This is a genomic window from Massilia sp. LMS1-1-1.1, assembly GCF_040815535.1.
In the GTDB taxonomy this organism is placed as follows: domain Bacteria; phylum Pseudomonadota; class Gammaproteobacteria; order Burkholderiales; family Burkholderiaceae_D; genus Janthinobacterium; species Janthinobacterium aestuarii.
This window is the reverse complement of record NZ_JBFPNG010000001.1, coordinates 963,696-1,019,968: the sequence shown is the minus strand read 5'-3', so window position 1 is coordinate 1,019,968 and position 56,273 is coordinate 963,696. Positions and strand designations below refer to the sequence as shown.

Sequence of the window (56,273 nt, the reverse complement as noted above, 5' to 3'; positions counted from 1 at the left end):
CTCCCATCCCCGCCCGCATGACGTTCTGCCGGCGTTGGCTTGTTGCCACGTTGCCGAAAATAGTTGATTGAATTGCCCATATGCGGCGATGCCGCTGCGGGCCGATGGTAACATCGGCTTGAATCCCCTGTAGCAGAAGAAAGCAAGCATGAAACAAGCAAGCATGGCACGGCTGCTGGCAGCGGCGCTGCTGATGCCGGCGCTGGCCGCCGCGGCCGGCCTGCGCATCGTCGGCGAGCATTTGCCGCCATCGAGCATGATGGAAGGCAATGTCGTCGTGGGGCGTGAAACGCTCAAGGTGCGCGACATCATGGCGCGCGCCGGTATCGCCTACAGCATCGAATTGCTGCCGTGGAAGCGCGCGTATGCGCAGGCGCTGCGCGAAGCCGACACCTGCATCTTTTCCACCAGCCGCACGCAGGAACGCGAAGCGCAATTTCGCTGGATCGGCCCCCTCAACGAAGCGGAATGGATACTGTATGGCCTGGCCGAGCGGCACCTCACCTTGCGCACGCTGGCCGATGCGCGCGGCCTGGTGATCGGCACGGTGCTTGGCGACGCGCGCGACGATTACCTGCGCCAGCGCGGCATGAACGTGGCGCCCGTGACGCAGGAGTGGCTCAATCCGCAAAAGCTGCTGCTGGGGCGTATCGACCTGTGGGCCGTCGGCATGGCGGTGGGCAGCAAGCCTTTCGTCGGCAAGGAGTGGGAGGGCAAGGTGGTGCCGCTGCTGACCTTCAACCGCGTGCAAACTTACCTCGCCTGCAACAAGCAATTGCCCGAGGCGCAGGTGGCGGCCATGCAGCGCGCAGCGGCCGCCATGCGCCGCGACGGTAGCATGGCGCGCGAGCAGCTGCGCTGATTCAGCTCTCCAGCCATTGGCGCACGCAGTTGCGTCCTTCGCGCTTGGCCTGGTACAGCGCCTGATCCGCATGGCTGTAGGCCGTCTCGAACGGCGTGCCGGCACGGTTCCAGCTCAGGCCCACGCTGACGGTGATGGCGCGCGTGATGGGCGCCGCATGGCGCTGGCGGCCGACCGTCTCGCAGATGCGCTGCGCCACTTGCGCCGCGTCGTCGCGCGAAGAGGTGGGCCAGACGACGGAAAACTCTTCTCCGCCGACCCGGCCGATGGCCGTTTCCTGTCCCAATAGCCCCTTCAGGCAGTCGACCACGGCCTGGATCACGCCGTCGCCGGCCGGGTGGCCGAAGTCGTCGTTGACCTGCTTGAATAAATCGATATCGAGCACGATCAGCGCCATGTCGCCTTGCGCCAGGCAGCGCGACGCGTGGTCGATCACGGCGCCGCGGTTCAGGGCGCCCGTCAGCGGGTCGTGCGTGGCGCGGTATTCGAGCTGGCCGGCCAGGGTCTGCAATTGGCGGTTCAGCAGATGCATGTCGCGCTCGGCGCGGTCGCTGCGGCCGATCAGGCGCCGCGTCTCGCGCATCAGCCGCTCGTAGTGGATGATCAGTTCACCGAGCACGCGCCGCTGTTCCGCGCCCGAGGCATTGGCGTCGGCGTGCATGCGGCGCGCGGCAGCCAGCGCCGCCGCTTCCACGGTGAACAGGTCGGGCTCCAGGCCGGACTCGGAGAGGGCGGCGCGCATGTCCTAGCTGCCCTGCACGGGATGGTCGTGGAAGTCCAGCGCTGTGAAGTCCTGCTGCAGCTCCTCGCCGAATTCCAGGATAGTGTCGTCGTCCTCGTCGTGGTACCAGTTCAGGCGTACCTGGTTGCCATCGACGGCCGCCTGGTTCAGGGTGTCGAACAGGGTAAACAGCATCTTCGTGCTCGAGCTGTTGAAGTAGGCCAGCGAGACGTTGACGGTGATGGCTGCTTCGCGGCAGCCTTCCAGATAGGCGCGCACGGCGGCGATCAGCGGGCCATAGAAGGCGGCCGCGTTTTCCGGATACGACTCGCCCTTGATCGACAGGGTGTGCTGCTCGAAACGGAAGTCGATTTCGGGCGAACTCGGGGTCGCGGCGATGAACAGTGGTGACGGTAATTGCATATGCTTTCCTGAGTCGGCTCTTTCAAATGATGGCTTTGATGCAGAAGATGGTGTGGCCCGGCTCCTGGGGATCCTGGACGAATTCGAATTCCAGCGGCTCGCTGGCGTCGCGCGCCATGGTGAGAAACCCCAGGCCCGCGCCCTTGCTGTCGGCCGGCGCTTCCTCGCGCAGGGCCTTCTTGTAGGCGAGGCGGATTTCTTCCATCGTCATCGTGTGCAGCGGCTCCAGGCGGGCGCGGATCTGCGCCACGTTGTCCGTCGAGACGGGGTTGGCGCACAGCAGAAAAAAGCTGTCGCCGCGCGTGCCGATGCAAAACGAGCCGCGCCGCATCTGCTGGTCCAGCTGCGCATCGGGGGTCAGGCTGTCGGCGGAATAGTGCATGATGTTTTGCGACATCTCGATGAACGAGGAAAAGATGCGTCGCCGCGTGGGTCCTGCCGCGCCGGCCGTGTCGAGGCGCGCCTTGATGGTTTCGGAAATGGCGTTCACCACGTGCTGCGAGAAATAGCCCACGTAAAAAAAGATGATGTTGCGCTTGCGGGCCACATCCCAAAACTCGTTGAATTCTTCGTACAGCACGTCCGTGCTCCTGGCTAGCCGGTGTCCCGGTTTCTTGTTGATAAGGTGGCGCGATGGCGCCAAAACTACAGGCGGAAACAGAAAAAAGTCAGGTCGTCGCGGCGCGGCTGCGCTCCCTGCCACGCGGCGCTATCCTGCAGCAGGGCCGCCGCCACGTCGCCGGCGGGAGCGTCGCGCTGCGCCAGCAGCTGCTCGCGCATGCGCCGCTTGCCGTAGGCGATGTCGCGCGCGCCGCCGATCTGGTCGAGCAAGCCGTCGGTGGTGAGGAACAGCAGGCTGCCGGCGGGTATGGCCAGCGTCTCGTTGTGCCAGCAGTAGCCGGCCGGCGTGTCGACATAGCCCACGCCCATGCGCGCGCCGTCGATGGCGCGCACGGCCTCTTCGCCGGGCGCCACCACGTGCAGCGCCAGTTTCGCCCCCGCGAAACGCAGGCTGGCGCTGGCCGTGTCGTAGCACAGGAAGGCGCAATCCATGCCGTCATTCGAGCCGGCGTGGTGGCCGGTGCTGGCGCCATCCTGGCCCAGCAAGGTCTTGATGGCGCGGCTGACGGCGCCGATCAGGGCGGCCGGGTCGTGCGGTCCCAGTTCGCGCAGGGCCTGGCTCAGGGCCGACGAGGCGATCAGGGTCATGAAGGCGCCCGGCACGCCGTGGCCCGTGCAGTCGGCGATGGCGGCGAACCAGCCGCCCGCATGGCGTTCAAAAAAATAGAAATCGCCGCCGACGACGTCGCGCGGCTGCCATTCCAGGTGCGCGTCGGGCAGGGTGGCGCGCAGTTCTGCATCGGAGGTGCGCAGCAGGGCGCGCTGGATCACGCTGGCGTAATCGATGCTGTGCATGATCTGCCGGTTCTTTTCCGCCTGCATGGTGGCGACCACGTTCATCAGCTGCAAGCCGAAGCCCACGCCGGCCAGCGCGCCATCCTCGGTGATGATGAAGCCGTCGGCCAGCGCCTTCTCGCCCGCTTCCACGGCGCGGAAGGTGAGGTCTTCGATGCTCATGGCGCCGTCGACGATCAGCGGTTCCTTGTCCATGAAGGCGATGCAGCTCTTCTTGCCGTACACCTCGTGATAGAAGGGCTTGGACATTTGCGACATGAAGATGTTACGGCTGATCAAGCCGATGGGTTTGTGCTGTTCCGTGACGGGCAGGCTCATCATGTCGCGCCGTTCCGTGAACAGTTCCAGCACGGCGAAATTGCTGGCGTCGGCCTGCACGGATTCCGTGGCGATGCACAGGTCGGACGCCACGGACGTGCGATAACGGGGAAGATGCAATCGAGAAGCGTTGAACTCCACAGCGGCTACCTTTAGATGACGGTCGGACCCTTGTTGTCGCGAGAGCAAGGCGACTGACAAACAGGCAATATCATCATGGTAGCCTTTGAATATGACGGCTTGATTACCAGCTTGTCAAAACCGTATGCAAGATGGCAGCATGGCAAGCAACCTACAGGCGCCGGGCCAGCGCCTGCGCCTGTTCCAGCCAGCGCGCGCGCTGCGGCTCTGTGGCGTTCAAAATGGGACCGAAGCTGGCCACCTTGACGGGCTTGATGCCGCAAAATTCCAGCGTCGTCTTGCGCAGCTGGTGGATGCCGGGCATGCGGTAGACCCAGCGGAAATACCAGGGCGGCGTGTCCATCGTCACCAGCAGCTGGGCCGTGCGGCCCAACAGCAGCTGCGCCGGGAATGCCTTGCCCGGGCGATACTTGAAGGCGTAGCCGGGCAGGAAGACGCGGTCGACAAAACCCTTCAGCAGGGCCGGCGCGCCGCCCCACCAGATCGGGTAGGCGAACACCAGGTGTTCGGCCCAGCTGATGGCTTCCTGGGCCGCCAGCAAGTCCGCTTCCAGCGGCTGTACCTGGCGGTAGCCTTCGTGCAGGATGGGATCGAAGTCGAGCTGGCCCAGGCGCAGCTCGCGCACGGTGTGGCCTTCGCTGCGGGCCGTGGCGGCGTAGGCATCGGCCAAGGCGGCGCAAAAGCTGTCGCTGGACGGGTGGCCGAGGAGTATCAAAATGCGCTTGGGTGTCGTCTTGGTCATGATGCACGCTGTCCGTTAAAGAAGAGCTTGCATGCTAAAGCCTGCCCCTAGTGGCAGAGTCAAGCGGCCTCTTGCAGACGCTGGCGCGCCAGGCAGTCGCCGATCTCCGTGTCGATGTCGGCCAATTGCGCGTCGAGCTGGCGCAGGCGGGCGATATCCTGCTGCACCTGCGCGCGCTTGGCGGCGATGTGCTGCGACAGGGCGGCCCAGTCGGTATCGTCGCCGGCCAGGACGGGCAGCAGTTCGGCCAGGCGGAAGCCCAGGACCTGCGCCTGGCGTATCAGCTTGACCTGCGCCAGGTCTTGCTGCGTGTAGACGCGATATGCACCCGAGCGGCGCACGTCCCCCAGCAAGCCCAGCGCTTCATAGTGACGCAAGGCCTTGGGCGAGGTGCCCGCCAGGCGGGCGATTTCTCCGATGTACATGCTTGTCCTTTATCGAGCGGCGACGTACGCAGTGTAGCGCAGCTGGCTTGCCAGACGCTACCTTGCGCGCTGCATCAGGAGGGCTTGCGCGGCGGGACTTTCTTCGCCGTGCACTCGGCGCAGGTGCCGTACAGCGACAGCGCGTGCTCGTGCAACACGAAGCCCCGCTCGGCGGCGATTTCGTTCTGGCGCAGTTCGATGCCTTCATCGACGAATTCATCGACCTTGCCGCAACCCGTGCAGACCAGGTGGTCGTGGTGCTGGCCTTCGTTCAGTTCGAAGACGGCGTGGCCCGATTCGAAGTGGCGGCGAAACAGAATGCCCGCTTCGGCAAACTGCATCAGCACGCGGTAGATGGTGGCCAGGCCCACGTCGATCTTTTCGGCCAGCAAGAGTTTGTAGACATCGTCCGCACTCAGGTGCTTGATCGTGCCTTCTTGAAACAGCTGCAGAATCCGCAAGCGGGGGATGGTCACTTTCAAGCCCGATTCACGCAGTTCCCTCAATATATCCATGTCTCCCATTCCTTTTGTAATCGCCTAGCGAGGTCATTCATTATATCGCAAATGATAATCATTACTATTCTCATTTGTATCGTGCGAACTGGAAATATTATGCTGGCTAGCTGACCTGCCAACCAGTGACATCGGCGCAAGTAGTGATTGCGTGGCGGGCAACATATGCCGGCATTGCGCGCCGACATGGAGGCCATGCAAGCGCTCACGCTGCATTGCCGCATTTTCTTGACCTGGGCAAAGGAAAAAATGCCTCTAGTGATGCCATCTAGCACTATTTGATGTGGATCAAAGTTTTTGTTGCACTGCACTCTTAGACTTCGCAGCGTTACTTAACGACAAAAAGAGGGAACTAGAATGAAAAAGTCCGCAACTGCAGCAGCAATCGTCCTGGCCGCCATCGGCGCATTCGCCGGCAACGCAATGGCACAGGAAAGCCCATGGCTGGTCCGTGCGCGCGCCGTGCACCTCGATCCGGCCAACAAATCCACGCCGGTCTTTGGCACTGGTGCATCGGACACGATCCATGTCAGCAGCAAGACGATTCCCGAAATTGATATTTCGTATTTCTTCACCCCGAATATCGCTGCCGAGCTGATCCTGACCTACCCGCAAAAGCATGACGTCACCTTGTCCGGCACGAAGATCGGTACCTTCAAGCATTTGCCGCCGACCCTGTCGCTGCAATACCACTTCATGCCTGAAAAACAGTTCAGCCCTTACGTGGGTGCCGGCATCAACTACACGAATATCTCGGACGTGAAATTGCTGAACGGCGCCGGCCGTCTGGAACATGACAGCTGGGGCTACTCGCTGCAAGCCGGTGTCGACTACAAGCTGGACAAAAACTGGTCCCTGAACTTCGACATCAAGAAAGTGCAGATCCGCAGCGACGTAATGGCCGGTGGCGCCAAGATCAGCGAAGTCAAGGTTGATCCTGTCCTGATCGGTGTCGGCGTCGGCTACCGTTTCTAAGCATTGACCGGCTGCGCCCACGCGGCGTGGACAATAAAAAAACGGCCAGGTGCGAACCTGGCCGTTTTTTTGCGTGCAGTGCTTTGCCTTATTTTTTCAGCGTCTTTTCCAGCGCCAGCTGGTAGTCCGTCTTTTCGTAGCCGGCCAAATACTTGTTCGTCGCGTCGAGGAAGGCGCGCGAGCGGTAGGCCGCTTCCAGGTCCTTGACCCATGGCTTGGCCTTGTCGGCCGTGCGGATGGCCACCAGGTTGATGTAGCTGTCCGAGATCTTTTCCACGGCGAGGGCCGACGTCAGCTTCATGCCGGCGGCCAGGGCGAAGTTGCCGTTGACGAAAGCGTAGTCGGCGTCCGCCAGCGAGCGTGGCAGCTGCGCCGCTTCCAGCGGCACCAGTTTCAGCTTCTTCGGGTTCTCCAGCACGTCGCGCTCTGAAGCGCGCAACGGGTCGACGTTCGGTTTCAGTTTGATCCAGCCCATCTTGGCCAGCATGACCAGCGCGCGCGCCTGGTTGGTCGGGTCGTTCGGCATGGTGATGGTGGCGCCGTTTTTGACTTCCGCCAGGGACTTTTGCTTGCCGCCGTACAGGCCGATCGGCATGGTCGGCACGGTGATCAAGGGGCTCAATGGCAGCTTGTTATCGGTGGCAAACTTGGTCAGATACACGATGTGCTGGAACACGTTGGCGTCCAGCGAACCTTCGGCCAGCGCGTAGTTCGGCTGCACGTAGTCGTTGAATTCCACGATCTTGACCTTGTAGCCCTGTTTTTCCAGGATAGGCTTGATGCCCAGTTTCAGCTGGTCCGAATACGGGCCGGAACTGGTGCCGATGACGAGTTCTTTCGGGTCCTTGGCGTGGGCGGCGGTGGCGAAGGCCAGGCTGGTGGCGGCGACGAGCAGGGTGCGGCGAATATGGTTCATGCTTTTCCTTGTACTGAAATACTGAAATGAATTAACGTTTGTCGAGGCGCTTGGCGATGCGCGTGCCGGCGAACTGGATGGTTTGCACCAGCACGATCAGGATGGCCACGGTGGCGACCATGATGTCCGTCTCGAAGCGGTAGTAGCCGTAGCGGATGGCCAGGTCGCCGATGCCGCCGCCTCCCACCACGCCGGCCACGGCCGAATATGACAGGAAGCTGATCGACAGCACGGTCAGCGCCAGCACGAGGCCGGAGCGCGCTTCCACCAGCAGCACGCGGAAGATGATCTGCATTTCCGACGCGCCCATGGCGTGCGCCGCCTCGATCACGCCGCGCGGCACTTCGCGCAGGTTCTGTTCCACCAGGCGCGCCAGGTAGGGAATGGCGGCGAACGACAGCGGCACGGCAGCTGCCAGCGGGCCGATCGACGTGCCCGCGATGATGCGCGTAAACGGCGTCAGGGCGACGAGCAGGATGATGAACGGGAAGCTGCGCACGGTGTTCACCAGCCAGCCGAGGATCATCGACAGCGGACGGTTTTCCAGCGACTGGCCTTCCGACACGAGGAACAGCAAGATGCCCAGCGGGCCGCCGACCAGGATGGCGGCCGTGAGACCGATGCCCAGCATGGTCATGGTCTGGCCCAGCGCCACCCAGATTTCCGGCAGCAGGTTGATGACGTTATTGATCGATTCTTCAAACATGTGTTGCATCCTTCCATGCGGTGGCTTCAAACGCCTCGGTGCCGTAATAAGCGAGCTCGCGTCCCAGCGCCGTCTTGCGCGGGGTGGCCGTGTCGCTCAGATCGAATTGTTCGGCGATGGCGCCTTTTTCCACGACGGCGACGCGGTTGCAGATGGCGCCCAGCACCGACAGCTCATGGCTGACGATGACGATGGTCACGCCCAGGCGCGCATTGATGTCGCGCAGGGTATCGAGCAGGGCGCGCGTCGTTTCCGCGTCCAGCGCGGACGTCGGCTCGTCGCACAGCAGCACGTCGGGATGGCTGGCCAGGGCGCGGGCAATCGCCACGCGCTGCTTCTGCCCGCCGGACAATTGCGCCGGATAGCTGTGCAGCTTGTCGGACAGGCCGACGAGCGCCAGGCATTCCTCGACTCTGGCGGCGATCTGCTCGCCCTTGGTCGTGCCATGGATTTTCAGGGGGAAGGCGACGTTGTCGAACACGCTGGCGTTTTGCAGCAGATTGAATTGCTGGAAAATCATGCCGATATTCTGGCGCGCGTCGCGCAATTCGCTCTTGCCCAGGCGTGTCAGTTCGCGCCCGGCCACGGTAATGGTGCCGCTGTCAGGACGCTCGAGCAGATTAATCAGGCGCAGCAGGGTCGATTTGCCGGCGCCGCTCTTGCCGATCAGGCCGAAAATATCACCGGGATAGACTTCCAGCGTGACCGATTTGACCGCGTGGAATTGTTCGCCTTTGGGCAGCGCGAAGGTCTTGTTCGCGCCATCGATGCGAATCACCGGCGTACGGTGTGGTGTGGTCATGCAGTGTTTCCTTTTTTATTGGACCGTGACAGGCGCGCTTGCAGGGGCCAAATCGCCCAGCCTGTTACGTCGGTTGCGTAGTATACCTCCGATCGTGTTATTACTCCTACGACAGAATCTTGCTTTGAATATGCAAATAATGTCTATGTGCCTGTTTGCAAGTTAAAAAAGCGGGAAAGTAGCGTTCTTGCCGAATTTAATCACGTGGGCGGGCGCGAAGGGGCCGCATCTTGGTGAAAAGTTCGCCGCGCCCTGCGGACGTATCGCTGTGCTTTTATGTGCAGTTCGGCTCACTTGCCATTTTTTGGATGCGGGAAGGGCGGTTTACTGCCCGCCATTACCCTCTTCGCGGGCAGATTCTGCCCCGGTAGTGGCGGGGCCTTCCGGGCGCCGCAGCAGGTAGACGAGGACGGCGATTTCCATGGCGCCCACCAGTGCGATGACCCACCACGGCGGGTGGCCCAGGCACATGGCGACAAAGCCGATGGCCATGCCCAGGCAAGCCATGGTCTTGCCGCGCCGCGAAACGGCGCGGTGTTCGCGCCACTGGCGCAGCGGCGGACCGAAGCGGGGATGGTGCAGCAGCCAGTGCTCGAGGCGCGGCGAGGCGCGGCTGAAGCAGGCCAGGGCGAGGATCAGGAAAATCGTCGTCGGCATGACGGGCAGCATGGCGCCGATGATCCCCAGCAGCACCATCAGGGCCCCGGCTGCGGTCCAGGCCCAGCGGCGCAGGCGCACGCCGTGCGCTTCGCGCAGTGGCGGCTGGGCGTGCGGCTCCCGCATCAGGCGAGGGCGCCGGCGGTGAGGCCCTGGCTGCGGGGCGGGGAGGCGGTGGGATGGGCGTTCAAGATGCGCATATCGTGGCGGGTGTGGCGGGTGGCCGTCATGTTTTTTCTGTGCTGTGTTCTGCTCTATTATGGATGAATCAAGGCACCGCTGCATGCCCGCCCGGGCCGTGATGATAACCATTGCACAGAATAATAACAAGAATCATTCTCATTTGTTGTCTGGTCTGCGGACCGGATAACGCTGGATATTTTTGGCAATGCAGACAATAATCGGCAGCAGAAGGCGCTGTCATGGACATCATTGCCTTTATTATCGATTTTTTCGATGCTAACTAGGCATATTTTCCGTTTTACATCGATCTTCATGCCATGCATAATCTGTTGCAACTGAAGCCAGACAATCAGCCGCAGCGCTTCCCGCCTGCAGCTGCTTGCGGTTTTGACATCCTCCACTCCTATCAGGAATCCATTATGAAAAAACTGCTCGCTTTTATCGCCGCCGCCGGCTTCTCGCTGTCCGCTTTTGCCGCTCCAGAAGTCTATGTCATCGATGGCAGCCACACTTTCCCCCGTTTCGAGTACACCCACATGGGCTTCTCGACGCAGCAAAGCCGTTTCAATAACACCACCGGCAAGGTCACCTTGGACCGCGCCGCCAAGACGGGCGCCGTCGAAGTACTGATCGACACCAAGTCCGTCGACACGGGTTCGACCCTGTTCAACTCGCACATCCAGGGCGAAGACTTCCTCGACACGGCCAAGTATCCTGTCGCCACCTACAAGTCGACCAAGTTCAATTTCGACGGCGACAAGTTGGCCTCCGTTGAAGGCAACCTGACCCTGAAAGGCGTGACCAAGCCAGTGACCCTGACCGTCACCTCGTTCGCTTGCGCACCGCACCCGATGCTGAAAAAAGACGCTTGCGGCGCCAACGCCACGGCCAAGATCAAGCGCTCGGAATTCAACGCCGGCAAATATGCGCCTGCTGTCAGCGATGATGTGACGTTGACTTTCGCGATCGAAGCCATCAAACAGTAATCGTTGGCTGCATGACGTAAAAATGGCGGCGGACTTCGGTCCACCGCCATTTTTTATACCTATCCCCAAAGCGAGGGCTGGGGTCAGACCCGGCGGGTCTGACCCCGGATTTCACGACAAGTGATGCACCTCCTGCTGCCCATACACGGGCGTGTTCAACCCTTCCATGCGCGCCTTCAGCTGCAGCGACAGGTACTGGGAATAGTGGCGCGACTGGTGCAGGTTACCGCCGTGGAACCACAGCGCCTGCTGCTGCGTGGGTTTCCACATATTGCGCTGTTCGCCCTCCCACGGGCCAGGGTCCTTCGTCGTGGCGGAACCGAGGCCCCACACCTTGCCTACCTTGTTCGCCACCTCGGGCGAGATCAGGTCGGCCGCCCAGCCATTCATGGAACCGTAGCCGGTGGCGTACACCACCAGGTCGGCCGGCAGTTCCGTGCCGTCCGACAGCACGATGGAATGGGCTTTCAGTTCCTGCACGCCGACGCCGCTTTTCAGCTTGATCTTGCCCTCGGCGACCAGCTCCGAGGCGCCCACGTCGATGTAGTAGCCGGAGCCGCGGCGCAGGTATTTCATGAACAGGCCGGAGTCGTCGTCGCCAAAGTCCAGCATGAAGCCCCGTTCTTCCAGGCGCTGGTAAAAATCCGCATCGCGCTCGCGGATGGCCTTGAAGACGGGCTTCTGGAAGTCGGCCAATATCTTGTACGGAATCGAGGCGAACGTCAGGTCGGCCTTGGCCGTCGTCATGCCGGCCGCCAGCGCCCGTTCCGAATACAGGTCGCCCAAGGCCAGGTCCATCAGCGAATCGGACTTGACGATGTGCGTCGACGAGCGCTGCACCATGGTCACGTCCACGCCCGCTTCCCACAGGGCGGCGCAGATATCGTGCGCGGAATTGTTCGCGCCGATGACGACCACTTTCTTGCCCACATAGGCGTCCGGCCCCGGATGCTGCGACGAGTGCTGCTGCTCGCCCTGGAACACGTCCATGCCCTTGAACTTCGGCATGTTCGCCTTGCCCGACATGCCCGTGGCCAGCACCAGCTGCTTCGGTTTCAGGGTGACGGGCTGGCCATCGCGCAGCACCTGCACCGTCCATTCGCCCGTGGTCTCGTCGAAGCTGGCCGATTCGCATGATGTCGAACCCCAGTAATTGAGCTCCATCACCTTGGTGTACATCTCCAGCCAGTCGCCGACCTTGTCCTTCGGTGTGAAGACGGGCCAGTTGTCGGGAAACGGGATGTAGGGCATGTGGTCGTACCAGACGGGGTCGTGCAGGCACAGGGACTTGTAGCGCTTGCGCCAGCTGTCGCCTGGGCGCGCATTTTTCTCGATGATGATGGTGGGGACGTTCAGCTGGCGCAGCCGCGCACCGAGCGCGATGCCGCCCTGGCCGCCGCCGATGATGACGCAGTAGGGCTGGCGCGTATAGCCCAGTTCCTTTGCATCCTGCTCGCGGTTTTCCAGCCAGCTGCTGCGGTTGGTGCGCGCGCCGTGTTCGGCGCCCATGGGCCGCCGGCCGCCTTTGGCTTCTTCAAAACCCTTCAATTCGCTCATGGTGGTGAGCAGGGTCCAGATCTTGCCGTCGCGGATGCGGATGAAGCCCACGCCGCGCGCCGCGTTCGTTTCCACCGTGATCCAGCTTTGCAGCACGCCACCGGCTTCCACCGCATGTTCGCCGTCGGCGATGCGGATGGAGACTGGCTGGACGGCGCCCAGCTGGGCGGCCAGCATGGCGGTGATCTGTTCGCGGCCCTCCAGGGTTTTCAGGTTCCAGGTAAACAGCACCAGGTCGCGCCAGTAGCCATCCTGTTCGAACAGTTGCGCGGCGCCCGTGCTGTCGCTGGCGCGAAGACATCCTTCGAGCTGCTCCAGGATGCCGGCCACGGCCAGGTCGTGCGGGTTGTTATCGGTTTGCATCGTGTCTCCTCCAAGTCTGCTGACTTTATGATGGGATGCGGCTGTGTTGCCGCTGACGATGTTGTAACACTGGCGTTCTTGCGCCGCATTGCGCAGCGCAGCATGGCGGCGATTGAGACGGAAGTCTCAGCGCGTTTATCGTGTCATTGCCGGTGCGGCGCCACGATGTGCAGCTGCTTGAGGCGCCGGTACAGGGTGGCGCGCGAGATGCCCAGCATGGCGGCCGCCTGCAGCGGGCGCCATTTGGCGGCGTTCATGGCGTGGACGATGCGCGTGCGTTCGGCCAGTTCCGGCGCCGTGTAGGCCACCACGTCTTGCGCGACGGTGGCCTCGCGCATGGCGCGCGGACGCGCCTTGGCCTGGCGCAGCGGCGCGCGCACGCGGGCGTGCAGCCAGGTGCTGCCTCCGGCCAGGCGCAGGGACAGCAGACTGCGTCCCGCGCGCGCATCGAACAGCCTCTCGGCGCGTACTTCCAGCACCTCGGCGACGGGACGCGGCAGGCTGTCCAGGCCCGCGATGACGTCGCGCGCGCAGCGGTTGGCGGCGACGATGTCGCCATGTTCGTCGATGGCGAGCAGCATCTCCGGCTGCACTTCCACGAAGTGGCGGTTGCGGTGCGCCAGCAGGATGCAGCAATGGCTGTAGGACTTCAGAAAGAAGCCGTCTTCGATCAGGGTCGCGCCTTGCCGCACCAGCTGCTTGACGAGGCGCTGGCTGTCGCGCGCGTCGGGTGAACGCAGGGCAGACGCATCGAGCACGCCGATCAAGTCGCCGTGCGGCGAAAAAATCGGCGCCGCGCTGCAGGTCAGGCCCGTGAAGGCGGCGCGAAAGTGGTCGGTCTTGTGCACGGTGATGGCTTCGTGGTCGAGCAGCACGGAGGCGATGCCGCACGTGCCTTCCTCTTCTTCCGACCAGCACGAACCCGGATACAGGCCCGCCTTCTTGAAATCCTTGCGCTGGTCCGTGTCAACCACGTAATCGATCGTCACGCCGCGCGCATTGGCGAGGATGACGCAGTAGCCCGCCTCGCGCACCATGGCGTGCAGGCGGGGCAGGCACTGGCCCGTGGAGCGCAGAAAATCCTCCTCGGACTGCTGGATGGCGCGCAGTTCGGCGCCCGTCAGGATGCGCGGCCCCGTGGTGGAAGCGGGGTCGAGCCGGTAGTCGTCGAGCGAGCGCCGGTACGACGACGCCAGCCTGGCCGTATCGGCGCCTGGATTGACGATACGGCCGGCGATCAGGTCGCGCACGCGGTCGATATGGCTGGTCTGGCGGACGTAGGGCATGGCGCTCTCCAGTGTCTCGTGTCTGTTTTTTTATGGTGTTTTCGTTTTTAGCACGAAGCGCGGGGCCGCGCATCCTGCGCTGCAGCATGGCGTGCACGTGAGACGTTCGTCTCAGCGCGTGGCCCGCACAATAGGATGCCGCAGGACAAGATAAAAAGTTTCTCTGTTAGCATGCATCGCATGAAGCGAGCGCCGCCGCGGGCGCCAGCCATGAAAGGAGAAATGCATGACGACACTGCCACCAATCCGCCGCCTGGCTCTGGCCGCAGCCTGCCTGGCGCTGGCCGCCGGCGCCCATGCGGCAGAGACGACGGCGCCGCTGTCGGCCGCCGCCAGCGATCCGGCTGCATTGCAATGGATGGTGGGCGCGCCGCCGCCGGCCGATAAAATCATCCGCTTCGACGATGGCAGCTATTTCAATTTCCCGCAGCTGCGCTGGAGCGTATCGCACTTCCGCCAGCTGATGCCGACGGTGGCAGTGGCGCGCGGCTTGAAGGCGCCCGTGCCCTTGCCGCGCGCGCTGCGCAACGATATCGACAGCCTGCGCTTCACGCCCCTGGGCGCGAAGGACACGATGACGTGGGAGCAGTCGCTGGGCGCCAATTACACGGACGGCATCGTCGTGCTGCACCGGGGCCGCATCGTGTATGAGCGCTATTTCGGCGTATTGAAGGAGGGCGGCCAGCATGGCGCCATGTCGGTGACGAAGTCCGTGATGGGCACCATCGGCGCGGCCCTGGTGGCCGAAGGCAAGCTCGATCCGGCCAGGAAAGTGGCCGAGTACGTGCCGGAACTGGCCAAATCCGCTTTTGGCGACGCCACCGTGCGCCAGGTGCTCGACATGACCACGGGCCTGAAATTCAGCGAAGATTACGCCGACCCGAACGCGGAAGTGTGGCAGCACGCGGCGGCCGGCAACCCGCTGCCCAAGCCCAAGGATTACACGGGACCGCGCAGCTATTTCGAGTACCTGCAAACGGTGCGGCATGAGGGAAAACATGGCGAGGGCTTCGGCTACCGCACGGTCAACTCGGATGTGCTGGGATGGATCATCGCCAGGGTCACGGGGCAGAGCGTCAACGACTACCTGTCCGAGCATGTCTGGCAAAAGCTGGGTGCCGAGCAGGATGGCTACATGTCGGTCGATTCGACGGGCACGCCGTTTGCCGGCGGCGGCTTGAGCGCGGGCTTGCGCGACCTGGCCCGCTTTGGCGAGATGCTGCGCAACGATGGCCGCTACAACGGCCAGCAAATCATTCCGAAGGCGTCCGTCGACGATATCCGCCGTGGCGGCGACAAGCAGCTGTTCGCCAAGGGCGGCTACGATTTGCTCAAGGGCTGGAGCTACCGCGACATGTGGTGGGTCACGCATAACGACCATGGCGCTTACATGGCACGCGGCGTGTACGGCCAGCGCATCTACATCGATCCGAAGGCGGAAATGGTGATCGTGCGTTTCGCCTCCACGCCGACGGCGGCCAATGCGGCCAACGACCCGACCACCACGCCAGCCTTCGAAGCGCTGGGCAAGCTGCTGCTGGCCAGACCGAAGTAGGCTGCCAGGTTGGCCCGTGCCAGCCGTGCGGCGAAACGGGCACAACTGCAATACACTATCCTTTCGTCATCATTTATTGCTTGAATGATATTCAGGCATAGCACGCAAGGGAGCGCACCGTGGAAACCAGCCAGCCGGATCAACCGCGCCAGCCACTCTGGCGGCGCCTGCTGTGGCCGGCCGTCCAGCTGGGCTCCGCCTTCAAACTGACGGGCACGCATCTGCTGCACCACGTGATCGGCGCCAGCCTGATCGCCGCGCTGATGCTGGCGCTGGAAGGTTTTCACGTGCTCGAATGGCTTGATGCGGCCATGCTGCGCGCCAGCGCGGCGCAGGAGCAGTTGCTGGACCGTGGCAAGGACCCGGGCGGCGCCTACCGGCCCGGCATCATCGAAATCGACCAGCCCGCGTTCGAACAGGTCTTCGACGAACGCGAACCGCTGGAGCGCTCGCGCCTGGAGCAATTGATCGCCAGCGCCGCCGCGCGCGGCAGCAAGGTGCTGGCCATCGACCTGGACCTGGCGACGGCCGTGTACGAACAGCACAAGGCGGGCGAGCGGCCCCTGGACCGCCTGCTCGACCGGTTGGCCGCCGATGGCCGGCAGCTGGTGCTGATCCTGCCCGAACAATCGGACCGCAACGCGAACCTGCCGTGGATACGCGCGCGCTGCGCGGCAGGCATCCACTTTGCCAGCCCGCGCATCCGCGAACGCATGGGCGCCGTCACGCGCATCGAGCTGAAAAGCCCCGTACTGGCGGCCGTGGCTTTCGAGCTGGCGCATGGCGCCGACGAGCAGGAGCAGAAGCAGCCCATGCCGGCCGCCCTGTCCGAGCAAAAGGAAGTGCTGGCGCTGGCCGGCCGCGTGTGCCAGCTGGCGCGGCGCACGGACAGCGAAAAGACATTGGCGCGCCGGGCGTTCGAACCCGTCATCCGCGGCGACGCCAAGGCGGCGGCCGAACAGAACGCCGTCACCGCGCCGTTTCACCCGGCCGCCGTGGCGCCGCAATTCCTGAACCCCACGCGCACGCGCGTCAAACTGATCGATGGCCAGGCCGGTGTGGACGCCGGGGCGCCGCGCAAGGACGTCGTGTATATCGGCAGCACGTATGACGTGCGCGACCGCTATACGACGGCCGAAGGCGAGCAAGCCGGCCTGCACCTGCATGCGGCCGCCCACACGTCGCTGGGCATCGGTACGGCCGACGTCAATAAATATGCGGTGTTCGTGGCCGACATCGTCATCGGCGTGCTGCTGGGCTGCCTGTTCGGCGGCCTGTGGACCCTGTACGGCCGCGCCGAGCTGGCCATCGACCGGCGCATGGAAGACCACGATGTCAGCCGCCTGCACCGCGTGGGCACCCTGGCGGAATTCTATGGCATCCGTTTGATGCTGGCGCTCGTATGGGCCTCGCCGTTTGCCATCGGCGCGCTGGCCATCTATTTGTCGCGCGGCTTGCTCGAGCAGGGCTGGTGGGTCAATCCAGGCCCGCTAATCGCCGGCATGTTCCTGCACGCGATGTCGCTGCGCGACGAAGCCCACCATCCGCACGAGGAAGTGCCGGGCTTGTCCGTGTGGGCCCAGCTGCGCCGCACGCATCCGGGCATCGTGCTGGTGCAGGCGCCGCTGGCGGTGCTGCTGTTTATCGTCGCCGTGATCTAGCGCAAACCATGGCGCCGCAGCGGCGCTAAACTGGGCGCCTTTTTCATTTGCAGGAGGATGCCATGCTGAGCGGAGGATGTTTATGCGGCGACGTGCGCTACGAAGCGGGCACGGGCGCCTTCCATGAAACGGCCTGCCATTGTTCTATGTGCCGCCGCGCGTCGGGCGCGCCGTTTGTCGCCTGGTTCAGCGTGCCGAGGGCGAATTTTCGCTGGCTGCAGGGGCAGGCCACACCGTATGCGTCCAGCGAACACTGCACGCGCAGTTTTTGCCCCCGCTGCGGCACGCAGCTGACGTTCGAGGATGAACGCGACCCGGACGAGGTCGGCCTGACCACTGGCAGTCTCGATGAGCCAGGGCGCTTGCCGCCGCACAGCCATATCTATACGGACACGCAAGTGGAATGGGTAAAACTGGCAGATGGTTTACCACGGTATCGCGGGGCGCGTAACGAGTAGGTCGGATTAGCGGCGGCACGCCGCGTAATCCGACAGGTACTGCCGACGATGTTGTCGGATTACGCCCTTCGGGCTAATCCGACCTACGTGATCAATGATGTCAGCCTATCAGCTTCAACCCCGGCGGCAGTGCCTCGCCCAGCATGCGCTTGGTATTCGCTTCGTCGAGCTGCGTCACTTCGCTGACCATCGCCTGCCACAGCTGTGGGGCGCCCACGGCTTTCAGGCGCGCGAGGATGGTGGCGCGCAGCTCGTCGCCGATGTCGCGCGAGCGGTCGCCCGTCATGCGCGCCAGGTGGGTGGCGGCAAACGCCGCCGGTTCCGTCTTTTTCCAGTCCAGCGCCAGCAGCACGTGCAGCCAGTCGGCCACGGTGGCGCTGTCGACCACTTCGTGTGCGCTGCCGTGGAAGGGCTGGCGCGCGCCGACCCTGGCCAACGCCCACAGCGTGTTCGTGTCCGCCGCTTCGCGGCCGGCTTTCTCCAGCCGCTTGATCAGCCACGCGCCCACTTCGGCCTTGTAGGCACCGGGGATGCGCTCCAAGGAGGCGCCCAGGCGCAGCATGTCGTCGTCGCTGCCGTTGACGAGGGTGACGGGGCGGCTGCCGCGCTGGGCCGCGTCGGCTTGCAGGTTGAAGGCGAAGTCGTCGAGCAGGCGCAATTGCTGCTCCGTGCTCAAGCCGCCGGCCACCCGACGCCACAGGGTCCACCATTCGGCGCACACCTGGTTATCCTTGTGATGCTGGACGCCCGTGTCGAACAGGGCCCACAGCTGCTCGATGCGCCATGGATCGAGCGTATCGCCATAGCCGGGGCGCAAACAGTAGCCGGCCAGGTTCAGCCAGACCCGCTCATGCTCGGCGGAGCGGCGCCGGCCACGGGCGCGCAGCATCAGGGCATCGAACAGCTGGCGCAGCAGCGGCGTATCCCAGCTTTCGCGTCCGCCCAGTCCCCGTTCCAGGTGCTGGCGCAGCTGGCGCACTTCCTTGGTGTCGACCTTTTGCGCCTTGCCGCCGAAGATGCGCTCGATCTTCTCGACCGCTTCCTTGATGCGTGGCGAAACGGCTTGAGCCTCGCCATCGCCTTGCTCTTCCTTATCAACGCGCAGCTGGAATTCCAGCAGCCAGCGCTGGCCGGCGTCGGCTTCGGCCACGCAGTGCACTTCCAGTGTGCCCACTTCCGTCATGACGGTTGCCAGCTGCACGGTGATGTCGCGCTTGTCGCCGCTTTCCGCTTGCAGCACGCTGGCCAGCGGTGGCAGGCGCAAGTATTCCCCGGCGTCCAGATCGACGATCTCGCCCAGTTGCGGCGGCGTGCCCGCCTCAAAGAGGGATGTGGCCAGGTGGAAGCGCACGGGCCGGCCCAGGCGCAGCGCGAACAGGCGCTCCGTCAGGCGGATTTCTTCGCCGCTGGCGCTGCCACGGGGCAGGATGCACACGGCGCGGTGGTCCTTGCCCGCCTCGCCCAGCACGAGGAAATAGCTGCGCGGCGAGCCGCCGCCGATGCGCGGTGCCTGGCCGCGTCGCGCCAGCGCGTAGGCGACGGCACCACGGGCCACGGCCACGTCGGGATTATCGTTGTGCAGGATGGTCAGGGGCTGACCCCGCCAGTGCGCCAGGGTTTCTGCCAGGCGGCGCGCCAGCGCGTCGGCGCGGAACACGCCGCCGTTCAGCAGCAGGGTGTCGGGCAATGCCCCCTGATGCTGTTGCAGAAAGCTGGCCAAGTGGCGCGTGATGGCCGCGTCCTGCGCATACGGCAGGCCGAATTCGACGATGCCCGCGCGGCCTTTTTTTGCCGTCTCGGTGAATTCCACCTTCGGTAAGAAACCGTCGACCACCATGGCCGCCACTTCCTCGCGCGTGACGTCGGCGGAACGGCTGCCGCCGATCAAACGCGATCCCCCGCCCAGCAAAGTGACGGTGGCCTTGTTCGGCGCGTCCTGCGACAGCAGCAGTTCCTTGGCCGCGCGGCAGCGTTCCATCAGCTGCGACAAGCGCGCGGCAGACAGCTTCATGCCGCCTTCGCTGCCTGCCGCCATGCGCGTTTCCACCAGGTGGGCCAGCGCCAGGTCCATATTGTCGCCGCCCAGTATCAAATGGTTGCCCACGCTGCTGCGCGTGAGCTGCGGTTCGCCGTCGTCATCGAAGGCCACGTCGATCAGGCTGAAATCCGTGGTGCCGCCGCCCACGTCGCAGACTAAAATGCGGCGCGTGTCGGCCAGGTCGTCGCGCAGGGTGGCGCGCCGGCGGTGAAGGAAATCGTAGAAGGCTGCCTGCGGTTCTTCCACCAGCCGCAGGGTGGGCAAGCCCGCCATGCGGGCCGCTTCCAGGGTGAGTGCGCGCGCACCCTCGTCGAACGAGGCGGGGATGGTCAGTACCAGTTCCTGAGCTTCCAGCGGAGAATCCGGGAAGCGGTGATTCCACGTGGCGCTCACGTAGGCGAGGTAGCTGGCGCTGGCCGCCACGGGCGACACCTTGGCCACGTCGGCATCGGCGCCCCACGGCAGGATGGGGGCCTGGCGGTCCACATTTGCATGCGACAGCCAGCTCTTGGCGCTGGTGACCAGCCGGCCCGGCACCTGGGCGCCCAGCTGGCGCGCCAGGGCGCCCAGCACGGCGTGATCGACGTCTTGCTGTGGCCACGGCAGCTGCAAGTCGCCCGCCGCCAGTTCGCCGGCAGCGGGGTGGTAGCGCAAGGAGGGCAGCAGCGGGCGTGCGCCCACTTCGCCGGGAGCGACCAGCTGCTCGATGGCGAACAAGTTTATTTCTGCCTGCGCATCGTTGGCATCTGCATAGGCCACCACCGTGTTGGTGGTGCCCAGGTCGATGCCGACCAGGAAGGCCGGCTGCACCTTCGCGCTGCGCATGCTTATTGCTGCGGCGTGCCGCGCACGTCGAATTCCACTTTCCAGCGCTCGGCGCCGTCAGGGGACACAGCCAGCAGTTCCAGGGTGCCCGCTTCCGTCACGCGCGCGTGCAGTTTGACCTGCACCACGTCGCCGGCCGACCGGCCTTCGGCGGATAACGTCGCCTGGATTTCGCTCAGTTCCTGCAATTCATCGGGACCCCAGAAATCGAGCAAGTCGCCGATCTGGTCGTTGCGGCGCGTGGACGAGGCGAAGAAGCGGAAGTGCACGGGTTCACCCACGACCAGGCCGAATTGCTGGCCTGGCAGTTCCAGTTCGCTGCCTTCTTCCATGCCGAACGGCGCCACGCACAGGGCCTGGATCGGCGGTTCCATGCCGGGGATGGCCGGCATGGCCGATTCGATGGCGACATAGAAGGAACTGGCCGTGCCGCCGCGGATGCGCACGCCATGGCCGCGCCGCACGTAGCTGTAGTAGGCGGCGCCGCGCGCGACGGCTAGGTCCAGGTCGGCCCCGGCCAGCATGCGCGCCGGTTCCGCGCCTTCCATGTACAGCCAGTCGTTGACAGTGGCCATGATGCGCTGGACCAGCAAGTCGGACTTGAAGACGCCGCCGTTGAACAGCACGGCCGTCGGGTGCAAAAAGCTGGCTTCCGCCGACTGGCGGCCCGCAAAGCCTTCCAGTTCGCTGGTCGCCGCCACTTGCCGGCCCAGGAACGCGGCCAGGTGGCGCGTGATGGCAGCGTCCTGCGCATACGGCAAGCCCAGTTGCGTCAGGCCGGCGCGCGTGCGCACGGCCGGGCGGCTCGACGCTTCCACCTGCGGGAAGAAGCCGTCGAGGATGAAGGTGGACACTTCCGCGCGCGTCAGTTCCGTGCGGATGGAGCCGCCGATCAGTTTCGAGCCGCGGCTCGGCACGACGATCGGTGCCACATCGAGGCCGCTGTCGGCCAGCAGGCTTTCCTTGGCGCTGCGGCAGCCATACGTGAGTGCGCGCATTTGCCAGGCGTCGAGCTGGGTGCCGTTGGCGGCCAGCTTGCGGGCCACCAGGTGGGCCAGCGCCAGGTCCATATTGTCGCCACCGAGCAGGATGTGTTCACCGACCGCCACGCGATGCGGCTCCAGCACGCCGTCGCGCTCGAGCACGGCGATCAGCGAAAAGTCGCTGGTGCCGCCGCCCACGTCGACGACCAGGATGATGTCGCCCGGCTTGACTTCCTTGCGCCAGCGGCCTTCGCTGGTCTGGATCCAGCTGTACAGGGCCGCTTGCGGCTCTTCCAGCAAGGTCAATGAGGTGTAGCCGGCCGCCTGCGCGGCTTCCATCGTCAGCTCGCGCGCGGCCGGGTCGAACGAAGCGGGAATCGTGACCGTGATTTCCTGTTCGGCGAACGGCGCTTGCGGGTGGGCGTTGTCCCAGGCCTGGCGCAAGTGCGTCAGGTAGCGCGTGGCGGCCGTGATGGGCGAGATGCGCGCCACTTCCGCCGGCGCGTCGTTTGGCAGGATGGCCGCGCGGCGGTCCACGCCCGGGTGGCACAGCCAGCTTTTCGCGCTCGACACCAGACGGATCGGCGTGGTGGCGCCGCGGCTGCGGGCCATTTCGCCAACGACGAACGGCGCTTGCGCTTCCTCGGTGACCCAGGGCAGGGCCAGGTCGCCGGCAGCCACTTCATCAGCGTGCGGCAGGTAGACGAACGACGGCAGCAGCGACAGTTCTTCGACGGTGCCCGGCGCAGACAACTGCGGCACTTTCAGCACGCCGTGGCTCGATTGCTCGCCGTCGCTCTCGAGCAGGTTCACATACGACAGGGCGCTGTGGGTGGTGCCCAGGTCGATGCCGATGGCGTAGTGCGGGGTGTTCGGGGTGGCGTTCCTTGTGTCGCTCACAGTTCCACCTCGGCCGGTGCCAGGATGGCGGCGTCGTGCTGCGCGCTCAGTTTTGGCAGGCGCACGCTGGACGCACGCCAGCCGCGGTGGCTGAGGGTACCCGTAAATGGCGCCGAGCCGACGACGTTGCCCGTCAGGCGCACCTGGGCGCTGTCAAAACCTTCCTGCAGGACGATGCGGCTGCCCTCCGCTTCCTGGCGCACGGCGTCGATGGTGAAGTATTCGCGCATGACCTTGGCGCAGCCTTCATGCACGACGCGGGCGGCCGCGCCGATGTCGGCGTCGGCATGGCTGCCCAGGTTTTCCTGCGTAAAATCGATCAATCGCGCTTCGCGTTGCAGCAGGGCCAGCAACTGCAGGGCCGCATCTGGCGTGGTTTCTTTCAAGATGACGGGGGCGGCGGCCGGTGTCGGCACGGGAGCTGGCGCCGGGGCCACTGGCGCGACGGGAGCAGCCTCGGGCAGGGACAGCTTTTCCACGCGGGCCGCATAGGCTGCGTCCGACAGGGTGCTGAAGAAGGCGCCGAAAGCCAGCGGGACACGGCGCCAGAACGATGGGTGGGACGATGAAGTGCTCATAGGGAACTCGTTTCTCTGATCTGTAGGGTGGCGTCGGCGGCGCGCCCGGTGGCGGGGCCGCTTCGCAGGGTAGTGCCTGTGCCGGGCCTGTAGAGCCGGCTGCGTTTGCCCGCATGATACCAGCTACCGGGCCGCCGCCAAAGTCGCCGGCCCCCGCGCAGCTGGCCCGGCGCGTGGATTTTCTTTGTTCCTGCGCAAAGAAACGGTGAATGTTGCGCTGCTTCGACTAAAATCGCGCATTATCTTTTCGCATTGCCTTTATGCCATGTCTACCGACTTTTCCCCCGACTTTTCCATATATCTAGCCAGCAGCACCTACATCGACAGCGACCATCCGGCCGTGCGCGCCAAGGCGGCCGCACTGGCGGCAGGTGCCGTGGGCGACGCGGCCATCGCGGCCCGCTGCTTTGCCTTCGTGCGCGACGAGGTGGCCCACAGCTGGGATTACCAGCGCAATCCCGTCACCTGCCGCGCCTCCGACGTCTTGCAGCATGGCACCGGCTATTGCTATGCGAAGAGCCATCTGCTGGCCGCGCTGCTGCGCGCCAACGGCATTCCTGCCGGCCTGTGCTACCAGCGCCTGGCCGTCGGCGAAATGGGGCCGCCGTTTTGTCTGCATGGCTTGAATGCCGTGTATCTGCAGGATTTTGGCTGGTACCGCATCGATGCGCGCGGCAACAAGCCCGGCGTCGCGGCTGCCTTCACGCCGCCGCGCGAGCAGCTGGCCTTTCCCGTGCTGGCACCCGAGGAACGCGACTTGCCGGAAATCTGGGCGGAGCCGTTGCCGCAGGTGGTGGCGTCGCTGACCGGCCATGCGACCGTGCAGGACGTGGCGGCGCACTTGCCCGATATCGAATTGTTGCCGCTGCAAAAATAATCCACGAAAGAAATCATGAAAAAAGTGTATGTAGGTCTGATCGGCCTGATGTTGCTGGCCGGTTGCGGCGGCAAGGGAGAGAGCGGCGGGCAATCGAGCGCCGCGCGCCTCGAAGGCAAGGAAAAGGGCAGCGAGTTTCTTGCCTATGAACATAATGTCAGCGTCGATACGCACGAGGCGCAAGTGCGGCCCCTGTATGAAAAAGTGGTCGCCGCCTGCAAGGCCGATACGGAAAACGGCTGCTTGCTGCTCGATTCCAGCCTCGACAGCGGGCGCTACCTACACGCGCGCATCAGCATGCGCGCCAAGCCGGCCGGCATCAGGAAGCTCGTCGCGCTGGTCGCGGCTGAAGGCGACGTCACGAGCCAGGGCACCAAGGTGGAAGACCTGGGCCGTCCCGTGCTCGACAGCAAGAAACGCCTGGAGATGCTCAGGCAATACCAGGCGCAATTGCAAGACTTGGAAAAGCGCTCGGGCGCAAATGTCGACGCCCTGATCAAGGTGACCAAGGAACTGGCTACCGTGCAAGTGGAACTGGAGCAGGCGACGGCGGCAGACGCGCTGTTGATGCAGCGCATCGACACGGACTTGCTGAACGTGGCCATCAGCGCCGAAGGCAAGCAATCGTTCTGGACACCGGTCAAGCGCTCGCTGGGCAATTTCACGGACAACCTGTCGGAAGGCGTGGCCAACGCCATCACGGCCATGGCCTACATCCTGCCGTGGCTGATCGCCTTCGTGCTGCTGTTCCCGCTGGGACGCAAGGGCTGGCGCCGCCTGCGTGGCGTGCCGCGCAAGGATTGATGCCGGGATTGTTGCATCCGGCGCACCGTTTTACGGCAATTTAAAACCTGGCTGCACAGTCCTTGTGCAGCCAGGTTTTTTTTCGTGCGGCGGGAGCCGCGTGCACCATGGCGGACACCTGCTGGTGCTGGCATGCATTCTGCTTTAACAACATCGTATGCTCAGCTCGACCCCCACGAACCCATCACAGGAGTCCCCATGTCACGACGCATCATCCTGAAAGCGGCCGCCGCCGGCGCACTGGCCCTGGCCACGTCCACTTACATGCAGGCAGCCTTGGCCGCCGATACGATCAAGGTAGGCATTTTGCACTCGCTGTCGGGCACCATGGCCATTTCCGAAACGTCGCTGAAAGACGTGGCCTTGATGACGATCGCCGAGATCAATGCCAAGGGCGGCGTGCTGGGCAAGAAGCTGGAAGCCGTCGTCGTTGACCCGGCGTCGAACTGGCCCTTGTTCGCGGAAAAAGCGAGACAACTGGTGGCGCAGGACAAGGTTGCCGTTGTGTTCGGCTGCTGGACGTCCGTGTCGCGCAAGTCGGTTTTACCCGTGTTCAAGGAACTCAACAGCCTGCTGTTTTACCCGGTGCAATACGAGGGCGAGGAGCTGGAAAAGAATGTGTTTTACACGGGCGCCGCGCCGAACCAGCAGGCGATTCCCGCCGTCGAATACCTGATGAGCAAGGATGGTGGCGGCGCCAAGCGCTTCGTGCTGCTGGGTACGGATTACGTGTATCCGCGCACCACCAACAAGATCCTGCGCGCCTTCCTGAAAAGCAAGGGCGTCAAGGATAGCGATATCAGCGAGGTCTACACGCCGTTCGGCCACGCCGACTATCAAACCATCGTCGCCAACATCAAGAAGTTTTCCACGGGTGGCAAGACGGCCGTCATTTCCACCATCAATGGCGATTCGAACGTGCCGTTCTACAAGGAGCTGGGCAATGCAGGCTTGAAAGCCACGGACGTGCCCGTCGTCGCGTTTTCCGTCGGCGAGGAAGAGTTGCGCGGCATCGATACCAAGCCATTGCTCGGTCACCTGGCGGCGTGGAATTATTTCGAGTCCGTCAAGAATCCCGTGAATACGGCCTTCATCAAGCAGTGGAAAGCGTATGCCGTGGCGCAAAAACTGCCGAACGCGGGTTCCGTCGTGACGAACGACCCGATGGAAGCGACCTATGTCGGCATCCACATGTGGGCGCAAGCCGTGGAAAAAGCCAAGTCGACCGATACCGACAAGGTGATCGCTGCCATGGCCGGCCAGAGCGTCAAGGCGCCATCGGGCTTCACCCTGACCATGGACGCCACGAACCACCATCTGCAAAAGCCCGTGATGATCGGCGAGATCAAGGCCGATGGGCAATTCAATGTCGTGTGGAAAACCAAGGAACCAATCCGCGCGCAGCCGTGGAGCCCGTTTATCAAGGGGAATGAGGGCAAGCAGAAGTTATGAGTTAGCAGCAGAAAGGCCGGGGTCAGACCCGACGGGTCTGACCCCAGATTTCGCTTGGGCTGAAGTAACGATGAGAGGTCTTTCCGCATGCGTCTGCTACGTCGTATTTTGTTATTACTTTGCCTGTTGCCGCTGTCTGCGCAGGCCGCCATTTCCCCCAACCTGCTCAAACCGCTATCCGGCGACGACCCCGACGCCAGAGTCGCTGCCGTCGCCCAGATCGCCGCCCTGGCCACGCCCGAGGCTGCCAAGGTGCTGCAAGCCTTGCAGGACGACAGCCTGTATGCAGCGCCCGACGGCAAGGTCTACATCGTCGATGGCGAGCAGGCATATGACCCGGCGATCAGCAAGAGCGTGCCGCTGCCGGACGGCATCGATGGCGTGATGGTCAACAACCGCTTGCGCTCGGCCGTGGCGGGTGCTCTGTCGGGACTGAAACTGCTGGCGCCCGAGCGCTCCACACGGCTGGCCGCCGCGCAGGCGCTGCAGCAATCTGTCGATCCGGCGCAGCTGCCCCTGATCCGCAAGGCGCTGGCGCAAGAGAGCGATGCCGAGATCCAGCAGATATTGCAAGTGCTGATCGCCAGCGCCAATCTGCATGCCCCCGATGCGGCTACGCGCAAGCAGGCCGTGCAGGCGCTGGCCGGCAGCAGCGATGCGCGCTTGCTGCCCGTGCTGCAAGCGATGCTCGAGAAGGGCGGCGAGCCCGACGAGGCCGTGCAGCTGGCCGCCATCGAGACCATGCGCCAGATCAAGGGCAGGGTGGCGCGCATGGAATTCGCCGGCAATGTGTTCTACGGCATTTCGCTGGGCAGCGTGCTGCTGCTGGCTGCGCTGGGGCTGGCCATCACGTTCGGCTTGATGGGCATCATCAACATGGCGCATGGCGAATTGCTGATGATAGGCGCTTACACGACCTATTTATGCCAGCTGTTTTTCCGCACCTATCTGCCTGGCCTGCAGGATGCGTATCTGCTGGCCGCGCTGCCTGCCGCTTTTCTCGTCGCGGGACTGGTGGGCGTGGCGCTCGAGCGCACGGTCATCCGCTGGCTGTACGGGCGGCCGCTGGAAACCCTGCTGGCCACCTGGGGCATCAGCCTGATCCTCATGCAGACGGTGCGTACGATCTTCGGGGCGCAAAACGTGGAAGTGGCCAATCCCGCCTGGATGTCGGGCGGCGTGACGGTGCTGGGCGGCCTCGTGCTGCCGTACAACCGCCTGGCCATCATCGTCTTCGCCGTCCTTGTCGTGATGGCCGTGTGGCTGATCCTCAACAAGACACGGCTGGGCCTGTTCGTGCGGGCCGTCACGCAAAACCGCCGCATGGCCGATTGTGTGGGCGTGGCCACGGGCAAGGTCGACATGCTGACTTTCGGCCTCGGTTCCGGCATTGCCGGGCTTGGTGGCGTGGCCCTGTCGCAGCTGGGCAATGTGGGGCCGGACCTGGGCCAAAGCTACATCGTCGATTCCTTCATGGTGGTGGTGCTCGGCGGCGTGGGCCAACTGGCCGGCACCGTCATCGCCGCGCTGGGGCTGGGCGAAGTGAACAAATTCCTCGAACCGGTGGCGGGCGCCGTGCTGGCGAAGATCGCCATTCTCGTGTTCATCATCATTTTCATCCAGCGCCGGCCGCAGGGCCTGTTTGCCATGAAGGGACGCAGCGTCGAATGATTACCTCCTATCAATCCAAGCAGGGCCTGTTCACGCGGCCCGTCTGGCTGGCGATTGCCGCCTGCACGCTGCTGGCGGTGCTGTTGCCGATTTTTAATCTGGTGTTTGCCGAAGGCCATGCGCTGCACGTGTCCGCCTACACGGTGGCGCTGGTGGGCAAGTTCATGTGCTATGCGCTGGCCGCGCTGGCGCTGGACCTCGTCTGGGGCTACACGGGCATCTTGTCGCTGGGCCACGGCGTGTTTTTTGCCTTGGGCGCGTATGCGCACGGCATGTATCTGATGCGAGCCATCGGCGAGCAGGGCCAGTACCACAGCAGCTTGCCCGACTTCATGGTCTTTCTCGACTGGAAAACCTACCCGTGGTACTGGGCCTTCACGGAACATTTCTGGTACTGCATGGCCCTCGTCGTGCTGGTGCCGGGCGTGCTGGCGTTTGTCTTCGGTTACTTTGCCTTTCGCTCGCGCATCAAGGGCGTGTATTTTTCCATCATCACGCAGGCGATGACGTATGCCTTCATGCTCTTGTTCTTCCGCAATGACACCGGCTTTGGCGGCAACAACGGTTTCACGGATTTCAAGACCATCCTCGGGCATGACATCACGGCGCCCGCCACCCGGGCCGTGCTGTTCCTGCTGACCCTGGCCTTCCTGCTGGCGGCCTTGATCGGCGCGCGTGCCATCGTCCGCTCGAAACTGGGCAGGGTGCTGCAGGGCGTGCGCGACAGCGAGGCGCGCTTGATGTTCCTTGGCTACAACCCGCTGTGGTTCAAACTGTTCGTCTGGACCTTGTCGGCCGTGCTGTGCGGCATCGCCGGCGCCCTGTACGTGCCGCAGGTGGGCATCATCAACCCGTCCGAAATGTCGCCGGCGAACTCCATCGAGATGGTCGTGTGGGTGGCGGTAGGCGGACGCGGCACACTGATCGGCCCCATCCTGGGCGCCTTCACCGTCAACGGCTTGAAAAGCTGGTTCACGGCCGCCTTGCCGGAACTGTGGCTGTTCGCGCTGGGCTTGCTGTTCATCGTCGTCACCCTGTTCATGCAGCAAGGCATGCTCGGTGTGTTGAACAAGCTCAAACGCAAGAAAACGGCCGTCGTGGCAGAGGAGGCCGCATGAGCATCCGCATGTTGCCCGGCATGGCCAGCGCGGAAACGGGCGCCAGCTATTCGCGCGTGAAAGGCGAGGGCGTCGATACGACGCATGGTGCGATTTTGTACCTGGAAGAGATCAGCGTGTCATTCGACGGTTTCAAGGCCATCAACAAACTCAGTCTCGATATTTCTGTGGGCGAATTGCGCTGCATCATCGGCCCGAACGGCGCGGGCAAGACGACGATGATGGATGTGATCACGGGCAAGACCCGGCCTACGTCTGGCACGGCCTGGTTTGGCCAGACCATGAATCTGGCCACGATGACGGAAGCGCAGATTGCCCACGCGGGTATCGGCCGCAAGTTCCAGCGCCCCACCGTGTTCGAGCAGCACACGGTGTTCGACAACCTGGAACTGGCGATGAAGATGGACAAGCGCGTGGCGCCCACCCTGTTTGCGCGTTTAAGCTCGGAGCAGGCAGGCAAGATTGAAGCGATTTTGCGCCTGATCCGCCTCAACGGCCAGGAAGCGCGGCCGGCCGGCTTGCTGTCGCACGGGCAAAAGCAGTGGTTGGAAATCGGCATGCTGCTGATGCAGGAGCCGCAGCTGATTTTGCTCGACGAACCGGTGGCCGGCATGTCGGATGCGGAAACGGCGCGCACGGCGGAATTGCTCAATGAATTGCGCGGCAAGCATTCGATCATGGTGGTCGAGCACGACATGGGTTTTGTGACGGAAATTGCCCAGCAAGGCATCGTTACCGTGCTGCATGAGGGTGCCGTGCTGGCGCAGGGCCGCATGGACGAAGTGCAGGCCGACGAGCGCGTCATCGAAGTCTATCTGGGAAGGTGAACACATATGCTGGAAGTCGAGCAATTGAATCAATACTATGGCTCCTCGCACACCTTGCGCGGCATCAACCTGTCGGCACGCAAGGGCGAGTGCCTGGCCTTGCTTGGGCGTAATGGCGTGGGCAAGACGACCTTGCTCAAATGCCTGATGGGCGTGCTGCCCGTGGCGCAGGGCAAGGTGGCGTTCCAGGGACGCGACATCACGAAGCTGACGCCGCATGCGCGGGCCAAGCTGGGCATCGCTTACGTGCCGCAGGGGCGCGATATCTTTGCGCGCCTGACGGTCGAGGAAAACTTGCTGATGGGCATGGCGGTGAAGCGGGGCAAACAAGCGTCGCGCATCGATCCCCACGTGTATGAGCTGTTTCCGGTGCTCAAAGAGATGCTGCAGCGGCGCGGCGGAGATTTATCTGGCGGGCAACAGCAGCAGCTGGCCATCGCCCGTGCCCTGCTGGCCGAGCCGCAGCTGATCATCTTCGACGAGCCGACGGAAGGCATACAGCCCTCCGTCATCAAGGATATCGGCCGCGTGATCAGCCTGTTGAAACAGCGCGGCGACATGGCCATCGTGCTGTGCGAACAGTATTTCGATTTCGCCCGCGAGCTGGCCGATGAATTCATCGTCCTGTCGCGCGGCAGTGTCGTCGCCAGCGGCAAGGCGGAACAGATGGATGGCGAGGACGTGAAGCGGCACCTGGCCGTGTAAGGTCAGACGAGCTGGAACCAGCCCAGCACGGCACCGGCCGCCAGCAGCCACAGCAAATGGATTTTCGTGCGCCAGATGATGAGGCCGGTGACGATGGACAGGCTCCACAGGGGCCAGTCCGTGCGGATATCATGGTTGGCGCCGCCCAAAATCATGCCCGTGGAAATCAGCAGGGCGACGACGATGGGCGCCATGCCTTGCTTGAAGGCGCGCACGGGGCGCAGGTCGCGGTTGCGGTAGCCCCATTGGGCCGCCACGTAGGTGAGGGTGGTGCTGGGCAGCATGATGCCCACCATGGTGATGAACACGCCCAGGTAGGCGGCAGTGTAGCTGCCAGCGTTCATGCCCACGTTCCAGCCCATCAGGGCGACGAACAGCACGTTCGGGCCGGGCGCGGCCTGGGCGATGGCGATTGACTCGTTGAATTGCGCCTGGGTCAGCCAGCCGTGCTGCTCGACGAGGAAACGGTGCATTTCGGAGGTGGTGGAAATGGCGCCGCCGATCGACATCAGCGACAGCATCAGGTAGTGGCCGAACAGGTTCAGCCAGTCGCCCGTGCTCAACACCAGTTGCAAGGGCGGATTCATGGGGACAGCTTTCGATAGGTGAGCAGACAGCCGATGCCGCCCAGGCCCAGCAGGATGTACAGCAGGGGCCAGCGCAAGATCGCCACCATCAGCACACCGAGCACGGTGATGGACAAGGTCAGCCACAGGGGCAGCGGATGCTTGGTCAGCGCGGTCGCCAGTTTCACGCCTGTGGCGGCAATCATGCCGGCCGAGACGGCCGCCATGCCGCGCAGGGCGCCCGCCATTTGCGGGTTGTCGCCGAAGCGCGTGTACAGCACGCCCAGCACGAGCACGATGACAAGGGGCGCGGCCAGCATGCCGGCCAGCGCCGTCAGCGCACCCTTCAAGCCGAAATAGCGCCCGCCCACCATCAGTGACAGGTTGACGACATTCGGCCCGGGCATGATTTGCGCCACGGCCCAGTCTTCGAGGAATTCCTCCTGCGTCAGCCAGCGCTTGCGCTCGACCATTTCGCGCTGGATCACGGCCAGCACGCCGCCAAAGCCCTGCAGGGCCAGCCAGGTGAACGAGAAGAACAGGTCGGCAAGCGAAGCTGGTTGCGGACGGGGCAGGTCGGGCGGAAGCGTGGAAGGTGCGGGCATGGCTGATTATCGCCGTGCCTGCTTAGCCTTGTCCATGCTTATGTCCATACATAATTGCTGGCGTGGCTTATAACATCTAACAAAACCGTAGCGAGCGGAAGTAAGTTGCGGTTGAGAAGCGCAACTGTACGAAGGTACAGTGAGCATCGCAGACCGCAAATTACGACGCGCAGTAGGTTTTGATAGGTGTTCTCAGCCCCCGCCGATGCCGGCGATGACCACGCCCGTGCCGCCGCACATGGGGCAGGGCTGGCCATCTGCCCTGGCGCCCCGTCCCTGGCAATGCGTGCAAACGTTTTCACCGGTGCCGGGGGTGCCGGGAGGGGCGATGTCGCCGGGATTTTTGGCTGGATCGGGTGTTGTATTCATGTCGTGTCTCCTCATCCATGCAGTGTCAACGCCGCGTGATGGCAGCCAGTCCATACTAGGCCGGCGACAGGCGCTGCGTTTGATCTGCCTTAGGCGTGCGGCCTTGTGTATCAGAAAAAAACTGCATCGGAATAACTGCCTGGCATTGACATCGCGCGTTTTTCGGCAATACTTTCGCTGTCACTCTTCCTCGCTGCCATCCCGGCGCCGTTCTCCGCCGCCATGTCCCGCCATGTCTACCTTCCGCAGGAGTCATTCATCATGCTGAGTTCTCAAGAAACCTTGCACATGCCCGTCAAACCCGTGGCGCTGCATGCCCGCGTCGATCAGAAGATGTGCGATATCGTCAATCTGGGCATCGCCGTGCAGGCAGCCTTCAGCACCTTGTGCGCGCTGGAATACCTGAAGTCATACAATGTCTCCCCCGAGCTGATCGAGCGCGTGCTGCTGCATCCGGAGCAGCGCCGCCAGACTGTGCATTGAGTATCCGCATGGCAACTGTGTTGCCGGCAGCGTTAGCCCGGTGTTGTCGGATTGATCATTACGGCTCAGTTATGCACAAATGATGGGTTAACGAAATTGCTGAAATAATTTTCCCGTGATTATGTGTGAGTTTCCAAGTGCTTGATTTTAATGGATTTTATTTTTGCTGTTTGATTGAGCAGTTTATTGAAAGCCGCACGGGCTGTGGCTTTGAGGGCTGTCAATAGGCCCTTATCCACAAAGATATCCACAGTCCGTGTGGATATCTGAAAAAGCGCTTAACAATCCGCCACTTAGGAAATTGGGGCCGCCCGGCACATGCGATGGGCCGGCAAGATGGGCCAAAATGGGGCATGCCACAAGCCTGTATGCCTATCCAGTGCTCTTGTTTTATGACTGAAAGTAGCGGCCGTGTTCAGGGCGTGCCGCCGGCCGGCGCCGCTGGCGTGCTGCCGCACTGGGCCAGGGCTGCGGCCAGTTCGGCGACTTGCTGCTCCGCTTCGCGCAAGGTGGCGTAGGTGCGCAGCGAGGCGATCACGGTGGTAAACAACTTGCGCGTGGTCAGGTCGGTCTTGCACCAGAAATCGTTGATGTCGTAGTCGATGATGATGCGGTGCTCGAGCGCCTGGCCGGGCTGGCCCGTGCGCAGGATGATGCGTACGGCGCTGTTGTGCAGATCTTCGCGGATCTGGCGCGCCACTTGCAGCCCGGCATCCTGAGTTTCCATGATCACATCGAGCAGCACCACGGCGATATCGGATGTGCTGCGCAGCAAAGCCAGCGCCTCGGCGCCCGAATAGGCGTGCAAAAAGCTCAGCCTGCGTCCCTGGAAGCTGGCCTGGCTGAGGGCGAACTTGGTCACCACGTGCACGTCGACATCGTCATCGACGATCAGCACGCGCCATGGCGCCGCGGTGGCAGGCTCCGCCGCCGCGTTTGCCCGTTCCAGCGGTTCATCGACCAGCCAGTCCGGTTCGTCCGCCCCCTTGGCGGCACTATCGCTATCCATGTTCATGCGTTTATCCACCGTTGATCGTGCTTGCTACTCCACACTATGCCAGTCTACGGGGTTTGTCAAAACAATGCTGTTCAAGCAAGACGGCCTGGCGCCAGGATTGCTTATGCACAGCAAAATATATTTTCATGGCGGTGAAGTAACTTTGCTCCAGCGCAAATTCGTGATTGCAAGTCATTGATTTCATTGGGGTAAAAAATTGCCTGTGAAATCAGCAAATTGTTGAAACCCGCATCAATACTGGTGTTGCGGCTTGTCAAGAGGGGCTTATCAACAACTTTATCCACAGTTGCTGTGGATATCTAAAAAAGCCGTGCAAAAACCGGGGCTTAGCGCCCGTTCGTGAGGCAGGGCCGTAGCATTCATGCGGCAAGTCCAAGCCCGCCCAGCTGGGCAAAGGCATGCAGGAAGCGCTGCTTGGCTTCGGCCGGACCCATGGCTTCGATTATACCGGGCAAGGGGGCGATGCCGTCAAGGTAAGCCCAGCGTTCGGCCGAGTGCGGCATCAGGTCGCGCTTTTCCGTGGCCAACGCGATCAGGTCGGCACGCTTGATGGGCGCGTAATCGGAAAAATCCAGCCCATACGTGGCGGCGATGATGGCGCTGACCTTGTCTTCCAGCACGGCAAATTCCGGCAGCAACACTTTCAAGGGTTTCACCATGTCGCCCAGATAGGCTTCGGCCGCGTCGTGCAGCAGGGCGGACAGGCGCAAATGAGGCGGCACCAGTTCGGCGACGATCAGGCTGTGCTGGGCGACCGAGTAAAACACTTGCGTCTGTCCATTGAAGCGGCACTGGTAAGCGAGGCCGTGGGCGATGTCCTCGATGGCGACCTTGTCGATATGCGGGCGCAAGGGATAAAAACGGTTGCCGGAATAAGTAGAAACGTAATCGGTGGTAATCATTGCCATGGCATGGTGCTCGTAACGCTCAAGAGGCTTCATCGTACACCCGATGGCATGGGCTTGCCCCGGCTGCCGTGCGCAAGTCCAAGCTATGCATCTTGGCAAATCCTTTAATTTATTTCATATCATGCAATGCTCTTTCTGAAATACACTGTAGCAATCTTGTTTGTCTGAAACTTTAATTGGGGGCAGGGCAATGACGGCGCAACCTTTGGCAAGACCTTCGTATATCTATCAGGGCGGCTCGGTGATGATGCACTCGCCGCTGCAACTGAAACAGTCGGAAATGTACGGCTATTTCGTCAAGGGCGACCTGGCCAAACTGCAGGCCACGGTGAATACCACCTTGAACCAGGTGGCGGGCAGCAAGATGACCCTGAAAGCCCTGTCGCCGTATGTGATGCTGACTTTTACGCGCGTCAACCATGCGGACTCCGCCAACCCCGTCGACCAGGCCAAGGGCTGGATCACGGAAGTCGATATCGTCACCTGGATCATGGTCGGCCAGATGGATGAGCAGGGCAAGCTCGCGCATATCTATTGGTACCCATGCCATATTTTCGTCGATGACGCGATGGCCCTGATCAACGGGCGCGAGCTGTTCGGCTATCCGAAATATCTGTGCGAATACGAGATTCCCGCCGCCGGCAGCGAGCCGCTGCGCTGTTCCGTCGCCGCCAAGGGTTTCCAGCATTTTTCGCCAGAAACAAAACTGGCGCTGCACCCGTTGCTGGAAGTCAACGCCACCGTGCAGACGGGGCCGCACAAGCCCGTCAACAGTTTCCTGGAACTCATCGAGCAGGCATTCCAGATTTTCCTCTCCATTCCCGATTTCTTCGACATGGACCAGGCTGGCTGGGCCGATATTCTGTCCTTGCTGCGCAACCCGCGCATCGACCAGATTTTCCTCAAGCAATTCCCCGACAGCGCGGGCGTGAAAGCCGTGTACCAGGCACTCGTGGCCGCGCCGGCCGAGATCAACCGCCTGCACAGCGCGCGCCTGCTCGGTTATGAATACGAATGCACCCTGCATGCGTTTGACAGCTTCCCGCTGGACCAGACCCTGGGCTTGCAGCTGGGACCGCAAACGGCGATTTTACCGTTCAATGTGAACTTCGATTTCACGGCCATGCCGGGCGAGGAGCTGGTCGACAATTCCCGCATCGCGCCGGAAAAGATCGCCATCCTCGGCGGCGGCGTGGCGGCCATGACCACCGCGTATTACTTGACGAACCAGCCGGGCTGGCAGAACCAGCACACGATCACCGTCTACCAGCTGGGCTGGCGCCTGGGCGGCAAGGGCGCCAGCGGGCGCAATGCGCAAGCGGGCCAGCGCATCGAGGAACACGGCCTGCACATCTGGTTCGGCTTCTACGCGAACGCTTTCAAGATGATCAAGGAAGCGTATGCGAGCCTGGAGCGTCCGCCCGGCGCGCCGCTGGCCACCTGGCGCGACGCATTCAAACAGCACGATTACGTGGCCCTGTCGGAAGACGTCAAGGGGCAGTGGCGCAACTGGTCCATCGTCTTTCCCACCTTGCCGGGCGAGCCGGGCGAGGGCGGCGAAGACATCACCCTGTGGCAGATGGCCATCGCCATGGTGGGCTGGATCGAGCAGTGGATACGCCAGATCCGGCAAGTGGCGGACGCCGATGCGCGCATCGTGCGCGCCAGCGCATCGCAAGGCGAAGGCGTGTGGCCGGGCTGGCTGCGCCGCCTGGCCGATGAAGTGGTGGGGCAGGCCGATGAACTGGGACTCGACGTGGGCTTGTCCGTCGGCGCGCTGGTGGCGCTGGTGGCCGATCTGGCGCCCGATTCCACGCGCCACGACCAGGCCCGCCACCAGCTGCTGGCCAGCACCCTGAACGGCATCCGCGCGTGGCTGCGCCTGCGCTACCGGGCCCTGATCGATGGCGACGACGAATTGCGCCGCCTGTTCACCTGCCTGGACCTGGGCATCACGGTCATGAAAGGCATGTTCGAGGATGGCGTGTTCAAGAACGGTTTTGACGTCATCAACGACATCGATTTCCGCGCCTGGCTGCGCAAGCATGGCGGCGACGAGCAGTTCAGCATCAATTCGGCGCCCGTGCGCGGCTTTTACGACCTGGTGTTTGCCTACGAGGGCGGCGATTTTTCCAAGCCGAACATCGAGGCGGGGACGCTCTTGCGCTCGATGGCGCGCATCGGTCTGGCCTACAAGGGCGGCATCATGTTCAAGATGCAGGCCGGCATGGGCGACACCATCTTTACGCCGATGTACGAAGTGCTGAAGAAAAGGGGCGTGGAATTCAAATTCTTCCAGCGCGTGGAAGAACTGGTGCCGGGCGCGGGCGACATCGACAGCATCCGCATCACGCAGCAGGTGCAATTGAAGGACCCCGCCGCAGGCTACGCGCCGCTGGTGGACGTCAAAGGCCTCGCCTGCTGGCCCAGCGCGCCCGACTACACGCAGATCGAACCGGCCCAGGCGGCGTTGCTGCAGGCGCAGGAAGTCAACCTGGAATCGTACTGGAGCGCCTGGCCGCAGCAATACCAGCAAGCGTTCGGCCGCGCGCTGCCCGCCACAGTATTGAAGAAGGGCGTCGACTTCGACAAGGTGGTGTTCGGCATTTCCATCGGCTCGCTGCAAGCCCTGTGCCCGCAGCTGCTGGCGCAAAGCCCGGCCCTGCAACTGACGGCCGACAAGGTGAAAACCGTGGCCACGCAGGCTTACCAGGTGTGGCTCAACAAGAACCTGGCGCAGATGGGCTGGACCACGCAGCCGAAAGGCCAGCAGCCGGTGCTGTCGGCATTTACGGAGCCGTACGACACGTGGGCGCCGATGGACCAGCTCCTGGCGCACGAAGACTGGCCGGCGGGACTGGAGCCGAAAAACGTCTCGTACTTTTGCAGCGCCTTCCCCGTCGACAGCTACCCGCCCGTCACCGATACGGACTTTCCCGCCCGCTGCGCGGCCAAGGCGAAGCAGGGCGCCGTGCACCAGCTCGAGCGCGAGATCGGCGCGCTGTGGTCCGAGGCGGGCGCGCCGGGCGCGTTTCCGTGGCAATGGCTGGTCGACGCGAAGGAGAGCGCGGGACCGGCGCGCTTCGACAGCCAGTACTGGCGCGCCAACGTCGACCCGTCCGAGCGCTACGTGATGTCGGTGGTGGACAGCACGCAGTACCGGCTGGCCACCGACCAGTCGGGCTTCAGTAACCTGTTCCTCACGGGCGACTGGATCAGGACGGGCCTCAACGCGGGCTGCGTTGAGGCGGCCGTGATGGCGGGCATGCAAACGTCGCGTGCCATGACGGGCTATCCGGCCGTGATCCAGGGCGAGAAGGATTTCTAGGCATGCGGCGCCTGATGCTGCCGTGCCTGGTCCTGCTCCACCTGCACGCGGGCGCCGCGCCGTCCGGCGCGATTGTGCTGTGGCCGGGCGTGCCGCCCGGTGGCGCGGCACCCGGTCCGCAGCGCGACAGTGCCAAGGGCTCCATCACGCAGGTCGAGCAACCGTATCTGATCGCGCACCGCCCCGCGCAGCCGAACGGTATCGCCATTCTGCTGGTCAGCGGCGGCGGTTATGCGCATATCGAGGCGGGCAAGGAGAGCGGCCCCGCCGCCAGCTGGCTGCAAACGCAGGGTGTCACGGCGTTTGAACTCGTGTACCGCCTGCCGCAGGAAGGCGGCGGGGTGGCCGCGCCATTCCAGGATGGCCAGCGCGCCATGCGCGTGATCCGGGCGCGCGCGGCCGAGTGGGGCATCGACCCGGCGCGCATCGGCATGCTGGGGTTTTCCGCCGGCGCGCACTTGGCCGGCATGACGGCCGTGCAGCCCGATGCCGCCCGCTATGCGCCTGTCGATGCGATGGATGGCGTCTCCGCGCGGCCAGACTTTGCCGTGCTGCTGTACCCGGTGCTGACCATGCAGCGGCCCTTCGACACGACGCATGCGAAAAAAGAGCTGCTGGGCGCCCATCCCGCGCAGGCGGCGCGCGACGCGCTATCGGTGGAATTGCACGTCGATGCGCGCACGCCGCCCACCTTCATCGCGCAGGCGCTCGATGACCGCGTGTCGCCGCCCGAAAACAGTACATTGATGGCTGCCGCCCTACGCCGCGCGGGCGTGCCCGTCGAGCTGCACCAGTTCCAGAGCGGAGGACATGGCTGGGGCCTGGGCAAGCCGGGCAGCGAACCGGTCGCGTGGCCGCAGCTGTTGCTGGTGTGGTTGCAGTTGCGCGGCTGGATGCCTCAAGCGCCCGGCTGATTTTCCAGGTCCCGCCGCGCCACGTCCAGCGCCGTCCGCAGCTGCGGCAAAAACTGTTCCACGTTATCGAGCTGGCCGTTCGAGGCCAGGGTTTCCATCTGGTGGCACAGGCCGTGCAGAGTGGGGCGGCTCAGGTAGCCGGCACTGCCTTTCAGGGCGTGGAAGGCGGCAGCGGCCGCGCTGGCGTTGCCATCGCGCACGGCGTGGCAAGCCAGGTCCAGGCGCCGTGGCGCTTCCGTCAGGAACGCTTGCGCGATGCGCTGCAAGTGCTGCTGCGACAGGCCTGCCAGCGGCAGGATGTGCACGGGTGCCGTCATGGGATCGGCCGGCGCGGGCGGTTCGTCGGCGGCGTCGTCCAGGCCGAACTGGCGCGCCAGGGTATCGTCCTCGGTGGGTACGGCAGGCGGCAGCGCGTGGCCGCGCGCCAGCAGCAAGTCGATGATGGCGTCGATTTTCTCGAACAGCAGCGCTTCGTCGACGGGTTTGCTGAGGAAGTCGTCCATGCCGGACGCCAGGTAGCGCTGCCGGTCATGTTCGCTGGCGTTGGCCGTCAGCGCCAGGATGGGAATCTGCGCGTCGGCAATGGGGAATTGCGCGCTGCCGCCGTCGCGGATCAGGCGCGCGGCCTGTTCGCCATCCATCTCCGGCATGCGGCCATCCATCAGCACGCAATCGTAGGCGCCAGAACCCAGCGCGCGCAGCGCCTGCTCGCCGTTTTCCACGATGGTCACCTCATGCCCCATGCCTTCCAGCAGGGTGCCGATGATGATCTGGTTGGTGCGCACGTCTTCGGCGCACAGGATGCGCAAACGGCAGGCATGGCGCGCGTGACGTGTCGGCCGGCGCGCGTCGGCCGCCGGCGCGCTGCCGTCTTCCAGCGGCAAGGTGAAATGGAAGCGCGAGCCGATGCCGACACGGCTTTCCACGCCGATCGTGCCTTTCATCAGTTCGACCAGCTCCTTGCAGATGGCCAGGCCCAGGCCTGTGCCGCCGTAGCGGCGCGTGGTGGAATGGTCGGCCTGCTCGAATTTCTGGAACAGGCGCGGCAAGGTGTCCGCGTCGATGCCGGGACCCGTATCGCTGATGATGAATTCAATGGCGTTGCGGCCGTCCTGGCGCGGCGGCGTACGGGCGCGCCGCACTTCCAGCAGCACTTCGCCATTGGCCGTGAATTTCAGCGCGTTCCCCAGCAGGTTGATGAGGATTTGCCGCAGCCGCGTGGGGTCGGCGCGCACGTAGCGCGGCAGGTCCAGCGCCAGTTCGCGGCGCAGCAGCAGGCTCTTGGCATCGGCCTGGCCCTGCACGATGCCGGCCGCGTCGCCGATCAGCGCCAGCAGGTCGAAGTCCACGGTTTCCAGGGTCAGCTTGCCCGCGTCGATTTTCGAGAAATCGAGGATGTCGTTGAGGATGGTCAAGAGCGACACGCCGTTGTGCAGGCCGATGCGCAGGTATTCTTGCGTGCGCCCGCGCACGGACTGGTCGCGCAGCGCGAATTTCAGCATGCCGATCACGCCAGCCAGCGGCGTGCGGATGTCGTGGCTCATGGCCGACAGAAAATCGATGCGGTGGCGGCTGACCACTTCCGCGTGCTCCTTGGCCTTCAGCAGGGCGTCGTTGCTGAGGGTGAGCGCCAGGGTGCGTTCCTGCACGCGCTGTTCCAGGTTATTGCGCAGCAATCGGATCTGGTCGGCCAGGGCAAAGGCCAGCAGCAAGCCGTCGAGCGTGCCGCCGAGCAGGGTCACCAGCTGGGCGTTGGCCACCATGGCCGGCATCAGGCCCAGGTTGGCCGGCAGGATCAGAAAGCCGGGCAGCATCAGGGCGACGAAGGCCAGCACGAAGAAGCGCGCCGGCTGGTAGCCGCGGCGCCAGACGACGATGCCGCAGATGAGCGCCAGCAGCATCCAGATGCTGATGGCGATGGTGGCCAGGGTATGCGCATACGACAGGGCGAAGAAGCAGCTCGGCAGCAGCAGCAAGGGCAGCACCAGGTTGACCTTGCTGATGCTGTGCAGCCGGGGCGAGTAGTCGCGCAGGCGCAGGAAATGCATGTAGAACAGCGTGCTGAAGACGGGCAGCAGGAAAAACGGCACGTAATGGAGCTGCAGCTGGTGCCAGTCGAACAGGTCGGCAAAGACGTGGAAAGTCATGGCCCAGGCCAGGCCATAGGTCAGCACGTACAGCGTGTAATAGGCCGAGGCTTTTTCCAGGGTGATGGAAAAAATGAAAAAATTGAACAGTCCCAGCGCCAGCAGGGCGCCGATGGACGCCACCATCAGGAAGTTTTCCTTGCCCACCAGCTTGCGGTAATCGCGCTGCGTCTTCACGCCGAACATCGGCGCGCGCGCGTAATACGGGCTGGAAAAGCGGATCAGGATGTCATACGTGGCACCCGGCGCCAGCTGCACGTTCCCGCCGTAGTGCAACAAATACTCGTGCGGGCGCTGGTAGCCCGTCAGCAAGGTCTGCGGCGCCGTGTGCTGCCCGGGGCCATACACGTGCACGTCCACCAGGTCGATCAGGGTGTCGTTCGGGTCGATGACCCAGGCGGTTTCAGCGCTGTCGTTGCGCACCTGCGCATGCAGCCAGTAGGCGCCACCGAACAGGTCGACCTGGTCGGCCGGACGCTGGCGCGCCAGCCAGGCGGGCAGGGCGGCGGCATCGGCAGGTGCGGCTTCATTGTCGGCGAGAAATAGTTGACCACCTATGCCCAGGTGATGGATGCCTTGCTTGCCCAGGGGTAATGGATCTGCCTGCGCCGCGCCCGCCATGCCCAGCAGGCTGAACAGAAGCAGCCAGCCGCACAGCCAGGCGCTGACGCGGTAGCTGGAAGCGCGGTGGCAGGGAGGGAGCGGGTGGGCTGGCATCGATGGGCTTGGTGATGGTCGCGCGGAAATGGCGGCAACGCCGTTTGCTGTGGAGTGCCCATTTTAATCGACTCTCGGTGACACACGGGCAATTTCATGTCCTGCCCGCCTGGCGCCCGCTCCGGTATCATGGCGCCTTTGCCCGCGAGATATTCATGCTCAGTCCCGACCAGTTCCTGGCCTTCCTGGCCGCCGCCGTCTTGATCACCGCCAGCCCCGGCCCCGACAACCTGATGGTGCTGGGCGTGGGCATGTCGCGCGGACGCCGCCAGGGCATGGCGTTCGGCCTGGGCTGTGCCCTTGGCTGCCTCACGCATACTGTGCTGGCGACCATCGGCGTGTCGGCCCTGCTGGCCGCCTCGCCCACGGCATTTACGGCGTTGAAAGTGGCCGGCGGACTATATCTTGTGTGGCTGGGCATCGGCGCCTTGCGCAGCCGTGGCGGCGCCAGAGCCGATGGCGCGGCGGCCTTGCCCGACGAATCCTTGCTGCGCCTGTTCGGCAAGGGACTGTTTGCCAACAGTATCAATCCGAAAGTCGTGCTGTTTTTCCTGTCGTTTCTGCCGCAGTTCATCGTCGCGGGCCAGGGCAATCCCAGCTGGCAGACGGCGCAGCTGGGCCTGGTGTTCACGGCGCAGGCGTGCGTGCTGTTCGGCCTGCTCGGCTATTTTTCCGGCGCCGTCGGCCTGTGGCTCAACCGCCGCCCGCGCGCCGGCCTGTGGCTGGACCGGATAGCCGGCACCATCTTCATCTGCCTGGGCTTGCGGTTGATCCTGGCCCGCTGAGGTCTTGCCGGGCGGTAATGCGGAACGCCAGTTCCATCTGGTCCTGCACGGCCATGGCGCCGCCCAGGACGGCGAACGGCACGATGCCGAAGTCGCTTTGTTTCAACAGCAGGCTGCCGCTGGCCTGCAGGCGGCGTCCGTCGGCCGCTTGCTCGACCCGCACCGGCAGCTGCACCGTGCGCGTCACGCCATGCAGGGTGATGTCGGCATCAAACACCTGCTTGTCGCCCGTGCGGCGCGCCTTGATGCTGACCCACGGATAGCGTTCCGCCTCGAGCACGCGCACCAGCATGTTGTGGCGCGTGCCGGCGATGGCGTCGGCCGATGGCGTCGTCGTCAAGCCGGCTGCCTGGCGCAAGCCTGCTTCATCCACGCTCATCTCGTCAAGCCGGAAGCGGAACTGCGCGCGCCCCAGCGCGGGCGCCACCACGCCCTGCAGGCTGCGGCTGGCCACCACGTGGTCATGCCCGAGCCGCGCCAGCGCGCCACCACGGCGCACGGTGATGGTCAGCAGGGATTCGTCGGGCGCGATGTGCAGCAGCTGCACGCCTTGCCGCTGCCACGCGGGCGCGGGCATGGCGGCAGGGGTAGCCAGCGCGGAGGCAGGGGCAGTCGCGGGCGGCAAGGGCGTGCAGGACGCCAGCGCGGCGCAGGCAAGCAGGGAAACGGTGCGAAGATTCTGGCTGAACATGGGGCGGAAGGGGCAAGGGCGATGGGGGCATAGTACGCGATCCGCGCGGCGGCGCGCGTGCAATGTTAGAGCTACGTCATAAGGCGGTCATATGACGCTGTTATGATGCTTTTGTTGGCACACAGCATGCGATGCGCAGATCACTACGCTCCGGGAGCGATAGGATGCAGGCATGACTCAACAGCTTAGCCGGTGAGCTCAACCATCGGCACCAGACATGTAAAACTTGTTTTATAGTAATGATTGCAGGGCGGGGCAGGGGAAATACGGGAAACGGGCGGGGATTTAATGAAGTCCTAAGCCTGTTTCAACGAAGGGCTGGCATAGTGGATACATGGCGCACGGAAACCCCGAGCGCAAGGTTGCCGGACACCTCAATGACCGGCACGATTTCCACTTCTTCATGTGTTTTCCCGTTTTATCCCTGCGCTCTGAAACAGCGTTTCAACCGGCTACCGCACTTTGCGAAGCCGGTTTTTTTTGCCTGCGTTTTCATCAGTTCCGGGCGCCGCAGCGCCGGGATGCCAATTACTTAGCCCGCCTGTTTCGCCAGCCACGCATCGACGGCTGGCAGCCGTTCGGCGCGCAGCTTGATGCGGTACTTGATGCCGGCCACCGAGCTGTCGGCGTCGCCGCGCGCGCTGGCCGGCAGGTTCGCTTGCGCGTACGCTTCCAGCTTGGCGATCATGTCAGGCTGCGCCGAGCCGGCGGCCAGGCGCGGGAAATAGCGGCTGCGCGAGCTGGCGTCGATGCGCGCATTGACTTGCTCCAGGTGCGCCAGCGCGAAGTCGAAGGCCAGTTCCGGATGCGAGCGCGACACGCGCGAGATCATGGCCGGGCTGTTCGTCACGCCCGGTTCATCCGTCAGTGCCAGCGCCAATGCGCGCTGCGCCAGTGCGGGATCGTCGGTCGAGGCCAGCAAGTCGTACAGCTGATTCTTGACCAGCGGCGTCTTTTCCTGCTGCGCCTTGGCGTGCAGCTGCTCCCAGGTGGCGGCGTCCGCATGCTGGGCCACCACGCCCAGGATGGTGCGGCGCAGCGGCGCGGGCATGGCGGTGGGATCCTGTTCGCTGGCCGCATAGCGGCGGCGCGCTTCCGCGATCACGCCCGGTTCGCCCATGTCGCCGAGGATGGCGATCAGGCGGCCGCGCAGGGTTGCCACGCTCGACGCCTCGCCCGCGCGCGCTTCCCAGCCCGTCTGCGTCATCATCGGCGCCAGGCGCGCCATGGCGAAGCGGCCGAAAGCCTGCTGGCGAACGGCATCACCGGCATACTGTTCGTACAGGCTGCCCAGTGAGCTGGCCACCTTGCCCAGCACCTGCGGATCGGCCGACAGCGGCGTCGCCTTCACCAGTTCCAGGAAGTCGGCCAGGTTTTGCGTACCGGCCAGGCCCAGCGATTGGCTGTCCGCCAGCAAGCCCAGTTGGTCGATCGGCGCCAGGCGCGCGAAGCTGCCCGCGAGAGCGCGCGTGTTGGCCGGCGCGTACACGGTGCGGTAATAGCCGCTCTGGCCCGCGTTCACGAGCAGGGCGCCGCAACCGGGCACGTTCAGGGTGGCCTTGCCATCCTTGAGTACCACCTTGGCCAGCTTACCGTTGCCGACCGTCGACGCGATGACCGGCACTTTCCACGACAGCGGTTTTTTATGCGGCTGGTCCTTGGAAAATTCCGTCTGCGTCAAGGTCACGCGCGTATTGCCGTTTTTGCACACGGCGTCGCCCACCGTGATCATCGGCACGCCCGGCTGCAGGGTGAAATCATGGGCGATGGCGCTGACAGGCTTGCCCGCGGCCGCATCGACTTCGCGCCACAGGTCGTCGGACACCGTATTGCCATACGCATGCTTGCGCATATAGCTGCGCACGGCCGTGCGCCACGTATCGGCGCCCACATACGCTTCGAGCATGCGGATCACGGCTTCGCCTTTTTGGTAGGTGATGCCGTCGAACGCCTGGCTGGCCTGCTCCACGGTGGCGATGCGCTGCACCACAGGGTGCGTGGTGCGCAGCGCATCCTGGCTCATGGCCGACTCGCGTCCGCCGACGCTGGACAGGGCCGTGTTCCACTCCGGGTGCAAACGCTCCGTGGTGCGGCTTTCCATCCACGAGGCAAAACCTTCGTTGAGCCACAGGTCGTCCCACCAGCGCATGGTGACCAGGTCGCCGAACCACTGGTGTGCCATTTCATGCGACAGCGTGGTGTAGATGTTTTCCTTGTCGGTCTGCGTCGAGATGGTCGGGTCGAGCAGCAGGCCGTATTCGAAGGTGAAAACGGCGCCCCAGTTTTCCATAGCGCCGAAGAACTGGCTGCGGCCCGGTGCGGCGATGTTGTCGAGCTTGGGCAGCGGGTAGCGCACGCCGAAATAATCGTTGTATTCGCGCAGCAGGGCGGCCGACTCGTCGAGCGCGAAGCGGCTTTGCGCCAGCGCGCCCTTCTTCGTGATGACGCCTATCTCGGTGCCGTCGCTCATGGCCGTGGCCCGCTCGAAGTCGCCCAGGCCGAAGAACAGCAAATACGTCGACATGCGCGGCGTGGTGGCGAAGCGCACGTGCTTGGTGCCATTGCCCAGGTCCTCGCTGCTGGCGATCGGCATGTTCCCGACGGCCATCTGGCTGCTCGGGACGGTCACGTCCAGCGCGAAGGTGGCCTTGTAGTCCGGTTCGTCCCACGACGGCAGCATGCTGCGCGCGTCGGAATTTTCGAACTGCGTGTACAGCGCGCGCTGGCGGCCCTGCGGCGTGTCGTAGTCGAGCGAGAACAGGCCCGTGGCCTGCGTGCCGATCTTGCCGCTGTAGTCGATGCGCAACAGGTACTCGCCCTTGGCCAGCGGCTGGGCAAAATGCACGGTGGCCGTCTGCTTGTCCGCATCGAAATCGACCTTGCGCGTCACCTGCTTGCTGCCGCCCGCGCCTTCGATGGTGGCGGCGGCAAACGCCAGGTTCAGGGCATTGAAGGTGATGCTGCTTGTCGGCGCGTCGACGGCGACCTTGATGGCGGCTGCGCCCTTGAAGGTGGAGGCGGCGGCGTCCGGCGTGATCGACAGCGCATAGTGCAAAGGCGTGACGCCGCGCGGCAGCTGCGTGGTGGTCGTGGTGGCGTGGCTGGCCGAGGCGTATCTGGTGGCGGGTGCGGCGTGGCCCGCATGGGCCGCGGTCATGGAAGCCAGTGCTAGGACGGCGGCGGCCAGTTGGCTGCGGCGGAAACGCGGAGTCGGTGTGCGATGCATGGTATGCCCTTCGTTCATGGATAAAACGCCCGCCAGCCGGGTAGGCTGCGGGCGTTGATGGCGGTCGCGGGACATCGCTGGAATTGAAAGCCAGCGTTCCCGTACAGCAATCTAAGGTGAAACGGGGGCAAAGTCAACGCGCCAGGGGCGCCGCACCATGGCGGTGCGCTGGTATGATGGGCGCCTGACTGTACTGCCGCAGGCCAGTCCCGCAGCCGCGCCCACCAACATAACAAGACGAGACCCAAGCACATGAAACTGATTATCAGCCCCCGCACGCCCAATCCGCGCCGCGTCACCATGTTCATCGCCGAGAAGGGCATCACCGGCATCGAGGAAGTGGCGCTCGACCTGATGGCGGGCCATCACCGCGACCCTGCCTTCCTGGCGAAAAACCCGCTGGGCCGCGTGCCCGTGCTGGAACTGGACGACGGGCGCGTGCTGACCGAGACCCGCGCCATCTGCACTTACCTGGAAGGCTTGCAGCCGCAGCCGAACCTGATGGGAGAAGGTTACGAGGAGCGCGCATTCATTGAAATGGCAGACCGCCGCGTGGAACTGCATTTGTTCAGCGCAGCCGCCAACTGGGTGCGCCACGGCCATCCGGCCCTGGTGGCGCTGGAAAACCCGCAGTTTCCCGATTTCGCCACGGCGCAGGCGGGCAAGCTGCGCGAGACGGCGCAATGGCTGGATCAGGTGCTGGCTCACCAGCCCTACATCGCCGGCGACCGGTTTACGATTGCCGACATCACGGCCTTCTGCGCGCTGGAATTTGTGCGCGGCCTGATGAAGTACCGGCCCGGCGCGGAAGGCTTGGCCAACCTGCAGGCCTACCGCGACCGCATCGCGGAACGGCCCAGCGCGCAGGCGAAGTAAGGATATTTTGCCACCGGCCCCTGTCTACAATGTTTGTCGGGTTACGCCCGCTGGGCTAACCCGACCTACGGCCTTGGGACCGATATGCCGGGTAGGTCGGATTAGCGGGGCCGCCGAGGCGCGTGAGCGCGTAATCCGACACCACCACATTACTTCAGCTGCTCCCACAGGAAGGTGTAGGTCAGTGCCCACATCAGCGCCTGCTGGTCGTTATTGGCCGCGCCAGCATGGCCGCCTTCCGTGTTTTCCCAGTACAGCACGTCGTGGCCTTGCTCTTCCATCTTCGCCACCATCTTGCGCGCATGGCCAGGGTGGACCCGGTCGTCGCGCGTCGAGGTGGTAAACAGCACGCGCGGATATTTCTTGTCCTTGAAGACGTTCTGGTACGGCGAGTACTTGCTGATGTACGCCCATTGTTCCGGCACGTCCGGGTCGCCATATTCTCCCATCCACGAGGCGCCCGCCAGCATCTTGTTATAGCGGCGCATGTCGAGCAGCGGCACCTGGCTGACGACGGCGTTGAACAGGTCGGGACGCTGCACCAGTACGGCGCCCGTCAGCAGGCCGCCGTTGCTGCCGCCCATGATGCCCAGGTGGCGCGGGCTGGTGACCTTGCGCTTGATGAGGTCTTGCGCCACCGAGATGAAGTCGTCATACGCGCGCTGGCGGTTTTCCTTCAGCGCCGCCTGGTGCCAGCGGGGACCGAATTCGCCGCCGCCGCGGATATTGGCCAGCACATACACGCCGCCCTTTTCCAGCCACGCCACGCCGGTGGTGCCGCTGTAGCTCGGTTTGAGCGACACTTCAAAGCCGCCGTAGCCATACAGCACGGTGGGGTTGCTGCCGTCGAACTTCGTCTTCTTGCCCATGATGGCGAAATACGGCACCTTGGTACCATCCTTCGACGTCGATTCGAACTGCTCGACCTTGTAAGGCGTGGCATCGTAGTAGGCGGGCAGCGACTTGATTTTCGTGCGCTTGTCGCTTTGCGCCGTGGCCAGGTACAGGGTGGTCGGGTTGAGGAAGTCGGTCACCGTCAGGAAGTACTGGTCCGAGTCGACGGAGTCGAGCGCGCTGACGGCCAGGGTGCCCAGCTTCGGCGCATCGACGGCGCGGCGCTGCCACTTGCCGTTCACGTGGCGCAGTTCCGTCAGGCGGTTCTTGACCTTGTCCAGCGTGGTGACGAGGATGGCGGACTTGGTCGCCGTCACATTGTCCAGCGACGACGTGGTCGTGGGCGCATACAGCACTTCCAGCTCCTGCTTGCCCTGCATGAAGGCCTTGAAATCGGTGGCCAGCAAGGAGCCTTGCAGGTAGGTCTTGCCGTTGACTTTCCAGTCCGAGCGCAAGGTGATGACCAGCTGGTCGCGCACGGTGAAGGCCGTAGCGTCGTCCGGCTTCGGTACCTTCTTCAACTCGGCGCCGTCGCGCAGGAACATTTCACCGCTGTAGAAATCGATTTGCCGCTCGATGAACTGGTGTTCGTAGCCTGGCGTGAAGTCCTTGTAGGCGCCGGCGCTCAGGTCGTCGGGCTTGGCTTCGTACAGCGTTTGCGCCTGCGCCAGCGGCGTGCCGCGCTGCCACTGCTTGATGATGCGCGGGTAGCCCGAGCTGGTCATCGAACCGGGGCCGAAATCGGTGGACACGAACAGGGTATCCTGGTCGATCCAGCTGGCGCTGCCCTTTGCTTCGGGGAGGGTAAAGCCGCCGTCGACGAAGGCGCGCTTGGCCACGTCGTATTCGCGCACCACCTTGGCGTCGCCACCGCCGCGCGACAGGGAAATAAGGCAGCGTTCGCCCTTCGGATACAGGCAGGAGGCGCCGCCCCAGACCCAGTTTTCACTCTCGCCGGCAGCCAGCTGGTCGAGGTCGATCACGGTTTCCCATACGGGTTCGGCCAGCTGGTATTGCGCCAGGGTGGTGCGGCGCCAGATGCCGCGCACGTGCTGGGCGTCGCGCCAGAAATTATAGTAAAACTCGCCTTCCTTGCTGACGTAGGGAATGCGTTCCTTCGAGTTGAGGATGGTTTTCAGGCGCGCCTGCAGGGCGGGGAAGCCGGGCTGGGCTTCCAGTTCCCTGGTGCTGACGGCATTGTGCTGCTTGACCCAGGCCAGCGGCTTGTCGCCGAGGACTTCTTCCAGCCACAAATGGGGATCGGTGTTGGCGGCGGCAGGGGCGGGGGCTTGCGCATGGGCAATGCCCGCTGCGGCCAGGCCGAGCAGCATGCTGCCGGCGAAGGTACGATATGACGACATATAGGGTTCCTGGTTGGTCCGATGGAGGCCGCGTTGCAGGCAAAACGGCGCAGCCATGGTGCCATGGATTGCTGTGAGGAACCAGTGTCTATGGACGGCTACTTAAAAAATAATTACTTTTCCAATATTGTTTGCTGGAATGGAAGCTGGCCGCAGAATCTGCGGCGAGTTGGCTCTTCAGGGGACGCCAGGTCCCATCAGGGAGGTCACGGTGAGCCGCGTCTGTTCGACATCGCCGCCGTCGCAGTGATAAATCCATAAGGCATCGTTGTCGCGGCTGTCGATGAACAGGATGCGCGTGTTTTCCTCGCCGATGGCCAGGCACCCCGCCAGCTCGGCAGGACTGAACGGTGCTGCCTGCTTCGACCCCGTTCCCACCGCTTCTGCCAGCGCCTGTGCAAAGCCAGCCAGTTGCCTGACTGCCAGATAGCTTGTTCCATCCACCTCGACCTCTTTGCACAGCGCGTCCAGGCTGTACAGCGTGAAGGGTTCTTCATCGGTGAAAATCGCCACGTCGGGACGTGGCTTTGCGCTGCGGAGGTGAGCGAGATAGGCCTGGGGCAGGGCCACTTTTTCCCTGGCCAGCAGTTTTTCCAGCTGTTTGCCGCTTTTCTTCGCTGGCCGGGCGGCTTTGGGCGCGACGGCTTCGCACGCCTGCGCTGTCCAGGCGAGTGGATTGAACTGGAACATCCTTGCACATGCGGGGCAGTGCAGGAACATGAAGGTCATTTGTTTGCCGATGGCCGTTTTCAAGAACGCGCCATCCGAGGCATCCATTGCGCTGATGTCGAAGCGGCGTCCGCAGTCGCCATCGTAGGGGCACGTGATGTCAAGCACAGGCGTATTTCTCCATCCGCAAAGCGATCTCCTCTTTTTCTTCCGGAAAAGAGGCTGCGGGATTTTTCTGCCAATAGGCAATGCCTTCGTTCAAGGCCCACAAGGCTTTTTCCTGCTTGCCCGCCATCAGATAAAAATCGCAGGCCCTGGCATGCGATTCTTGCGCTTCGACGAGAGCAAGGGCCGCATTTTCCCAATTGGAAAGGCGCTCAAGCCAGGGGACGGCCAACTCCAGCAGATTGTCCCTCAGGCAGGCCATGACCGTTGCCCGATGGGATGGGTCGACGAGCTGGTGTTCTTTGTCCTGCTTGCCATCGATGACAGGGAATTGCCAGTTTTTGATATTCCAGTCCGCCACGCCGCCAACGATATTGTTGGCAGGTTCACGGCCGTAGCGCGCCGTGTGCCATGTTGCATAGGATCTGGACGAGACTTGATAGTGGCTCCAGAATGCCACGCAGACATCCTCTTCGTTGTGGCGGTTGGCCTGGAAATGGATGGTCTGGATGAATTCGTTCTGCGTGCGCTTGAAGGTCAGCTGGCTAGGCGAGAACTTGAAGCCCGCTGCGGTCAGCGGCTCCAGCAAGTACGCTTCGATATTGGCGATGATCAGCGCTTTTGGTTTCATTCCGTTTCCTGGCATGGGTCGGTTGCGCAATGTTGCCATAGATCAGTGCCAGCGCACCTTGCGGCGGGCAATCGTGCGAGGGAAAGCCTGCTGCCATTTCCCTGCACGCTGGCGGACGCCGTGTTCTAGCCCGGCAGCTTGGCCACCACCTTGATTTCGAACTGGAAGCCGTACAGCCACGTCACGCCAACGGCCGTGACCGTCGGGTGCGGCGCCGGGCCCCAATACTCTGCCTGCACGATATCCCAGATGCGCTGGAAGTTCGATTGCGGATCAACGATAAAAATGGTCACGTCCTGCACGTCGTCGAAGGTGCAGCCGGCGGCTTGCAAGATGGCGTTCAGGTTGTCGAAGGCGCGCCGGACCTGGGCGTCGAGCCCGGGTTCGGGCGAACCGTCTTCGCGGCTGCCGACCTGTCCCGACACGAACAGCAGGCCGTTGGCGCGCACGGCAGGGGAATAGCGGTTCTGTTCATACAAGGCCTGGCGGCCCGGAGGGAATACGACGTCGCGTTTCATCAGCTTTCCTTTGTTGATGCAGCGAAGTTGCTGCCTGGAGAACACTTTATCTGCTGCCTACCTGCGGATAAAGCGGTCAGATCGGACTGGACTATTTGTATAATCCAAACAATCGAATGGCGGAGGTGTGGATGGACAGGTTTGATGCGATGAAGGCGTTCGTGCGGGTGGTCGAGACGGGCAGTTTTACGCGCGCGGCCGCGACCTTGCACATGAGCCGCACCACGGTGACGCAACTGGTGCAGCAGCTCGAGGCGCGCCTGCGCCTGAAATTGCTGAACCGCACCACGCGCAAGGTCAATGTGACGGCCGATGGCGCGGCCTATTACGAGCGCATCGTGCAGGTGCTCGATACCCTCGAAGAAATCGAAACGAGCTTGCCGCATGCCGCCGCCTTGCCGCGTGGCCAGTTGCGGGTGGACGTGCCCAGTCCGCTCGCCGCTTTGCTGCTGGTGCCGGCGCTGCCCACGTTTCATGCGCTGTATCCCGATATTGTGCTCGACATGGGCGCCAGCGACCGCATGGTCGACGTGATCGCCGACAATGTCGATTGCGTGATACGCGGCGGTGACATCACCGACCAGTCGCTGATGGCGCGCAAGCTCGCCGACTTGCCGCTGGGCGTGTATGCGGCACCGGCCTACCTGCAACGGGTGGGCACGCCCTTGCATCCGCTGGACTTGCAGGACAGCGCGCACCGCATCGTGCGCTTTCGCTGGGGACGCGGCGGCAACGGCTTTCCCTACGTGATGCACCGCGAGGGCAAGAGCGTCAAGATCCATGGCCAGTATGTGCTGTCGATCGACGATGGCAACGCCTACCTGGCAGCCGGGGTGGCGGGGCTGGGCGTGCTGTGGCTGCCCGATTATATGGCGCGGCCGCACGTGGACAGGGGCGAGCTGCTGCCGTTGTTCGAAGCATGGACGGTCGATCCCATGCCGCTCTATCTCGCCTATCCGCCGAACCGCCATGTCAGCAAAAAACTGCGCGTCTTTATCGACTGGGTGGCCGAATTGATGGCCCGGCATTCCGCCCGCGCTGCCGCCATCACGGCAGCTGATTGACCCACACGGGCGCCGACCAGACGATGTTGCCGTCATCCTGCGTCAGCCGCGCGTAATAGAAATGGGGGCCGGGCGCGGGCGTGATGGTGAGCTCGGCCTGGTCCGATACTTGTGTGACGGAGCCGTTGCCGCCCGGTACGCCGTGGAAGATGGCGATGGCGGCCGCTTGCCTCCCGGCGCTGTTGCTGAAGCTGGTGGCCAGGCGCAAGGGACCGTGGTTGTCGAAGCGCTCTCCCATCAGCTTGCCATTGGCCGTGAACAGCAGTTGCGCATGCTTGTCCATCGTGGCGTAGACGCGGCGCGCGCGCAGCGCGTCGAGGAAGCTGTCGCGTGAAACGGGCGTGCCGGCGGCCGGGCCAGTCACCAGGACGGCCGTGCGGTTGCCATACGACGCGCCCCAGTTGGCGCAGTGGTTGTCCTGGTTGCTGCTGAAGGCCACGTGGTAGCCGGCCGCCAGAGCCCGGTTGCAGGCCGCCTCGTAATTGCTGCGCCGTGTTTCCGTTTCCGCGTCGTTCGTGGAAAACGCGGACGTATTCATGACTTCGCACAGCACCATGGCCGCGTCGCCGTCCGGCGTGTAGCCGAGCGGTTGCTCATTGACGAGAAACTGGCCCGTTTGGGCAGGGTGATTGAATTGCCCGATCCAGCCCCGTTCGCGCATCAGCTTGTAGAGGCCCGCGTAATCGCCCTTCGGCGTCTCGATATTGGCCAGCAGTTCGCCATGGGCATTTTTTTCCCAGCCCAGCAACTGCTCGCTATTGAAGATGTTCAGGTGGCCACCCTTGTTGATGACGCCCCATTCCATGCCGTACAGGGCCAGGAAACCGGGATGGGCGGCAGTGTAAGCGGCCGCTTCGGCCAGCCCCGTCTGGTACAGGGCGATCGCTTCGGCCGGGGTGGCAGCGGGGTTGGTGCCATCCGAACCATCGTACATATGGTTATGCTCGGATGTCAGCAGCGCGTCGAGCCCGTGTTCTTGCGCATATTTATAGGCATCGATGGGGCCGTAGGGTGCCGTTTGCGGGTCTTGCGCGCCATGGCAGGCGTCGAGCGCCGCACCGCCGTCGCTGTGGCGCGTCTGGCTGTGCAGATTGGCGTAGACGATGCGGTAGCCGGGCTGGCCTTCCAGGCCGGGCAGTTGTTGCAGGCCGGCCTGGAAGGCGCGCACCCTGGGCGCCGTGCTTGCACCGCGCTGCACCTGGATGTGCCATTGTTGTTCCACCTGCGCTTCCCGCGGCGTGCCGGCATCGGCCACGGCCTGCAGGCGCAGTTCGTACAAGCCATCGGGCGCCAGCACTCTCCGTTCGCGCGCATCGGCGTCGGCGCGGCCATCCCAGGGCAAGTTCACGCTCTTGCCGTCAGCCCCCACCTGTTCCGTGCCCGACCAGCGCCGCAGCACGGCGCCTTGCGGGCCGGGGCCCGATAGTGTCAAGGTCCAGCGCACGGCATGGCTGCGGCCTTCGTCGGGATAGGTGAGCCGCACGACAAATGTACGCGCCTGCGTGACCCGCTCACCGCGCGCGGCGTGAAAGGGCGCGACAACGGTGGCATCAAGCTCGCTGTGTTCCTTAGTCTCTTGCGCGGCGGTAGTGTTGCTCCATGCCATCAGCAACAAACCCGCGCACGCACATGCCATCCATGGCGACCAAGGTGGCCGTAGGCGTCGTCGTTGCAGTGTCTTGACCATCGCGGCCTCCCGCTGCTGCTTCAGATGTGGTTTAGACAAGAAATGCCATCTGCTGGTTCCCGCATGCACCAGCAAGTGGCGTGCTTGCACCGTGATTGGCCATGATCTGGCGCAAAGCCAGTGCGAATGAGGCCACTTGCCCGTCAGACAAGCTGGCACGGCGCTTGCTAAACAGAAGGTACGGATCAACGGCGATCCCCTGAATAAACGCACAACGGTCCAACGACGGACCACATGGACAACGGCGTCCGCCCAGGCTGATTTTTCATCGGCGGGGGCGGGCGCCGTTTTGTTTTATCAACGGGATATTTCGGGAACCTATCATGGCCAGCCAAAAAGCAACGCGCATCGCGCTCTTCTCCCTCGCCACGCCGCCCATGCGCGCATTCCACCTGACGTGGATGGCATTTTTCGTGTGTTTCTTCGCCTGGTTCGCTTGCGCTCCCCTGATGCCTGTCATCAAGGGCGAGTTCGGCCTTTCCTTGGCGCAAGTGGCCAACATCAATATCGCGGCCGTCGCCATCACCATCCTCGTGCGCCTGATCGTCGGGCCATTGTGCGACCGCTACGGCCCGCGCAAGACTTACACGGGCTTGTTGCTGCTGGGCGCCATTCCCGTGCTGGGCGTGGCCGCCTCGCAAAGCTATGAAAGCTTTCTGTTCTTCCGTCTGGGCATCGGCGCCGTCGGCGCCAGTTTTGTCATCACGCAATATCACACCTCCGTGATGTTCGCCCCTCGCGTCGTGGGGACGGCGAATGCCGCCGCCGCCGGCTGGGGCAATGCGGGCGGCGGCGCAGCGCAGGCGCTGATGCCGCTGCTGCTGGGCGCCGTGCTGATGCTGGGCGTGTCCGAATCGCTGGGCTGGCGCGTGGCCCTGCTGGTGCCGGGCGTGCTGATGCTGGTGATGGCCGTTCTCTACTGGCGTTATACGCAGGATTGCCCTGAAGGCAATTACTCGGACTTGCGTGCCGCCGGCATCGCCATCGAAGGTGGCAAGAAGGGCGGCTGGGACAGCTTCAAGGCGGCCAGCACCAACTACCGCGTGTGGCTGCTGTTCGTCACTTACGGCGCCTGCTTTGGCATCGAAATTTTCATCCACAACATCGCCGCCGTGTACTACGTCGACCATTTCGGCCTGTCCTTGAAATCAGCCGGCCTGGCCGCCGGCAGCTTCGGCTTGCTGGCCCTGTTTGCCCGCGCTTTGGGCGGCTGGATGTCCGACAAGCTGGCCCTGCGCGGCAACCTGAACAGCCGCGTGACCCTGCTGTTCATGCTGATGATAGGAGAAGGCGTGGGCCTGCTGTGGTTTGCCAAGGTCGACAGCGTCACCTGGGCCGTCATCGCCATGCTGGTCTTCGGCCTGTTCACCCACATGGCTTGTGGCGCGACCTACGCGCTCGTGCCTTTCATCGACAGCAAGGCGCTGGGCGGCGTGGCCGGCATCATTGGCGCGGGCGGCAACGTGGGCGCCGTGGCGGCCGGTTTCCTGATGAAGGGCACGGGCGACATCCGCCAGACCCTGATCATCCTGAGCGCGCTGGTGGTGATCTCGGCCCTGTGTGCCATCGCCGTGCGTTTTACCCGTGCAGCGGCCGAACCGAACATGGCCGCGGCCTGAGGAGAGAGTAATGAACCACCCCTTGAACATCGTCGTCCTTGGCCATGGCATGGTCGGGCATAAATTCCTCGAACGCCTGGCATTGGAAAACGCGCCGCACCTGTCCGTGACGGCCTTGTGCGAAGAGCCGCGCCCCGCCTATGACAGGGTGCACCTGTCCGAATTTTTCAGCGGCAAATCGGCCGACGACCTGTCGCTGGTGGCACCCGGCTTTTTCGACAAGGGCAACGTCGTCCTGAAACTCAATGCGCGCGCCGTGTCCATCGACCGCGTGGCGAAAACCGTCACGGCCAGTACCGGTGACGTGCTGGCCTACGACAAGCTGGTGTTCGCCACCGGTTCGGCGCCGTTCGTGCCGCCGCTGCCGGGCAAGGAGCGCGATGGCTGCTTCGTCTACCGCACCATCGAAGACCTGGAAGCCATGCTGGCCTGGGGCGGAAAGTCAAAGACGGGCGTGGTGATCGGCGGCGGGCTGCTGGGCCTCGAATGCGCGAAGGCCTTGCGCGACCTGAAGCTCGACACCCACGTGGTGGAATTCGCGCCGCGCCTGATGGCCGTGCAGGTCGATGAGGGGGGCGCGCGCGTC

50 protein-coding genes (1 of these 50 only partly in view) are annotated in these 56,273 nt (G+C 63.7%); 21 read left to right on the top strand and 29 right to left on the bottom strand.

Translation table 11 applies throughout. The features are described 5' to 3' along the window. Positions 1–148: 148 nt before the first annotated feature. Positions 149–862, top strand: a complete 714-nt coding sequence (locus MRBLMS1_RS04660; protein ID WP_485878108.1) for a substrate-binding periplasmic protein — start codon at positions 149–151, stop codon at positions 860–862. Position 863: 1 nt separating this feature from the next. Here MRBLMS1_RS04660 and MRBLMS1_RS04655 read toward each other — a convergent pair whose 3' ends face one another. The 7 genes from MRBLMS1_RS04655 to fur all read right to left on the bottom strand — a co-directional run bounded on the left by MRBLMS1_RS04655 (position 864) and on the right by fur (position 5,563). Next, the gene (locus tag MRBLMS1_RS04655; protein WP_046683987.1) at positions 864–1,604 is read right to left on the bottom strand and encodes a GGDEF domain-containing protein; all 741 of its coding nucleotides are present in this window, start codon (positions 1,602–1,604) and stop codon (positions 864–866) included. A 3-nt stretch (positions 1,605–1,607) separates the two neighbouring features. Next, positions 1,608–2,006, bottom strand: a complete 399-nt coding sequence (locus MRBLMS1_RS04650; RefSeq protein WP_070305130.1) for a DUF1987 domain-containing protein — start codon at positions 2,004–2,006, stop codon at positions 1,608–1,610. A 22-nt stretch (positions 2,007–2,028) separates the two neighbouring features. After that, a complete protein-coding gene (locus MRBLMS1_RS04645) occupies positions 2,029–2,586 on the bottom strand; it encodes a SiaB family protein kinase (protein WP_034756676.1) in 558 nt (185 codons plus the stop codon). A 65-nt stretch (positions 2,587–2,651) separates the two neighbouring features. Further along, positions 2,652–3,860, bottom strand: a complete 1,209-nt coding sequence (locus tag MRBLMS1_RS04640; protein ID WP_181878060.1) for a SpoIIE family protein phosphatase — start codon at positions 3,858–3,860, stop codon at positions 2,652–2,654. Positions 3,861–4,032: 172 nt separating this feature from the next. After that, a complete protein-coding gene (locus MRBLMS1_RS04635; protein ID WP_331777905.1) occupies positions 4,033–4,623 on the bottom strand; it encodes an NAD(P)H-dependent oxidoreductase in 591 nt (196 codons plus the stop codon). Positions 4,624–4,682: 59 nt separating this feature from the next. Beyond that, positions 4,683–5,048 (bottom strand): MerR family transcriptional regulator, encoded by a 366-nt coding sequence (locus tag MRBLMS1_RS04630; protein WP_046683991.1) that lies wholly within the window; start codon positions 5,046–5,048, stop codon positions 4,683–4,685. Positions 5,049–5,122: 74 nt separating this feature from the next. Further along, the gene (gene fur / locus MRBLMS1_RS04625) at positions 5,123–5,563 is read right to left on the bottom strand and encodes a ferric iron uptake transcriptional regulator (protein WP_035820181.1); all 441 of its coding nucleotides are present in this window, start codon (positions 5,561–5,563) and stop codon (positions 5,123–5,125) included. A 357-nt stretch (positions 5,564–5,920) separates the two neighbouring features. Here fur and MRBLMS1_RS04620 point away from each other — a divergent pair, with 357 nt between their 5' ends. Continuing rightward, complete coding sequence (locus MRBLMS1_RS04620; protein WP_139089810.1) at positions 5,921–6,538, top strand: OmpW/AlkL family protein; 618 nt, start codon at positions 5,921–5,923, stop codon at positions 6,536–6,538. An 88-nt stretch (positions 6,539–6,626) separates the two neighbouring features. Here the strand turns inward: MRBLMS1_RS04620 and MRBLMS1_RS04615 are convergent, their stop codons facing one another. The 4 genes from MRBLMS1_RS04615 to MRBLMS1_RS04600 all read right to left on the bottom strand — a co-directional run bounded on the left by MRBLMS1_RS04615 (position 6,627) and on the right by MRBLMS1_RS04600 (position 9,745). Next, the gene (locus tag MRBLMS1_RS04615) at positions 6,627–7,454 is read right to left on the bottom strand and encodes a MetQ/NlpA family ABC transporter substrate-binding protein (protein ID WP_485878104.1); all 828 of its coding nucleotides are present in this window, start codon (positions 7,452–7,454) and stop codon (positions 6,627–6,629) included. 31 nt (positions 7,455–7,485) lie between these two features. Beyond that, complete coding sequence (locus MRBLMS1_RS04610) at positions 7,486–8,160, bottom strand: methionine ABC transporter permease (protein WP_034756701.1); 675 nt, start codon at positions 8,158–8,160, stop codon at positions 7,486–7,488. After that, complete coding sequence (locus MRBLMS1_RS04605; protein ID WP_139089807.1) at positions 8,153–8,962, bottom strand: methionine ABC transporter ATP-binding protein; 810 nt, start codon at positions 8,960–8,962, stop codon at positions 8,153–8,155. Before MRBLMS1_RS04605 ends, MRBLMS1_RS04610 begins: the two co-directional genes overlap by 8 nt. A gap of 324 nt (positions 8,963–9,286) precedes the next feature. Then, on the bottom strand, positions 9,287–9,745 hold the full coding sequence (locus MRBLMS1_RS04600; RefSeq protein WP_128142592.1) for a YbaN family protein: 459 nt from the start codon (positions 9,743–9,745) through the stop codon (positions 9,287–9,289). Between the two features lie 476 nt (positions 9,746–10,221). Here MRBLMS1_RS04600 and MRBLMS1_RS04595 point away from each other — a divergent pair, with 476 nt between their 5' ends. After that, positions 10,222–10,788, top strand: a complete 567-nt coding sequence (locus MRBLMS1_RS04595; protein WP_034756709.1) for a YceI family protein — start codon at positions 10,222–10,224, stop codon at positions 10,786–10,788. 111 nt (positions 10,789–10,899) lie between these two features. Here the strand turns inward: MRBLMS1_RS04595 and MRBLMS1_RS04590 are convergent, their stop codons facing one another. Together MRBLMS1_RS04590 and MRBLMS1_RS04585 are read right to left on the bottom strand one after the other, a co-directional pair. After that, positions 10,900–12,708 carry an NAD(P)-binding domain-containing protein gene (locus tag MRBLMS1_RS04590; protein ID WP_485878100.1) on the bottom strand — a complete coding sequence of 603 codons (1,809 nt, stop codon included), beginning with the start codon at positions 12,706–12,708 and terminating at the stop codon, positions 10,900–10,902. 143 nt (positions 12,709–12,851) lie between these two features. Then, positions 12,852–13,994 carry a sigma-54-dependent Fis family transcriptional regulator gene (locus MRBLMS1_RS04585; RefSeq protein ID WP_485878098.1) on the bottom strand — a complete coding sequence of 381 codons (1,143 nt, stop codon included), beginning with the start codon at positions 13,992–13,994 and terminating at the stop codon, positions 12,852–12,854. A 226-nt stretch (positions 13,995–14,220) separates the two neighbouring features. Here MRBLMS1_RS04585 and MRBLMS1_RS04580 point away from each other — a divergent pair, with 226 nt between their 5' ends. From MRBLMS1_RS04580 to MRBLMS1_RS04570, 3 genes are all read left to right on the top strand, one after another. Beyond that, the gene (locus MRBLMS1_RS04580) at positions 14,221–15,549 is read left to right on the top strand and encodes a serine hydrolase domain-containing protein (RefSeq protein ID WP_485878097.1); all 1,329 of its coding nucleotides are present in this window, start codon (positions 14,221–14,223) and stop codon (positions 15,547–15,549) included. A gap of 119 nt (positions 15,550–15,668) precedes the next feature. After that, entirely contained in the window at positions 15,669–17,210 is a 1,542-nt protein-coding gene (locus MRBLMS1_RS04575; protein WP_485878096.1) for a CHASE2 domain-containing protein, read from the top strand. Positions 17,211–17,272: 62 nt separating this feature from the next. Then, on the top strand, positions 17,273–17,668 hold the full coding sequence (locus tag MRBLMS1_RS04570; protein WP_485878094.1) for a GFA family protein: 396 nt from the start codon (positions 17,273–17,275) through the stop codon (positions 17,666–17,668). 100 nt (positions 17,669–17,768) lie between these two features. On the opposite strand, the gene MRBLMS1_RS04565 is transcribed toward MRBLMS1_RS04570, so the two are convergent. Genes MRBLMS1_RS04565 through MRBLMS1_RS04555 form a run of 3 tightly spaced genes read right to left on the bottom strand, consistent with a single transcriptional unit; the run spans position 17,769 to position 22,992 of the window. Next, entirely contained in the window at positions 17,769–20,531 is a 2,763-nt protein-coding gene (locus MRBLMS1_RS04565) for an Hsp70 family protein (RefSeq protein WP_485878093.1), read from the bottom strand. A gap of 2 nt (positions 20,532–20,533) precedes the next feature. After that, positions 20,534–22,414, bottom strand: a complete 1,881-nt coding sequence (locus MRBLMS1_RS04560) for an Hsp70 family protein (protein ID WP_485878092.1) — start codon at positions 22,412–22,414, stop codon at positions 20,534–20,536. Further along, a complete protein-coding gene (locus MRBLMS1_RS04555; protein ID WP_456150391.1) occupies positions 22,411–22,992 on the bottom strand; it encodes a DUF2760 domain-containing protein in 582 nt (193 codons plus the stop codon). Before MRBLMS1_RS04555 ends, MRBLMS1_RS04560 begins: the two co-directional genes overlap by 4 nt. Before the next feature lie 265 nt (positions 22,993–23,257). Here MRBLMS1_RS04555 and MRBLMS1_RS04550 point away from each other — a divergent pair, with 265 nt between their 5' ends. The 7 genes from MRBLMS1_RS04550 (at position 23,258) to urtE (ending at position 30,446) form a co-directional block, all read left to right on the top strand. Then, on the top strand, positions 23,258–23,869 hold the full coding sequence (locus tag MRBLMS1_RS04550; RefSeq protein WP_128142600.1) for a transglutaminase-like domain-containing protein: 612 nt from the start codon (positions 23,258–23,260) through the stop codon (positions 23,867–23,869). A 15-nt stretch (positions 23,870–23,884) separates the two neighbouring features. Continuing rightward, on the top strand, positions 23,885–24,673 hold the full coding sequence (locus MRBLMS1_RS04545) for a DUF4349 domain-containing protein (protein ID WP_485878089.1): 789 nt from the start codon (positions 23,885–23,887) through the stop codon (positions 24,671–24,673). 198 nt (positions 24,674–24,871) lie between these two features. Then, on the top strand, positions 24,872–26,125 hold the full coding sequence (urtA, locus tag MRBLMS1_RS04540; RefSeq protein ID WP_456150389.1) for an urea ABC transporter substrate-binding protein: 1,254 nt from the start codon (positions 24,872–24,874) through the stop codon (positions 26,123–26,125). Between the two features lie 87 nt (positions 26,126–26,212). Next, positions 26,213–27,796 carry an urea ABC transporter permease subunit UrtB gene (gene urtB / locus MRBLMS1_RS04535; RefSeq protein WP_485878087.1) on the top strand — a complete coding sequence of 528 codons (1,584 nt, stop codon included), beginning with the start codon at positions 26,213–26,215 and terminating at the stop codon, positions 27,794–27,796. Continuing rightward, positions 27,793–28,914, top strand: coding sequence for an urea ABC transporter permease subunit UrtC (gene urtC / locus MRBLMS1_RS04530; RefSeq protein WP_485878085.1), 1,122 nt, complete (start codon positions 27,793–27,795; stop codon positions 28,912–28,914). Before urtB ends, urtC begins: the two co-directional genes overlap by 4 nt. Beyond that, the gene (gene urtD / locus MRBLMS1_RS04525; protein ID WP_456150386.1) at positions 28,911–29,741 is read left to right on the top strand and encodes an urea ABC transporter ATP-binding protein UrtD; all 831 of its coding nucleotides are present in this window, start codon (positions 28,911–28,913) and stop codon (positions 29,739–29,741) included. The genes urtC and urtD overlap by 4 nt, the downstream gene beginning before the upstream one ends. 6 nt (positions 29,742–29,747) lie before the next feature. Further along, a complete protein-coding gene (gene urtE, locus MRBLMS1_RS04520) occupies positions 29,748–30,446 on the top strand; it encodes an urea ABC transporter ATP-binding subunit UrtE (RefSeq protein ID WP_485878083.1) in 699 nt (232 codons plus the stop codon). A gap of 2 nt (positions 30,447–30,448) precedes the next feature. On the opposite strand, the gene MRBLMS1_RS04515 is transcribed toward urtE, so the two are convergent. From MRBLMS1_RS04515 to MRBLMS1_RS04505, 3 genes are all read right to left on the bottom strand, one after another. Beyond that, positions 30,449–31,033: a chromate transporter gene (locus MRBLMS1_RS04515; RefSeq protein WP_072452948.1), complete on the bottom strand. Its 585-nt coding sequence runs from the start codon at positions 31,031–31,033 to the stop codon at positions 30,449–30,451. Next, positions 31,030–31,617 carry a chromate transporter gene (locus tag MRBLMS1_RS04510; RefSeq protein ID WP_034756758.1) on the bottom strand — a complete coding sequence of 196 codons (588 nt, stop codon included), beginning with the start codon at positions 31,615–31,617 and terminating at the stop codon, positions 31,030–31,032. Before MRBLMS1_RS04510 ends, MRBLMS1_RS04515 begins: the two co-directional genes overlap by 4 nt. 192 nt (positions 31,618–31,809) lie before the next feature. Continuing rightward, a complete protein-coding gene (locus tag MRBLMS1_RS04505; protein ID WP_189396513.1) occupies positions 31,810–31,986 on the bottom strand; it encodes a hypothetical protein in 177 nt (58 codons plus the stop codon). Between the two features lie 261 nt (positions 31,987–32,247). Here MRBLMS1_RS04505 and MRBLMS1_RS04500 point away from each other — a divergent pair, with 261 nt between their 5' ends. Continuing rightward, a complete protein-coding gene (locus tag MRBLMS1_RS04500) occupies positions 32,248–32,469 on the top strand; it encodes a hypothetical protein (protein WP_485878082.1) in 222 nt (73 codons plus the stop codon). 415 nt (positions 32,470–32,884) lie between these two features. On the opposite strand, the gene MRBLMS1_RS04495 is transcribed toward MRBLMS1_RS04500, so the two are convergent. Beyond that, positions 32,885–33,484 (bottom strand): response regulator, encoded by a 600-nt coding sequence (locus MRBLMS1_RS04495; protein ID WP_485878080.1) that lies wholly within the window; start codon positions 33,482–33,484, stop codon positions 32,885–32,887. A gap of 362 nt (positions 33,485–33,846) precedes the next feature. Next, positions 33,847–34,395 (bottom strand): phosphohydrolase, encoded by a 549-nt coding sequence (locus MRBLMS1_RS04490; RefSeq protein WP_139089791.1) that lies wholly within the window; start codon positions 34,393–34,395, stop codon positions 33,847–33,849. A gap of 190 nt (positions 34,396–34,585) precedes the next feature. Between MRBLMS1_RS04490 and MRBLMS1_RS04485 the strand changes: the two genes are divergently transcribed. Beyond that, positions 34,586–37,723: an NAD(P)-binding protein gene (locus MRBLMS1_RS04485; protein ID WP_485878078.1), complete on the top strand. Its 3,138-nt coding sequence runs from the start codon at positions 34,586–34,588 to the stop codon at positions 37,721–37,723. A 2-nt stretch (positions 37,724–37,725) separates the two neighbouring features. Continuing rightward, positions 37,726–38,637 carry an alpha/beta hydrolase gene (locus MRBLMS1_RS04480; protein WP_485878076.1) on the top strand — a complete coding sequence of 304 codons (912 nt, stop codon included), beginning with the start codon at positions 37,726–37,728 and terminating at the stop codon, positions 38,635–38,637. Here MRBLMS1_RS04480 and MRBLMS1_RS04475 read toward each other — a convergent pair. After that, positions 38,622–41,501 (bottom strand): hybrid sensor histidine kinase/response regulator, encoded by a 2,880-nt coding sequence (locus MRBLMS1_RS04475; protein ID WP_485878074.1) that lies wholly within the window; start codon positions 41,499–41,501, stop codon positions 38,622–38,624. The two genes, MRBLMS1_RS04480 and MRBLMS1_RS04475, sit on opposite strands and share 16 nt — an antisense overlap. Before the next feature lie 155 nt (positions 41,502–41,656). Between MRBLMS1_RS04475 and MRBLMS1_RS04470 the strand changes: the two genes are divergently transcribed. Then, positions 41,657–42,286 (top strand): LysE family translocator, encoded by a 630-nt coding sequence (locus tag MRBLMS1_RS04470; protein WP_139089788.1) that lies wholly within the window; start codon positions 41,657–41,659, stop codon positions 42,284–42,286. Here the strand turns inward: MRBLMS1_RS04470 and MRBLMS1_RS04465 are convergent. Together MRBLMS1_RS04465 and MRBLMS1_RS04460 are read right to left on the bottom strand one after the other, a co-directional pair. Further along, entirely contained in the window at positions 42,249–42,977 is a 729-nt protein-coding gene (locus tag MRBLMS1_RS04465) for a YceI family protein (RefSeq protein WP_485878072.1), read from the bottom strand. The genes MRBLMS1_RS04470 and MRBLMS1_RS04465 overlap by 38 nt on opposite strands. A gap of 532 nt (positions 42,978–43,509) precedes the next feature. Continuing rightward, positions 43,510–46,134, bottom strand: coding sequence for a M1 family metallopeptidase (locus MRBLMS1_RS04460; RefSeq protein ID WP_485878071.1), 2,625 nt, complete (start codon positions 46,132–46,134; stop codon positions 43,510–43,512). Between the two features lie 321 nt (positions 46,135–46,455). On the opposite strand from MRBLMS1_RS04460, the gene MRBLMS1_RS04455 reads away from it, so the two are divergent. Then, a complete protein-coding gene (locus tag MRBLMS1_RS04455) occupies positions 46,456–47,079 on the top strand; it encodes a glutathione S-transferase family protein (RefSeq protein ID WP_485878070.1) in 624 nt (207 codons plus the stop codon). 149 nt (positions 47,080–47,228) lie between these two features. Here MRBLMS1_RS04455 and MRBLMS1_RS04450 read toward each other — a convergent pair whose 3' ends face one another. The 4 genes from MRBLMS1_RS04450 to MRBLMS1_RS04435 form a co-directional block, all read right to left on the bottom strand. Further along, positions 47,229–49,334, bottom strand: a complete 2,106-nt coding sequence (locus tag MRBLMS1_RS04450; protein WP_485878068.1) for a prolyl oligopeptidase family serine peptidase — start codon at positions 49,332–49,334, stop codon at positions 47,229–47,231. Positions 49,335–49,511: 177 nt separating this feature from the next. Next, positions 49,512–50,171: a hypothetical protein gene (locus MRBLMS1_RS04445; protein WP_485878066.1), complete on the bottom strand. Its 660-nt coding sequence runs from the start codon at positions 50,169–50,171 to the stop codon at positions 49,512–49,514. Next, on the bottom strand, positions 50,164–50,799 hold the full coding sequence (locus tag MRBLMS1_RS04440; RefSeq protein ID WP_485878064.1) for a DUF4304 domain-containing protein: 636 nt from the start codon (positions 50,797–50,799) through the stop codon (positions 50,164–50,166). Before MRBLMS1_RS04440 ends, MRBLMS1_RS04445 begins: the two co-directional genes overlap by 8 nt. Before the next feature lie 125 nt (positions 50,800–50,924). Next, positions 50,925–51,320, bottom strand: coding sequence for a RidA family protein (locus MRBLMS1_RS04435; RefSeq protein WP_485878977.1), 396 nt, complete (start codon positions 51,318–51,320; stop codon positions 50,925–50,927). 128 nt (positions 51,321–51,448) lie between these two features. On the opposite strand from MRBLMS1_RS04435, the gene MRBLMS1_RS04430 reads away from it, so the two are divergent. Beyond that, positions 51,449–52,381, top strand: coding sequence for a LysR family transcriptional regulator (locus MRBLMS1_RS04430; protein ID WP_485878062.1), 933 nt, complete (start codon positions 51,449–51,451; stop codon positions 52,379–52,381). On the opposite strand, the gene MRBLMS1_RS04425 is transcribed toward MRBLMS1_RS04430, so the two are convergent. After that, complete coding sequence (locus MRBLMS1_RS04425; protein WP_485878060.1) at positions 52,365–53,987, bottom strand: CehA/McbA family metallohydrolase; 1,623 nt, start codon at positions 53,985–53,987, stop codon at positions 52,365–52,367. The two genes, MRBLMS1_RS04430 and MRBLMS1_RS04425, sit on opposite strands and share 17 nt — an antisense overlap. A gap of 404 nt (positions 53,988–54,391) precedes the next feature. Here MRBLMS1_RS04425 and MRBLMS1_RS04420 point away from each other — a divergent pair, with 404 nt between their 5' ends. Further along, complete coding sequence (locus tag MRBLMS1_RS04420; RefSeq protein ID WP_456150372.1) at positions 54,392–55,687, top strand: MFS transporter; 1,296 nt, start codon at positions 54,392–54,394, stop codon at positions 55,685–55,687. A gap of 10 nt (positions 55,688–55,697) precedes the next feature. Beyond that, a protein-coding gene (nirB, locus tag MRBLMS1_RS04415) for a nitrite reductase large subunit NirB (protein WP_485878058.1) crosses the window boundary here: on the top strand, positions 55,698–56,273 show its 5' portion. Its footprint extends 1,977 nt past the window's final position; the window shows 576 of its 2,553 coding nt (coding positions 1–576); the start codon lies at positions 55,698–55,700; its stop codon lies off the right edge, out of view.

Excerpts from the sequence above, each read along its gene's own strand:
- MRBLMS1_RS04660 (WP_485878108.1), top strand. The coding sequence starts at position 149 with ATGAAACAAGCAAGCATGGCACGGCTGCTGGCAGCGGCGCTGCTGATG.
- MRBLMS1_RS04655 (WP_046683987.1), bottom strand. The coding sequence starts at position 1,604 with ATGCGCGCCGCCCTCTCCGAGTCCGGCCTGGAGCCCGACCTGTTCACC.
- MRBLMS1_RS04650 (WP_070305130.1), bottom strand. The coding sequence starts at position 2,006 with ATGCAATTACCGTCACCACTGTTCATCGCCGCGACCCCGAGTTCGCCC.
- MRBLMS1_RS04635 (WP_331777905.1), bottom strand. The coding sequence starts at position 4,623 with ATGACCAAGACGACACCCAAGCGCATTTTGATACTCCTCGGCCACCCG.
- MRBLMS1_RS04630 (WP_046683991.1), bottom strand. The coding sequence starts at position 5,048 with ATGTACATCGGAGAAATCGCCCGCCTGGCGGGCACCTCGCCCAAGGCC.
- fur (WP_035820181.1), bottom strand. The coding sequence starts at position 5,563 with ATGGATATATTGAGGGAACTGCGTGAATCGGGCTTGAAAGTGACCATC.
- MRBLMS1_RS04620 (WP_139089810.1), top strand. The coding sequence starts at position 5,921 with ATGAAAAAGTCCGCAACTGCAGCAGCAATCGTCCTGGCCGCCATCGGC.
- MRBLMS1_RS04615 (WP_485878104.1), bottom strand. The coding sequence starts at position 7,454 with ATGAACCATATTCGCCGCACCCTGCTCGTCGCCGCCACCAGCCTGGCC.
- MRBLMS1_RS04610 (WP_034756701.1), bottom strand. The coding sequence starts at position 8,160 with ATGTTTGAAGAATCGATCAATAACGTCATCAACCTGCTGCCGGAAATC.
- MRBLMS1_RS04605 (WP_139089807.1), bottom strand. The coding sequence starts at position 8,962 with ATGACCACACCACACCGTACGCCGGTGATTCGCATCGATGGCGCGAAC.
- MRBLMS1_RS04600 (WP_128142592.1), bottom strand. The coding sequence starts at position 9,745 with ATGCGGGAGCCGCACGCCCAGCCGCCACTGCGCGAAGCGCACGGCGTG.
- MRBLMS1_RS04595 (WP_034756709.1), top strand. The coding sequence starts at position 10,222 with ATGAAAAAACTGCTCGCTTTTATCGCCGCCGCCGGCTTCTCGCTGTCC.
- MRBLMS1_RS04590 (WP_485878100.1), bottom strand. The coding sequence starts at position 12,708 with ATGCAAACCGATAACAACCCGCACGACCTGGCCGTGGCCGGCATCCTG.
- MRBLMS1_RS04585 (WP_485878098.1), bottom strand. The coding sequence starts at position 13,994 with ATGCCCTACGTCCGCCAGACCAGCCATATCGACCGCGTGCGCGACCTG.
- MRBLMS1_RS04580 (WP_485878097.1), top strand. The coding sequence starts at position 14,221 with ATGACGACACTGCCACCAATCCGCCGCCTGGCTCTGGCCGCAGCCTGC.
- MRBLMS1_RS04570 (WP_485878094.1), top strand. The coding sequence starts at position 17,273 with ATGCTGAGCGGAGGATGTTTATGCGGCGACGTGCGCTACGAAGCGGGC.
- MRBLMS1_RS04565 (WP_485878093.1), bottom strand. The coding sequence starts at position 20,531 with ATGCGCAGCGCGAAGGTGCAGCCGGCCTTCCTGGTCGGCATCGACCTG.
- MRBLMS1_RS04555 (WP_456150391.1), bottom strand. The coding sequence starts at position 22,992 with ATGAGCACTTCATCGTCCCACCCATCGTTCTGGCGCCGTGTCCCGCTG.
- MRBLMS1_RS04550 (WP_128142600.1), top strand. The coding sequence starts at position 23,258 with ATGTCTACCGACTTTTCCCCCGACTTTTCCATATATCTAGCCAGCAGC.
- MRBLMS1_RS04545 (WP_485878089.1), top strand. The coding sequence starts at position 23,885 with ATGAAAAAAGTGTATGTAGGTCTGATCGGCCTGATGTTGCTGGCCGGT.
- urtA (WP_456150389.1), top strand. The coding sequence starts at position 24,872 with ATGTCACGACGCATCATCCTGAAAGCGGCCGCCGCCGGCGCACTGGCC.
- urtB (WP_485878087.1), top strand. The coding sequence starts at position 26,213 with ATGCGTCTGCTACGTCGTATTTTGTTATTACTTTGCCTGTTGCCGCTG.
- urtC (WP_485878085.1), top strand. The coding sequence starts at position 27,793 with ATGATTACCTCCTATCAATCCAAGCAGGGCCTGTTCACGCGGCCCGTC.
- urtD (WP_456150386.1), top strand. The coding sequence starts at position 28,911 with ATGAGCATCCGCATGTTGCCCGGCATGGCCAGCGCGGAAACGGGCGCC.
- urtE (WP_485878083.1), top strand. The coding sequence starts at position 29,748 with ATGCTGGAAGTCGAGCAATTGAATCAATACTATGGCTCCTCGCACACC.
- MRBLMS1_RS04515 (WP_072452948.1), bottom strand. The coding sequence starts at position 31,033 with ATGAATCCGCCCTTGCAACTGGTGTTGAGCACGGGCGACTGGCTGAAC.
- MRBLMS1_RS04510 (WP_034756758.1), bottom strand. The coding sequence starts at position 31,617 with ATGCCCGCACCTTCCACGCTTCCGCCCGACCTGCCCCGTCCGCAACCA.
- MRBLMS1_RS04505 (WP_189396513.1), bottom strand. The coding sequence starts at position 31,986 with ATGAATACAACACCCGATCCAGCCAAAAATCCCGGCGACATCGCCCCT.
- MRBLMS1_RS04500 (WP_485878082.1), top strand. The coding sequence starts at position 32,248 with ATGCTGAGTTCTCAAGAAACCTTGCACATGCCCGTCAAACCCGTGGCG.
- MRBLMS1_RS04495 (WP_485878080.1), bottom strand. The coding sequence starts at position 33,484 with ATGAACATGGATAGCGATAGTGCCGCCAAGGGGGCGGACGAACCGGAC.
- MRBLMS1_RS04490 (WP_139089791.1), bottom strand. The coding sequence starts at position 34,395 with ATGGCAATGATTACCACCGATTACGTTTCTACTTATTCCGGCAACCGT.
- MRBLMS1_RS04485 (WP_485878078.1), top strand. The coding sequence starts at position 34,586 with ATGACGGCGCAACCTTTGGCAAGACCTTCGTATATCTATCAGGGCGGC.
- MRBLMS1_RS04480 (WP_485878076.1), top strand. The coding sequence starts at position 37,726 with ATGCGGCGCCTGATGCTGCCGTGCCTGGTCCTGCTCCACCTGCACGCG.
- MRBLMS1_RS04475 (WP_485878074.1), bottom strand. The coding sequence starts at position 41,501 with ATGCCAGCCCACCCGCTCCCTCCCTGCCACCGCGCTTCCAGCTACCGC.
- MRBLMS1_RS04470 (WP_139089788.1), top strand. The coding sequence starts at position 41,657 with ATGCTCAGTCCCGACCAGTTCCTGGCCTTCCTGGCCGCCGCCGTCTTG.
- MRBLMS1_RS04465 (WP_485878072.1), bottom strand. The coding sequence starts at position 42,977 with ATGTTCAGCCAGAATCTTCGCACCGTTTCCCTGCTTGCCTGCGCCGCG.
- MRBLMS1_RS04460 (WP_485878071.1), bottom strand. The coding sequence starts at position 46,134 with ATGACCGCGGCCCATGCGGGCCACGCCGCACCCGCCACCAGATACGCC.
- MRBLMS1_RS04455 (WP_485878070.1), top strand. The coding sequence starts at position 46,456 with ATGAAACTGATTATCAGCCCCCGCACGCCCAATCCGCGCCGCGTCACC.
- MRBLMS1_RS04450 (WP_485878068.1), bottom strand. The coding sequence starts at position 49,334 with ATGTCGTCATATCGTACCTTCGCCGGCAGCATGCTGCTCGGCCTGGCC.
- MRBLMS1_RS04440 (WP_485878064.1), bottom strand. The coding sequence starts at position 50,799 with ATGAAACCAAAAGCGCTGATCATCGCCAATATCGAAGCGTACTTGCTG.
- MRBLMS1_RS04430 (WP_485878062.1), top strand. The coding sequence starts at position 51,449 with ATGGACAGGTTTGATGCGATGAAGGCGTTCGTGCGGGTGGTCGAGACG.
- MRBLMS1_RS04425 (WP_485878060.1), bottom strand. The coding sequence starts at position 53,987 with ATGGCATGGAGCAACACTACCGCCGCGCAAGAGACTAAGGAACACAGC.
- MRBLMS1_RS04420 (WP_456150372.1), top strand. The coding sequence starts at position 54,392 with ATGGCCAGCCAAAAAGCAACGCGCATCGCGCTCTTCTCCCTCGCCACG.